At 42.3% G+C, this 57,671-nt stretch carries 53 protein-coding genes (1 of these 53 running past the window's edge); 33 read left to right on the forward strand and 20 right to left on the reverse strand.

Annotated elements, in window-relative coordinates:
• Window positions 1–236: 236 nt before the first annotated feature.
• Complete coding sequence (locus HJG39_RS00005; protein WP_268405315.1) at window positions 237–470, forward strand: hypothetical protein; 234 nt, start codon at window positions 237–239, stop codon at window positions 468–470.
• Between the two features lie 86 nt (window positions 471–556).
• Entirely contained in the window at window positions 557–841 is a 285-nt protein-coding gene (locus tag HJG39_RS00010; protein WP_268405316.1) for a hypothetical protein, read from the forward strand.
• Here the strand turns inward: HJG39_RS00010 and HJG39_RS00015 are convergent.
• The 6 genes from HJG39_RS00015 to HJG39_RS00040 all read right to left on the reverse strand — a co-directional run bounded on the left by HJG39_RS00015 (window position 838) and on the right by HJG39_RS00040 (window position 6,169).
• Window positions 838–1,605: a hypothetical protein gene (locus HJG39_RS00015; protein WP_268405318.1), complete on the reverse strand. Its 768-nt coding sequence runs from the start codon at window positions 1,603–1,605 to the stop codon at window positions 838–840. The genes HJG39_RS00010 and HJG39_RS00015 overlap by 4 nt on opposite strands.
• Before the next feature lie 41 nt (window positions 1,606–1,646).
• Window positions 1,647–1,931 carry a hypothetical protein gene (locus HJG39_RS00020; RefSeq protein ID WP_268405320.1) on the reverse strand — a complete coding sequence of 95 codons (285 nt, stop codon included), beginning with the start codon at window positions 1,929–1,931 and terminating at the stop codon, window positions 1,647–1,649.
• 350 nt (window positions 1,932–2,281) lie between these two features.
• Complete coding sequence (locus HJG39_RS00025) at window positions 2,282–2,971, reverse strand: hypothetical protein (RefSeq protein ID WP_268405321.1); 690 nt, start codon at window positions 2,969–2,971, stop codon at window positions 2,282–2,284.
• Window positions 2,972–2,981: 10 nt separating this feature from the next.
• Window positions 2,982–3,677 (reverse strand): hypothetical protein, encoded by a 696-nt coding sequence (locus HJG39_RS00030; protein ID WP_268405324.1) that lies wholly within the window; start codon window positions 3,675–3,677, stop codon window positions 2,982–2,984.
• Between the two features lie 87 nt (window positions 3,678–3,764).
• Window positions 3,765–3,914 carry a hypothetical protein gene (locus HJG39_RS00035; RefSeq protein WP_268405325.1) on the reverse strand — a complete coding sequence of 50 codons (150 nt, stop codon included), beginning with the start codon at window positions 3,912–3,914 and terminating at the stop codon, window positions 3,765–3,767.
• 200 nt (window positions 3,915–4,114) lie between these two features.
• Window positions 4,115–6,169 carry a replication endonuclease gene (locus HJG39_RS00040; RefSeq protein ID WP_268405326.1) on the reverse strand — a complete coding sequence of 685 codons (2,055 nt, stop codon included), beginning with the start codon at window positions 6,167–6,169 and terminating at the stop codon, window positions 4,115–4,117.
• Between the two features lie 266 nt (window positions 6,170–6,435).
• Here HJG39_RS00040 and HJG39_RS00045 point away from each other — a divergent pair, with 266 nt between their 5' ends.
• Window positions 6,436–6,717 (forward strand): hypothetical protein, encoded by a 282-nt coding sequence (locus HJG39_RS00045; protein WP_268405327.1) that lies wholly within the window; start codon window positions 6,436–6,438, stop codon window positions 6,715–6,717.
• A gap of 10 nt (window positions 6,718–6,727) precedes the next feature.
• Here the strand turns inward: HJG39_RS00045 and HJG39_RS00050 are convergent, their stop codons facing one another.
• Both HJG39_RS00050 and HJG39_RS00055 read right to left on the reverse strand, forming a co-directional pair.
• The gene (locus HJG39_RS00050) at window positions 6,728–6,874 is read right to left on the reverse strand and encodes a hypothetical protein (protein WP_268405329.1); all 147 of its coding nucleotides are present in this window, start codon (window positions 6,872–6,874) and stop codon (window positions 6,728–6,730) included.
• A gap of 231 nt (window positions 6,875–7,105) precedes the next feature.
• A complete protein-coding gene (locus HJG39_RS00055) occupies window positions 7,106–7,444 on the reverse strand; it encodes a YegP family protein (protein WP_268405331.1) in 339 nt (112 codons plus the stop codon).
• Between the two features lie 406 nt (window positions 7,445–7,850).
• Here HJG39_RS00055 and HJG39_RS00060 point away from each other — a divergent pair, with 406 nt between their 5' ends.
• From HJG39_RS00060 to HJG39_RS00085, 6 genes are all read left to right on the forward strand, one after another.
• Window positions 7,851–8,222: a hypothetical protein gene (locus HJG39_RS00060; protein WP_268405333.1), complete on the forward strand. Its 372-nt coding sequence runs from the start codon at window positions 7,851–7,853 to the stop codon at window positions 8,220–8,222.
• 532 nt (window positions 8,223–8,754) lie between these two features.
• Window positions 8,755–9,177 (forward strand): DUF192 domain-containing protein, encoded by a 423-nt coding sequence (locus tag HJG39_RS00065; protein WP_268405335.1) that lies wholly within the window; start codon window positions 8,755–8,757, stop codon window positions 9,175–9,177.
• 171 nt (window positions 9,178–9,348) lie between these two features.
• A complete protein-coding gene (locus tag HJG39_RS00070; protein WP_268405337.1) occupies window positions 9,349–9,582 on the forward strand; it encodes a hypothetical protein in 234 nt (77 codons plus the stop codon).
• Window positions 9,582–10,016 (forward strand): hypothetical protein, encoded by a 435-nt coding sequence (locus tag HJG39_RS00075; RefSeq protein WP_268405338.1) that lies wholly within the window; start codon window positions 9,582–9,584, stop codon window positions 10,014–10,016. The genes HJG39_RS00070 and HJG39_RS00075 overlap by 1 nt, the downstream gene beginning before the upstream one ends.
• Window positions 10,017–10,461: 445 nt before the next feature.
• Complete coding sequence (locus HJG39_RS00080) at window positions 10,462–10,659, forward strand: hypothetical protein (RefSeq protein ID WP_268405340.1); 198 nt, start codon at window positions 10,462–10,464, stop codon at window positions 10,657–10,659.
• 128 nt (window positions 10,660–10,787) lie between these two features.
• Window positions 10,788–11,156, forward strand: coding sequence for a hypothetical protein (locus tag HJG39_RS00085; protein ID WP_268405341.1), 369 nt, complete (start codon window positions 10,788–10,790; stop codon window positions 11,154–11,156).
• Between the two features lie 74 nt (window positions 11,157–11,230).
• Here HJG39_RS00085 and nadS read toward each other — a convergent pair whose 3' ends face one another.
• Together nadS and HJG39_RS00095 are read right to left on the reverse strand one after the other, a co-directional pair.
• Entirely contained in the window at window positions 11,231–11,551 is a 321-nt protein-coding gene (nadS, locus tag HJG39_RS00090; protein WP_268405343.1) for a NadS family protein, read from the reverse strand.
• Between the two features lie 31 nt (window positions 11,552–11,582).
• Entirely contained in the window at window positions 11,583–11,897 is a 315-nt protein-coding gene (locus tag HJG39_RS00095; RefSeq protein WP_268405344.1) for a type II toxin-antitoxin system RelE/ParE family toxin, read from the reverse strand.
• A gap of 330 nt (window positions 11,898–12,227) precedes the next feature.
• Here HJG39_RS00095 and HJG39_RS00100 point away from each other — a divergent pair, with 330 nt between their 5' ends.
• Window positions 12,228–12,398: a hypothetical protein gene (locus HJG39_RS00100; protein WP_268405346.1), complete on the forward strand. Its 171-nt coding sequence runs from the start codon at window positions 12,228–12,230 to the stop codon at window positions 12,396–12,398.
• Here the strand turns inward: HJG39_RS00100 and HJG39_RS00105 are convergent.
• Genes HJG39_RS00105 through HJG39_RS00115 form a run of 3 tightly spaced genes read right to left on the reverse strand, consistent with a single transcriptional unit; the run spans window position 12,395 to window position 13,591 of the window.
• Window positions 12,395–12,649, reverse strand: coding sequence for a DUF1826 domain-containing protein (locus HJG39_RS00105; RefSeq protein WP_268405348.1), 255 nt, complete (start codon window positions 12,647–12,649; stop codon window positions 12,395–12,397). The genes HJG39_RS00100 and HJG39_RS00105 overlap by 4 nt on opposite strands.
• A 13-nt stretch (window positions 12,650–12,662) precedes the next feature.
• A complete protein-coding gene (locus HJG39_RS00110) occupies window positions 12,663–13,061 on the reverse strand; it encodes a MerC domain-containing protein (RefSeq protein WP_268405350.1) in 399 nt (132 codons plus the stop codon).
• A gap of 2 nt (window positions 13,062–13,063) precedes the next feature.
• A complete protein-coding gene (locus tag HJG39_RS00115; protein ID WP_268405351.1) occupies window positions 13,064–13,591 on the reverse strand; it encodes a ZrgA family zinc uptake protein in 528 nt (175 codons plus the stop codon).
• Between the two features lie 290 nt (window positions 13,592–13,881).
• Here HJG39_RS00115 and HJG39_RS00120 point away from each other — a divergent pair, with 290 nt between their 5' ends.
• The gene (locus HJG39_RS00120) at window positions 13,882–15,756 is read left to right on the forward strand and encodes a DUF885 domain-containing protein (protein WP_268405353.1); all 1,875 of its coding nucleotides are present in this window, start codon (window positions 13,882–13,884) and stop codon (window positions 15,754–15,756) included.
• 64 nt (window positions 15,757–15,820) lie between these two features.
• Here the strand turns inward: HJG39_RS00120 and HJG39_RS00125 are convergent, their stop codons facing one another.
• From HJG39_RS00125 to HJG39_RS00150, 6 genes are all read right to left on the reverse strand, one after another.
• Window positions 15,821–18,157, reverse strand: a complete 2,337-nt coding sequence (locus HJG39_RS00125) for an SEL1-like repeat protein (protein WP_268405354.1) — start codon at window positions 18,155–18,157, stop codon at window positions 15,821–15,823.
• A gap of 33 nt (window positions 18,158–18,190) precedes the next feature.
• Window positions 18,191–19,252, reverse strand: a complete 1,062-nt coding sequence (locus HJG39_RS00130; protein WP_268405355.1) for a hypothetical protein — start codon at window positions 19,250–19,252, stop codon at window positions 18,191–18,193.
• 185 nt (window positions 19,253–19,437) lie between these two features.
• Window positions 19,438–20,532: a methyl-accepting chemotaxis protein gene (locus tag HJG39_RS00135; protein WP_268405356.1), complete on the reverse strand. Its 1,095-nt coding sequence runs from the start codon at window positions 20,530–20,532 to the stop codon at window positions 19,438–19,440.
• 153 nt (window positions 20,533–20,685) lie between these two features.
• Window positions 20,686–24,969: an aminotransferase class V-fold PLP-dependent enzyme gene (locus HJG39_RS00140; RefSeq protein WP_268405358.1), complete on the reverse strand. Its 4,284-nt coding sequence runs from the start codon at window positions 24,967–24,969 to the stop codon at window positions 20,686–20,688.
• Window positions 24,970–25,176: 207 nt separating this feature from the next.
• Window positions 25,177–26,823 (reverse strand): AMP-binding protein, encoded by a 1,647-nt coding sequence (locus HJG39_RS00145; protein WP_268405359.1) that lies wholly within the window; start codon window positions 26,821–26,823, stop codon window positions 25,177–25,179.
• Between the two features lie 28 nt (window positions 26,824–26,851).
• Window positions 26,852–27,397: a DUF2058 domain-containing protein gene (locus HJG39_RS00150; RefSeq protein WP_268405361.1), complete on the reverse strand. Its 546-nt coding sequence runs from the start codon at window positions 27,395–27,397 to the stop codon at window positions 26,852–26,854.
• Between the two features lie 184 nt (window positions 27,398–27,581).
• On the opposite strand from HJG39_RS00150, the gene HJG39_RS00155 reads away from it, so the two are divergent.
• The 5 genes from HJG39_RS00155 to HJG39_RS00175 all read left to right on the forward strand — a co-directional run bounded on the left by HJG39_RS00155 (window position 27,582) and on the right by HJG39_RS00175 (window position 33,911).
• On the forward strand, window positions 27,582–28,001 hold the full coding sequence (locus tag HJG39_RS00155; RefSeq protein ID WP_268405363.1) for a hypothetical protein: 420 nt from the start codon (window positions 27,582–27,584) through the stop codon (window positions 27,999–28,001).
• 110 nt (window positions 28,002–28,111) lie between these two features.
• Window positions 28,112–29,515: a sigma-54 interaction domain-containing protein gene (locus tag HJG39_RS00160; RefSeq protein ID WP_268405365.1), complete on the forward strand. Its 1,404-nt coding sequence runs from the start codon at window positions 28,112–28,114 to the stop codon at window positions 29,513–29,515.
• Between the two features lie 283 nt (window positions 29,516–29,798).
• On the forward strand, window positions 29,799–30,125 hold the full coding sequence (locus HJG39_RS00165) for a helix-turn-helix domain-containing protein (RefSeq protein ID WP_268405367.1): 327 nt from the start codon (window positions 29,799–29,801) through the stop codon (window positions 30,123–30,125).
• Between the two features lie 167 nt (window positions 30,126–30,292).
• Window positions 30,293–31,084 (forward strand): fimbria/pilus periplasmic chaperone, encoded by a 792-nt coding sequence (locus HJG39_RS00170; RefSeq protein WP_268405369.1) that lies wholly within the window; start codon window positions 30,293–30,295, stop codon window positions 31,082–31,084.
• A 190-nt stretch (window positions 31,085–31,274) separates the two neighbouring features.
• On the forward strand, window positions 31,275–33,911 hold the full coding sequence (locus tag HJG39_RS00175) for a hypothetical protein (RefSeq protein WP_268405371.1): 2,637 nt from the start codon (window positions 31,275–31,277) through the stop codon (window positions 33,909–33,911).
• 86 nt (window positions 33,912–33,997) lie between these two features.
• Here the strand turns inward: HJG39_RS00175 and HJG39_RS00180 are convergent, their stop codons facing one another.
• Window positions 33,998–34,714 (reverse strand): hypothetical protein, encoded by a 717-nt coding sequence (locus HJG39_RS00180; RefSeq protein WP_268405373.1) that lies wholly within the window; start codon window positions 34,712–34,714, stop codon window positions 33,998–34,000.
• A 543-nt stretch (window positions 34,715–35,257) separates the two neighbouring features.
• On the opposite strand from HJG39_RS00180, the gene HJG39_RS00185 reads away from it, so the two are divergent.
• From HJG39_RS00185 to HJG39_RS00265, 17 genes are all read left to right on the forward strand, one after another.
• Window positions 35,258–35,494, forward strand: coding sequence for a hypothetical protein (locus HJG39_RS00185; protein ID WP_268405375.1), 237 nt, complete (start codon window positions 35,258–35,260; stop codon window positions 35,492–35,494).
• 45 nt (window positions 35,495–35,539) lie between these two features.
• Complete coding sequence (gene tssC, locus HJG39_RS00190) at window positions 35,540–37,909, forward strand: type VI secretion system contractile sheath large subunit (RefSeq protein ID WP_268405377.1); 2,370 nt, start codon at window positions 35,540–35,542, stop codon at window positions 37,907–37,909.
• A 26-nt stretch (window positions 37,910–37,935) separates the two neighbouring features.
• On the forward strand, window positions 37,936–38,481 hold the full coding sequence (locus HJG39_RS00195) for an Hcp family type VI secretion system effector (RefSeq protein ID WP_268405379.1): 546 nt from the start codon (window positions 37,936–37,938) through the stop codon (window positions 38,479–38,481).
• Window positions 38,481–38,909 carry a GPW/gp25 family protein gene (locus HJG39_RS00200; RefSeq protein WP_268405381.1) on the forward strand — a complete coding sequence of 143 codons (429 nt, stop codon included), beginning with the start codon at window positions 38,481–38,483 and terminating at the stop codon, window positions 38,907–38,909. Before HJG39_RS00195 ends, HJG39_RS00200 begins: the two co-directional genes overlap by 1 nt.
• Window positions 38,906–40,741: a type VI secretion system baseplate subunit TssF gene (gene tssF, locus HJG39_RS00205; protein WP_268405383.1), complete on the forward strand. Its 1,836-nt coding sequence runs from the start codon at window positions 38,906–38,908 to the stop codon at window positions 40,739–40,741. Before HJG39_RS00200 ends, tssF begins: the two co-directional genes overlap by 4 nt.
• Complete coding sequence (gene tssG / locus HJG39_RS00210; RefSeq protein WP_268405385.1) at window positions 40,705–41,772, forward strand: type VI secretion system baseplate subunit TssG; 1,068 nt, start codon at window positions 40,705–40,707, stop codon at window positions 41,770–41,772. The genes tssF and tssG overlap by 37 nt, the downstream gene beginning before the upstream one ends.
• Window positions 41,769–44,543: a contractile injection system protein, VgrG/Pvc8 family gene (locus HJG39_RS00215; RefSeq protein ID WP_268405387.1), complete on the forward strand. Its 2,775-nt coding sequence runs from the start codon at window positions 41,769–41,771 to the stop codon at window positions 44,541–44,543. Before tssG ends, HJG39_RS00215 begins: the two co-directional genes overlap by 4 nt.
• Window positions 44,544–44,545: 2 nt before the next feature.
• Window positions 44,546–47,266, forward strand: a complete 2,721-nt coding sequence (locus HJG39_RS00220) for a DUF2169 family type VI secretion system accessory protein (RefSeq protein ID WP_268405389.1) — start codon at window positions 44,546–44,548, stop codon at window positions 47,264–47,266.
• A complete protein-coding gene (locus tag HJG39_RS00225) occupies window positions 47,260–48,384 on the forward strand; it encodes a pentapeptide repeat-containing protein (RefSeq protein WP_268405391.1) in 1,125 nt (374 codons plus the stop codon). Before HJG39_RS00220 ends, HJG39_RS00225 begins: the two co-directional genes overlap by 7 nt.
• Before the next feature lie 71 nt (window positions 48,385–48,455).
• A complete protein-coding gene (locus HJG39_RS00230) occupies window positions 48,456–49,058 on the forward strand; it encodes a DUF3540 domain-containing protein (protein ID WP_268405393.1) in 603 nt (200 codons plus the stop codon).
• Between the two features lie 12 nt (window positions 49,059–49,070).
• Complete coding sequence (locus HJG39_RS00235; RefSeq protein ID WP_268405395.1) at window positions 49,071–49,472, forward strand: DUF4150 domain-containing protein; 402 nt, start codon at window positions 49,071–49,073, stop codon at window positions 49,470–49,472.
• Between the two features lie 3 nt (window positions 49,473–49,475).
• Entirely contained in the window at window positions 49,476–50,006 is a 531-nt protein-coding gene (locus HJG39_RS00240; protein WP_268405397.1) for a hypothetical protein, read from the forward strand.
• Window positions 50,006–51,421 (forward strand): type VI secretion system baseplate subunit TssK, encoded by a 1,416-nt coding sequence (gene tssK, locus HJG39_RS00245; protein WP_268405399.1) that lies wholly within the window; start codon window positions 50,006–50,008, stop codon window positions 51,419–51,421. Before HJG39_RS00240 ends, tssK begins: the two co-directional genes overlap by 1 nt.
• Window positions 51,422–51,427: 6 nt before the next feature.
• Window positions 51,428–52,312 (forward strand): DotU family type IV/VI secretion system protein, encoded by an 885-nt coding sequence (locus HJG39_RS00250; protein ID WP_268405401.1) that lies wholly within the window; start codon window positions 51,428–51,430, stop codon window positions 52,310–52,312.
• Entirely contained in the window at window positions 52,309–56,472 is a 4,164-nt protein-coding gene (locus HJG39_RS00255; protein WP_268405402.1) for a type VI secretion system protein, read from the forward strand. Before HJG39_RS00250 ends, HJG39_RS00255 begins: the two co-directional genes overlap by 4 nt.
• Window positions 56,473–56,484: 12 nt before the next feature.
• Window positions 56,485–57,591, forward strand: coding sequence for a type VI secretion system protein TssA (tssA, locus tag HJG39_RS00260; protein ID WP_268405404.1), 1,107 nt, complete (start codon window positions 56,485–56,487; stop codon window positions 57,589–57,591).
• 11 nt (window positions 57,592–57,602) lie between these two features.
• On the forward strand, window positions 57,603–57,671 hold the 5' end (the start) of the coding sequence (locus HJG39_RS00265) for a GNAT family N-acetyltransferase (RefSeq protein WP_268405406.1). 459 nt of this gene lie beyond the right edge of the window; 69 of the gene's 528 nt are visible here — the first part of the coding sequence; it begins with the start codon at window positions 57,603–57,605; its stop codon lies off the right edge, out of view.

A 57,671-nucleotide genomic window follows, 5' to 3' on the forward strand; every position in this document is an offset into this window, starting at 1 on the left:
TTTGAATTAACAAGCTCCGTTTCTTGAGTTACCGCTTTTTCCATACCTCAACGTTTGATTTGGTGTATCATTTGGAACGCTTTGGAAAAGCACTATCTTTCAATAGGATATATAACCCATTCGTGGATTTATAACTCCTATAAGGGTTATTGATAATAATCTCATCATGGATATTGTCAACCCCTATAGGAGTTATAATGTCACTTAAATGGGGGTTTTAATTCGAGGGCAGATAATTGAATAATAAACACGCAATTCAATACGTGAAACAACTGAAAGACAGTTGTGGTGGTTATCGTGACTTTTTCATTAAATTGTACGGTCGCGAGCCGAGTAAACAAGATGTTCAAAGTTTGATTAATGCGGTAAATCGAGGCAAGTACAACATGGATTTTATCTTGAGATTAGTGGCGGCCTTCGATTTGGATAACGTTACGTTTGGCGAATTTTACAAAGGGCAACAAAAGTAGCCACTGTATTTAAGTCATGGCTTTTACCTGTCATGAATTAACTGTATTATCACGGGATTAATTAATACCCGTAAGACAATTAAAAAATGAGTGAATTTACTTTTGATTTGCCAACGAATGAGCTTATCACTCGGCGCTTGCGCTACCTCATCCAAACAGAGCATAACGGCAGCTATGCTAATCTTTTTGAACAAATCTATGACCACCAACCGGATGAAGGCAGACTGAAATTATTTAAAGCGTATATCGACAGGGGCAATGTAAATGGGATTTTTATCCGTCGATTGGCAGAGAAAACAAAAATCGGCCAAGTTCCCTTTAGCCGATTCTTTGATTTATATGTTGATAATGCAGACTTATTCGGTGACTAACTGCGAAGCCAGTATATAAAGCGCCCGAATACGTTAACAGGTTTCGTTCTATGGGGTTCGTAGCAACATAATTTTATTGCTTCGTTCAATAACAGTAACCCCACCTTTGCCGCATTTTTGTTTTTCTGGCTCTCTACCCCATCGAAGAAGCACAAGTTTTCTCCGCTTACTTCCAAAAAGGCTTTGGTCATGTCGATTTTAGATGAAGGCTTAAACTTATCCGCATAATTTTCTACATTGGTTTGAATGCTGTAGGCTTCTTCAACGTCATCTGTTTTGACTTGGTAAATACGAGGAAGTGTGAGTGCAAGCATTATTGATATGTTATCTATGAATGAAATAATGTTTCTTATATCCCATAACCACCACTTAGATGCTCCGGCATAATTCGGTACTACCGCTGCATTTAATGCAACTACATTCCTATCAATATGTATTGCATAAGAGATGATTCCTTCAAGGCACAACAAAGCTATGGTTATCTGCATAATAACAGTGAGCTTCTTTCTGTTAATGATAAATAACCCTAGAGCTGCTAGTGCTGGAACTGCGGCATAAAACAAATAGTAGCTGCTTAATACTTCTTTTAATGGGGCTGTGGTGAAATAAAGTGTATTTGTTACATGGGCAAGTAAGTAAAAGCTAAGCGCAAATAAACTACTGTAAAACAGTGTATTACGCTCTTTCTTGTGATTGAAAAATGTAGTGCCAGCTAAAACAAGTATCCACATCAGTGAGATAATATAGGCCGTAGACATACTCATATGCGTATTAGTTCCTTGTTAATATGTTTAAGGTGAAAGCTTTAATCAGGATCAACGCCCGGATCGCCACCACCGCCGGGGCCGTAAACTGTTGTACTAATAACAGGGTCAACGCCCGGATGACCACCGCCTAATCCCGGTCCCAACACCGTTGGATTTGCACTTGGATCAACACCCGGATGACCGCCACCACCGGGACCAAAATCAACTGTACTCTCACCAACACCAAATAAGCTTTGGAACCAGTCAAAGTCAACGGCTTGCGCAGGTGATGCACTGACCAAGGCAAACAACACAATCGCACTTAGCTTTATTTTTTTAGCCATAACATAACTCTTAAATTAAGTGATTAATCGGATAGTATATTACCATGTGCAAATTTGACGAACAAGCTATTTTTTCACCCCTTAATTTCTCATTTGCGTAAGCCGTCTTCACATTGTTGTTATCGTCATTGACTAAAAATAAAAACGTATTTGGTGTTTTCTTAGTCAGGTTAATTACTTGTGCTTCCCTAGAAGTAAGGATTTTTTCGCTGTCGTTAGGGTAATTAAATTTAGGGGAATATTTCAAAAGGCATAAAATTGGGGGAAGGAGAGTTGGGAATAATCAAAAGCCGACTTCATTGTCGGCTTTTGATACAAGATTTTGAAGTTTTTATAAGCGTTAATAAGCCTTACATATCTTCAAAATAGCGAGGCCCAAAGCCACTATGGAAGCGCCAAAGCTCTTGGTCGCCTACTTGCTCACCCTTGCTAGAAACATAACGCACCACAAAAAGCTGTTTATTCAATAAACCATTGGTTTGGGCTTTTTCCCATAACTGAGCAACTTGTTCTGGCTTAACACGATTAAACTCTCGGTTGCAGTCGTTTTCAATATCATCACAAAGAAACTCTACGGTTAATGCACTAATTTTATGTTGAGGGTTATTTTTAGCGATGACAGTTTGAAAAAGCGCTACGTAATCTTTGTTTTCTCTTAACGTATAAAAACGATTGAGGTCTAAAACACTTAAGCGAAGTGTACTGGCATGTTTTGCTAAAAACTCATTAAAGTCGTTAACTAAATAAGGCAGGTTTTTAAACCGGAATTCATCAGAAACAGGTTTGCTGGCCTGATTTTGCCACACCTTTCCATCCGCTTGAAAAAACTCAAAGGTTTTGGGAGGAATGGGCTGTTGCACTTCAACTTTACTGTAATGCCCTTGCGCCAGTGTTTGGGTAGCGTAAATAAATTGATGAGGATGTAAACGAACGCTGCTGGCATCATTTTCAAGCTTTCTTAAATAACTTTCTGTATTTTGAGCCAGAATAGGCGAACAAAACAGAAAAGTTAATAAAGCAGTAAATATTATTTTTTTCATGGTCTTCCTACTAGTTTAGGTTGCATCTTTCACAATCAGAACCAATGTATTCTATAGCTAGATTTCCATTATTACGCCAGACTCCCGACGTGTTTGGGTATTCAATTTGATTGTCATTAATAACACGAACATCCGCTGATTCTGTTACCCCTATACCCTCTAAGAAAAACTCTGTTTTAATATAGATTAACAAAAGTCCAGAATCCTTACTGTTACAATGGTCGCCATTACACACGACTTTTATTCTTTCTAGCGCCGATATACCAATGTCGTTCTTATCGAATAAAGGTGAGCCCTGCTTGATAAATTGACTGCGGTTTTCTGCAAAGTAGTCCCAAAATGCAGGTAATTCAATAACAGAAACGCCGATGTAATCGGCTGTTTTACTTAGGGCTTCATTTTGCACCTTTGTAAATTCTAGCCTTATAGCTTCGCGCTCCTCTGGGAGTGCGTGAATCGCTTGAAAGGCAAGGTCGGCAAGTTGTTGATTGTAAATTTCAAACTCGCCCGCGTGGTAATGGTCCTGCTCCAGTATCTCTACATACTTTACACCCGCTTGTTCAAAATATTCAGGTGTGTAGGGCTTTTGCGCTTCTTGGGATTTCTCAACGTTAGCTGTATTCCCAACATCAGAAGCTAATAAATTCGGTGATTGAAACATTAATGTTGCAATGGCGACCGTACTTAAAAGCTTAGCTAATTTCATGTTTTTCCTTAAATCCGTATTAGTTAGAATCGCAAATTATGGTTTTAATAATAACCATTGTAAATACTGATATGTATATATAGTTAATTAATAAGTGTTGTTTTTATACTCAAGGGAAATTTTGTTAAAGTTTGTCATCATGTCGCTGTTAAAAGCCTGATTCACGGTTAACCAAAGCATCAAGGTAAACAAGGTTAACGTTGTGACAATGATTAAATGTTGTGTGTGTTGATTCATGGCTTTCCCTTGCTTGAATAGATTTAAGTGGGAGGTGTATGCACGACGGCCCACATTCACATTAAAAAACGCGCTCCCTGCTCTCACCGTGTGGCATTTCGCATTACTCGCATTAATGGCGTTGTTCTGCTTTATGGTTTTTGTTTGTCTTTTCTCTATTATTTCTCTCCTTCTTTTACTGCTACTCCAAAAAAATATTCTTATTGACACAAGTCCAAGGTGATGAGGTTTGCTTCCGTTGCAGCCGCAAGCGGGCCGCACGGTGCAAACTCATCACAGTGCTCATACATCACCCCGTAAAGCGCATCAAACTCCATTACTAATAAGCCTTCGGAATCGGCAATATCCTTATCAACTAATTCAAGGTAACGCTCGTAGCGCGCATCACTTAGCTGCTGGAAATACTCGGCTCGCTCCCATACATCCATCATAGTGAGGGTGTGCTTCATGATAAATTCGCTTGATTGCTGGTAATCTCTTTTAGTGACCACTTGGTAATGATGTTGGCGTGTCACTAAATGCACCGCGCGCCAATCACACGCAAGCTTAATTCCCTTAACGCGGTTGGTTGCAGGCTCACCATAACGGTTCAGCGCACAAAGCTGGCTATCCATGCCATTCATGGCCTCGGCGGTGCTATACAGTATGTGTAAGGCCGCCTCGCTGCGCTTGGCGTAGATACCGCCCATTGCTTGGCAATAGGTGGCCCAATCGCCTGAATCAGCCGCTTTGTATAACATCGTTAAGGCGAACCGCTCTGGCTCTGATAAATTGAAACGTTGTGAAAAGGTCTCGACTTGCTGCATTCCTTGCACTCCTTGTCCGAATCGTCTTAGCTCCTGCCACACGGTAGCACTGGCTGCCGCTAGCCCGAAGAAGTTAAATTGTTGAATGCCTGCCACACTCAACCCGTATTTCATTTTTAAGGTGGCGGTAGCGTTATCATCTGCACTGACCACATTATTTTTGACGTCCTTGACGCTTTGTAAGTGGCGTGAATCGACCCCCTTTGCCACGTACTTAATGACATAACCCACCGCATCGCCTTTTTCGGGGTCGATGTCGCGCCAATCAATACGCACGCTTTTGTTTTTTAAGCGCTCACCATCAAGGGCGTGTTTTTCCATAACCAATTGAATGGGGGCCATTTGTGCAGGGGCGGCAAATAAGAGAATGTGCCAGTGGGGGCAACCATCATGATGCAGCTCTGCCACCCGTACCCCAAACGGCTGTAAATCAAAGCGTTGCCAATCCGCACGAATACGCGACATGATTAATTTAAACCATTCATTGGCAAAGCTGGCGCTGGCTCCTTGAACGTATTTGGGGTTAGGTTTGCCACAGGCCAACACACTATGAAAGTGACTTGGGGCGGTAATGGTAATAAAGGCGCTGTGTAACCCTTGTGAATCGGCAAGCTCGCACATTCCTTTGATGCGTACCGCCATAAATGCCGCACGATTAACAGGGTTAGACTGTGAGCCTTTTGCCGCGTCGCTGATATTCACCCATGCTTGACCTTCGTCGGTATCCGCCACCGCATACAGGTTTTCAAGGGTGTCACGGTTTGAATGAGCTCGTATCTCGCGTTTTCTAAAGGTGACATCGGATAAATACATTGCATGAGCACCGCCCACGTAATGCAAGTCTCGCTGTAATTGCTCAAGGCGTCTGTCTTGGACTTTACGAAGCTGTGTGCGCCACCAGTATTCACAGCACAGTCGCCCTAATACCCCTTCAAGGGTGTCAATACCATCAAGGCCAATCCCTGAGCCTTGAAGACGCTGGCGCAGTGTTGCCGCTGTGCGCGTGGATGCGCCTTTTTTGGCAATGTACAGCGCGGCCTTTTTAGCCGCAGAGGTGGCAAACGCGCGCAGTTTGTAATCATCATGACAAAAGTTAAAATGCCCATACCATGAGCGTAAGAATGCACGCTCCTTGTGCGCTTCAAACTCCTTTTTTAACTGTGCCAGTGTGAGTGTTACCCCTATCTTATCCAAACGCGCTTCAACGAAGTGACGCCCCCACTGACAAAACGCGGGGATAAGCTCCTCTTGGCCTAACAAGTGCCTTTTGAAAAAATCCCCGTCTTTGACTCTTAGCAAGGCAACGTCTTCACTACTTAATGCAACGGCGTGATTTATTCCGGCGGTGGCGTGTTGAACGCCGGAGGATAAGGCCCGCGCTGCCACTTTTTGGTCAACTTGGCTTTGCGCCGCTGCTTTTGCCGCTCTTTTAACCTGCGCCCGTAACATAAATCACAACTCCCTGTGCCAATCCCATCGGGGTGTAAACAATCCCGCATGTCCTTATTCCTTTGTTAAGTGAATGTGGTTTCAATTCGTAATCGCGTAACCACCTTTTTAGTTGTACACCTGAATTTATTTTATGTAAACACGTAACCACTCTTTAGCATGTTACAAAATGTAAACGCGTAAACAGGCAAGCAGTGGGTACACAAAACAAACATTATTCGGTATAGTCCAAATGCGTATTAATTTTATTCTTTGGAGTCATTGACATGGCAAAGGTCGATAACCGCCGCAACTTTCGTATGGACCCTGAAATGTGGGAAATCATTAGCAATGCGGTATGGGATATACGGGATAAACAGCGCATTGACTTAGCCATGAGTCAGATTGTGCGCTACTGCTTAGAAGATAATTTACAAGACACCATTAACAAGCTGATAGAAGACAGAGCCTATCTCGATAAGAAAATGGCACAAGAGCAGGAAACCATTGCTGCCAGACGTGAAGCCAACAAGGCCGCCAGACAAGCAGCCCAAAAAGACGCAGATTAACCCGCTTAAGTTACATATCAAAGAGGGATTCGAGGTATTGCGCTAAGCTCATGCCCTTTTCTTGGGCCTGTGAATCCAGTGTTTCAATATCACGCTCAGATAGATTGCGACGAATGACCATTGCTAACAAGCATTTTAAATCGTCATTTACAGACATACGACTTCACTCCCCTGTTGACTGCCTTTTACTAGGTTAAAACCTATCAATCCGGTATTGAGCGAATACTATACACCTAGATATTAAGGTGCAAATGCCTGACCTGATTTTTAGGTGCAAGCATTTGATATTATTAATATTTTATATTTAAACACCTTTATGGCAGGTTTTTTATTATTCCCACTTTAAAGGTGTTTATTATGGCTTTTTGGAAGGGTTGAAAACGAAAAACTAAGTTAAGTCTTTAATTTCAGCTTTTGGCGCATCCCTTTTAACTTGTTTGATAACATCATCTCTTTCAGATTCCGTATCATATCCTTTAACACTAGTCCCGACTACTTCATCGTTTTCACGAGCAACAATGTTGAATCGAAACTTCCCAGCCTCATCTTTTTTCTTATCATAATTGTCATCGTCTTCAGCTCTATCCTGTACAGACTTAATACCCTTTTTACAATTATGTTTTGCTGTATACCTCTCACCTTTCAAGATTTTTTCACCATCCTCAGAAACCAAACGAAAAATAAATTGATCGTCTGAGCTTTTATCTATTTCAAATTTAGCGGCCATTGCCTTTCCCTTAATAAATATTAATTAATGCCTGTTCCGGTCGGCTGTATTTACCTACATCTAAAGTTTCTAGGGACAACTTAACCCTTTCAGGATTGCTATATGGGGCAAAGGAAAATGCTTTCAAGTAAATTAAGGTGATAAATCCATGATTGGTTAGTATATCTACCATAAAACAAACGCGCTCTTTTTGGCAATGGGGCCAATACCACAACGCCGAGAAAAAACGCCAGCACTAAAACGGAACCCCCAAGGGGCCCCCTGTCTGCTGACACCCTAACGGGCGATTTAGTGCTGGCGTTTTTTATCGGGTTGATAGTTCCGGTTGGCTAATTCGCGGCGCGGCGCAAGTTTGCGCTTGGTCGCGCCACGAATTCACTTTATTGGCCCTTAAGGAGCAACAACCATGAGCATGAAAAAAGATGTCGTACTTAGCCCACAAGACCAGCTTTTTTTATTACGTCTTCCTCATAACCTGCGCGGTACATGGATGTTATGGCGGCTCGGGATTGACCCATACCACCATATGGCCCGACAAACCTTCTATTCTCACGCTAAAAGGCTTTCACGGTATGGTGTGGATATTCGGGGAATAAACCCCTACTCCGTCTTTCCTGCCAGTCCAGACGAACCCAAGGGCCATGTTGATGAATCCTATTTATTGGCCTTAGGAAAAGAATTGCCTAAGCAGTATGCCGAAGCTGAGAAAATCAGAAGCGCTAAGCCTCAGGTGATAAAGGAGGAAGAACAAACGAGCTTCTTGGAATACCCGCATTAGCCAACGTTGAGCCAAAGCCAAGGAAGGCGAGCCGCTCACGCCCTGCCTAAAAGATTATGTTAATTCCTGAATTAGTCCCGTTTTTTAACACTTTATTGGGAATAATATCAACTTGATTTCATGTAAGAGTTTAAACCCTTATTTTGTTGTGTTAAAGTGCCTAAAACACATCAAAAGCACCCTAGAAAACCCCCTCTTTTGTTTTCAAAAAAGTGTTAAAAATCAAGAATGTACCCTATGTATATTATGTTAAATTAATAATGAAATAGAGGATGTCAATAATATCAATGACTTGCGATTTTTAGCCCTCCCTCTCTCGTTTTTGCTTTGCTCCTCTGAAAAATCCAGCACGAAACTAACCCCAAATCTGCACACGAATCATTCCTATTTTTAGACACTTTTAGGGATTAATTTATGGTTCAAAACCTGTCGAGATTTAGTGCTGCTTTCGTTTTTGAATTGGAGCGCTTTACAATGCGCAAATGTGTGAAATGATGAGAATCGACAAAACACGTTATGACTAAAGGATTAGATGAATGAACATGCTCAAACTCGCCAGCCTTGGCCTTGCCGCTTTGTTTTCAATGATCACCGAAGCCCAAGCACAACCGGAAACGCACAAGCCCACGTTTATGTTTTAATAAATGGTGATACCTATCAGGTGTGTTCAGCCAGAACCCAAGCCGAACACGCATTAGGTATCAACAACCCACATTGCAAAGATGGCGCTATGTTCTATTTCCATGATGAACAGCGCTACATATTTAATATGGTGAATGTGAGTTATCCGCTGATGCTGTTAACCCTCGATGTGAACTGGAAGGCTCAAGAAGTGGTAAAGATGGCACCAGAACAACTACGAATTGTGCCCAAAAAATCGTTTAAATTTGCGCTTGAGCTTAAAGAAATGAATGCCGATGTGAAGATTGGTGATGAAGTGATGTACATAGACTAAGGCCCAAAGTGATTTGGGCCTTAAACCCAGAACCCCTTACCCTAGAACCTGTCTATGTACTTGATTCGTCCATTGCAAATTTAATCTTTCACAGCCTAAATACTTCAAACCTCTAATGCTATTAACTCTTTATCTCGAACGTTTGCATCAAAAAGAAATTTTAATTTTTTATTGGATAACAATGTTGCTATAAAGCTAGAGAAAGATGGTACTTCTCCATTAACTCAAGCACTTAGTCGAGCAGGCGCAAGGCAGGAAGCGTTATATTATGCTCATAAGTTAGTGCTGCACGGTGCGACTATTAATCAACAAGACATTGAACTGGTTAAAGAAATAAAGAAAAAAGATAATAAACTTTACAGTTTGATTCAAACACATATCCCAGAATTAACGGAAGGCTTGTAATGAAGGTTTTTTCACTAATCATATTGATTACTTTAAGTTTAGTAGCACCATTTTCTACAGCGAAAACTGAAAATGAATGTATCACTGAGTTTACCCATAGCTATTTTAGCTGGCTTAAAAATATCGTTAGAAATTCCAATAACGGGACGTTTGAGGAATACATGTCGGCTGAAAAAGCAAAATATGAAGAATTACTGACATTCATTAATGAATTTGATACTGAAACATGTTCTGAGCATAACAAAACTCAGATAACAGACTTGTATAATGAAACGCTGAAAATGCGTGATCTACATAAGCAGTTATATCTTGAGGCTAAACGTGGATCAGTAAAAGTAATGAATAAGAAAACAAGGGAAACGAGAACAAAATACAAAATGTATAGTTCAAAGTTTGTTAAGGATTTGCGCCGCCAGACAGGTATTCAATGGTAACATATCTGTGAAGTACATAGACTAAGACCCAAAGTGAACGATGGGCCTTAACCCAGCCCCTTACCCTATCCTGTCTATGTACTTGTTATTTGCTGTTTATGAATTTTTCTTATTGCTCGTATCATTTTCATTTCTAATAAAAAAAGCCATGAAAAAGCGTTAACTCTTTCATGGCTTAAAAATGCATCTTGGTGACTTTGCTTTTTACCGCTTTTCACAAGATGCGCCGTGATGGAGATACGGCTTACTGCGTGTCGGGAACATCCATTTAAATACCACTTCCTGAATTATAAAGCGCCTTTGCTTAGCGCCAGTAATCGCAATAAATCAAATTGTTTGGATTCGTTATTTCGCATGATGTAACCAAACACTTTGATGTAATCTAGATCAAGAGGTGGTTAGTAGTTGCGGTGAAGTAAGGAACGCGACGAAATTCGTTATCAATTTGCGTTCCAAAAGTGTTGTTCCGGTCGATGTCTTAGACGGGGTATACGTTAAGGTGAAAGGCTCTGAGGCAGGTTATTTTTACGCAAAAAAAGTTATGATGTTGCTGGGCGGTAGCGTGTCGGGCGTTAGTGTTATGAGCGATCATGATTATGGGAAAGACTGGGTGGGAGTGGTGGCGGTGTTACCGGATCTGTGACTAGTTTTGGATTTATATATAACTTGAATTATACGTGTCAGCTATGGAAATTCCCAGACGGGAATGGTGGTCATTATTTGCTTTGGCGTGAATGCATGTATAGTGTAACTCCTCGGTAATATTAAGGAATGATGATGAAACTTAATGTTTTTGCTGCACTTAAGATTATAGGGCTAACAGTGGTTTTTAGTTGGCTTATGTGCTGGATTCTTATTAGTTTTTATCGCTTTCCGGTGCCACTTGCGGGTTACATTGGGCCGCATGAAGGTAATGCTTATGATATTGTTGGTTCATTGAATCAAAGTTTTATGGGTATCTTTTTCTATGGGTTTGTGTTCGGCGGTATACCCATAGCTCTAATAGTTTCTTTTTCGTTGAATCATGTATTAAGCGAACTTATTGACTCTTCGAAGCGCTTATATGTTAGTGCGCTGTTAGCTTCTGCTTTTTGGACGGTAATTCTTTCGAATCTTGATTATATTATTGGGCCTTGGTGATATTGGCGGTCGCTTGTCTTCTTGTGTTACTGTTTGTTGAGCCACAGCTAAGGAAGGCGAGCCGCTCACGCTAACTACTTGGTTGGCTCTTGAAACATTGTCTGTTTTAAAAGTTGAATGATTTCTTTGGGGTTATGAGATATTAGGCTCAGCAATTTTGCGGCTGTCCCTGATGGATTTCTACGTCCTAACTCCCAACTTTTAAGCGTTTCATAACTTGCACCAATAAGCTTGGCAAATTCTTTCTGGTCTTGACCTGCTGCGGCACGTATCGCCTTAACATCTGGCGTTTCATAAACATGGACATGCTTAGGTTCAGGCTTTTTAAGGCCCTTTTCAATTTCAACCATTTCATTTGCAGACGCCATCAAGTCATTGAAAAGTTCATCTTTCATCCGCTTTTTTCCTATTCAGGTTAAACACCTGTTACAGTTGTGACGCTATATTTTTTAGCGCCTTTTCTTGCTCTTTGGTTAAATTCTCTTGAACATTTTTTGGGTAAACTAATGCTAAGTAAATTCGGCCTGCGCTGTTCATATAATAATAAATAACTCTAACGCCACTTCGTTTACCTTTGTCTCCCTGCCCCCACCGAACCTTACGAAATCCACCTGTATTGGCGATTGTGTCGCCTTTTTTGGGATTTTCTATTAAGGCTTCTTGAAACTCCCTAAAGTCATCATCTGTAAAAAATTCATTTCTTCTTTTGCTAAAACCCGTCAGTTCGATGAATGTGATCATTAATTAGTTACCTATCAATTCAAGCATAGATTACCGTGTACAAAGTACCTAGTCAATGTACTTTGTACATGATATGAATTGGAGGTTGCCTTAATGTGTAACCGTAGGTAATCCACTTCCAAGAGTTTTGATTATCTAGACCAACGTTGAGCCAAAGCCAAGGAAGGCGAGCCGCTCACGCCCTGCCTAAAAGGTTATGTTAATTCCTGAATAAGCCCCGTTTTTTAACACTTACAGGGATTAATTTTTGGTTCAAAACCTGTTGAGATTTAGTGCTGCTTTCGTTATCGAATTGGAGCGCTTTTGCAGCGCTATGCAGGAATAAAATGTATGGAGCTATTTGCTGGGTTTTGGGAAGTCACGCACCGCGTGTTTGATGAAATGCGCTTTAAGATTGTTTTAGGTTGGATTGTTCAAGCAGATAAACGTTTAAGCTTTGATGTTTTGATTACAGCGTTGCGGCAGTTTTTACGCTTACCGCTCTGCGTAAAAACAATTTAAGGTTGTTTTAAGGTTTGAATGCAATCACTACTTGCATATAAACCTAATTCAGCATCACTTAATCCTTTACTACCGTGACCTAATTTTTCTCGATTAACCTGTTCGTTAGGCAACCATTGTGAGCCTATTCCACTATAAGTAGTGACTAGGCGAAACGGCACTTTATCAACATGAAACCGAGGACACATGGCCTTGTCTAAAACAGATAACCTTAAGCCCACTTCTTCTAAACCGAATAAAAAGCCAAACATTTACACGGTTGCACTAAGACGACAAACAAGACGCTTGGCGGCGTAGACGATAGTTTCGAATATGCACAAATATAATGAGGCACGAGCCTAATACGGTGAAGACTCCCTCATAAAAGTCCCCTATCATTTCGTGTCCGAGTAAAGCGGAGACTGCCAGAATAAGCAAACCGACTAACCCGATGATCACAACCTGCTGATTTCGATGGCAAAGAAAGCCAAAATACAGCGCTCCGAGACTGATGGGTATCACAGCAAACAGTAATATTTGATGGAACATTTCATCATTCAAAGCGAAAAGCGATGCCAACGTGGGTAAGGCGATTAACAAAATAGGTAGAAATAAACAGTGTAATACGCACAGAAATGACAGCAGAATTGCGGCTTTGTCACTTAATTGTTGAATATTGATCATTTTTACCACGCTAATAACGGCTGTTGAGGAGTAACTTGCGCCATTCCCTGCCCTTTATCGTGAAACCACTTGGCGTTTATACGCTCTAGCGATGTAGCCCAATTGAAAACCTGTATCCGGACTTCGGTAACGGGAGAGCCACAATCAAAAAGGTATGTCACTTCTATATCATTATGCTCACGGGCTTCATTGGAGTGGGATTCATCATGTTCACCCTTTTCGTGATGATCTTGATATGGCAATTCATAATCACCGTGCTCAAGCTTACAATCGCCATTTAGGTGGATGATGCTTTCTATTTGGGTGAAACGCTGAGCCACTGTTTTTAATTGACGCACTTGCTCGGGCGTTTCAGGCTCATGCTCAAACCCTAAAACATCAGCCGCCGGCAATATAAATTCCAATTGCCATTTTTCACCGTCTTGCGCTAACAATAGCTGTCCTTGACCATGAACGTGCATTTCGGCATTTGCAGCAAAACCCAACGCGCATAACCCAATAAAATGACAGCATGTTTTCAATCGACTCATCGTGGTTATCTGCTACTTATTTCATCAACACTCGCGTCTCGCTTTCGCAACGTTATAATATAACATTTTTTAAATGATACAAAATCACAACACTTTTAAAACTGCGGTGTATAAAATATGGCGAACCATAAGCCACATCTTAGGAACTAGGGCAAAATCCCCTATCTTCACAAAAAAACGCGACTAACTGCCGTGACATCACGACAAATATCCGCAAAATAATTGTTGTTTTTACAGCGAGTTTGGCGACCGCGTATTATTTGACTACAAGAATTAAAGAGAGTCGTTTCATGAAAAAATTATTATTAGCCATTGCCGTTAGTGCCGCATTAACGGCATGTAGCAATCCAAGTGCGCCAACATCTGAATCTTCTCAGCTCGCTTCAGAGCAATTAAGTGCGTCAGACGTTCTCACCCAAAAAGTCGATCAACATACGTTAACCTTTTTAAAGCAGCAGCCCGCGCTAGCTACGATGCTCGCCATTGATACTGAAACCGCCGGCGGCGAATACAATCATGCGTTTCCCGGTTACAGCCAAAATGGCATGAATAAAACGCAAACTGCTATGAAAATAGCGTCAATGGAAGTGGCCGCCGTTGATACTTCAACGTTAAATTCAAAAGAAAAAGCACATCAGCAAATTGTGTCGAATATTTTTGAATATTATGCAGGTTCAAGCACATTTAAGGGCGGATACATCGACACTTGGGCTGGCCACCTTCCCTACATAATTAACCAAATTTCTGGGCCATTAATTGACATCCCAAAGTTAATGCAGGTTCAGCAATCAGTAACCAGTAAAGAAGAAATTCACGCCTATTTAACCCGTTTAAAAACAATGAATGTGTTTGTTAGTCAGGTTGTCGATAAATATCGTGAAGATATGAAAAACGGTGTTGTGCTTCCGAAAAAACTGCATCCTAAAACACTGGCTTTCTTCAATAACTTTTTGTCAGCCAAACCTGCGGAGCATGAATTAGTCAGAACTTTTGCAGAAAAGCTAAATAATATTACGTCGTTATCTGACGAACAAAAGCAAGATTATATTCAACGAGCTGCTCGTCATGTTGAGAAGGTGGTTTATCCTGCGTATCAAAATGCAAAATTAGCAGTAGAAGCCAGCGAAAAGATAGCCAAAAATAGCGATGGCATTTGGTCTCAACCGGGTGGCAGTGAATTTTATCAGCACAGCATTCACTTCTTAGGAGATTCAAATTACTCGCCCGAAAAAATTCACAATATCGGTTTAGCTGAAGTTGAACGCATTTCAAAAGCCATGGATGAAATTTTGAAAGCCAATGGTTTGTACGATGGGACCGTTGCAGCGCGTATGATAGAAATAGCGAAAATGCCAGAGCAGCTCTACGCCGATACTGATGAAGGCCGAAAAGCGTTGCTCAATAGTCTTAACGATAAAATCAAAACCATATTAACCAAAGCGCCCGAGTTCTACGGCACTGTGCCAACGCAAGATGTTGAAGTTCGCCGTATTCCTGCTGTTTCAGAAGCGGGCGAAGCCGGAGGCTTTTATACACCACCGTCATTGGACGGTAAACGTCCCGGTATTTATTGGATCAACCTGCGCGATATGGCTGCCGTTCCCAAATTTGGCTTAGATACCCTCACCTATCATGAGGCGGTGCCGGGCCACCATTTCCAAATTGCCCTGAATATGGCGCAACAAGATATTGGTTTGATGAGGCAAAACGCGCCATACAACGCCTATGTTGAAGGTTGGGCCTTGTATTCAGAATATTTTGCTAGCGAAATGATGAAAATGTATGAAGGTAATCCATTTGGCGACCTTGGCCGTTTGCAAGCCGAGCTTTATCGCGCAGTACGTTTGGTTGTAGACACCGGACTGCATTTTAAGAAATGGACACGCGAACAAGCCATCGACTATTTCCACACCACGACAGGTACATCGCTATCTGATGTGGTGCCAGAAGTTGAGCGTTATATGGCTTGGCCGGGTCAAGCACTGGGTTACAAGCTAGGTATGCTGAAATTTGTTGAATTACAGCAAAAAGCGATTCAAGAATTAGGTGAGCATCTCGACTATCGCCAGTTTCATGATTTGATTTTGCTACAAGGTGCAAGACCAATGGCAATGGTAGAGAAAGACGTTAACGCATGGATTGCAGCAGAAAAAGCGAAAATCTAAACCGAGTCCCTAATGGAAGCCCGGAATCAGCGATTCATTTCGCTCCGGGCTTTTTTCTGCTTACCTAAAAACACTGCTTACCTAATTTAGCTTGAGCTAGCTCGTTATAAAAATTCGCTTTTTCGCTATTTTCTAAGTCGGGGTAGTCTCGGTACATATCGGCGAGTGAGCAAATCGCATCATCAAGTCCCGCTTTTAAGGCTTTGTTGTAAAATTCAATGGCCAATAAATGATTAGCATCCACGCCTCGTCCATAGCGATAAGCATTAGCAACGTTGTAAAGTGAGAAACGATTACCAAGCTCTGCCGCTTGTTTGTATAACTGGAATGCTTGTTCTTTATCTTGTTCATAGTAATGACCATTAGAATACATGACACCTAAGTTATGTATCGCTTGATCATCTCCGCGTTTCGCTGCCGATTGATAAAGTTCAGCAGCTTTCTCGTAACTTTGCTCTACCCCCCAGCCGTTTTCGTATAACAAACCAAGATTGACATACGCTGCGAGGTTTTCCCCCCGAATCGCGGCTTCATAGTAATTTTTTGCTTTGGTATAATCTTTTTTAACGCCTAAACCCGCATCATAAAAACGACCAAGATTCGTCATGGCGGCGTAATCCCCTTTTTGGGCCGCTTTGCTGTACCATTTAAAAGACTCGGTATAGTTTTCGAATTTAGATTCATACAAATAACCAAGCTCAAACATACAATCAACCGCGCCTTTTCCTGCGCCCAGTTTGTATAGTTCAACAGCTTTATCCAGATTCGATATTTGAGGAAGAGGACTGTGCTCATAAACGCCAGCGAGGTAACAGTACGCAACGTTATCTCCAACATCAATGGCTTGCTCTAAATAACGCATACCCGTTTCAACTGACACGCTATCGTTTGAATCCAAGTATAAACTTGCTAATTGTTTCAATGCAGTATGTGCCGCTTTTCCCTTTTGCTTAGAAGCTTTTACGTACCAAGACTTAGCTTGCTCAATGTCTTGAGAAAGGCCCAGCAATCCATTTTGATATAAAAAACCAACTTCTGTTTGAGCAAGATCGAAGCCTGCCTCAGCAGACTGAAAATAGAAATGTTTTGCTTTTTCTTCATCCTGCTCAACACCATTACCGTGGCGGTACAGTAACGCCATTTGGTAATAAATACGGTTATCTGCAACTCCCTCTTCAATTAACATCGATAGCAATTCAAATAGTTGTTTTGAGTGCCCCCCCGCTTGCAAAATGAAAGAAGCCCGTTTTATTGCATCCAGCCAATGTGGCTCATATTCCAGATTTTGCAAAATATCTCGTAAGACAGGAACGGCATTGGGATGCCCTAAAAGCTTTTTCACAAAGGGATAAAGGGAGGCGTTTTCTTGGGAAATAATATCTAATGTTTTTAAAATACGATCGACCTGAGGAAAGCCTTTTTCAAAATCAACGAGCGTGCTAATCATCAACGCTTGTGATAGAAGTGCTTCGGGAAATCCATTTTCTGCGTCCAGTTCAATACTGCCCAGAATGACCGACGCCTCTTGATAACGCTCAAGTTTGACATACGCCTCAACTAACAAGGCCGCTAAAATCGTACTGTTTTCATGGTACGGCTCAACTTTATCGACTACTTGTTGGTACTCTTGCTTCAACATTAAATTTCTAGCAATGAAGGTGATTGAAGAAGGATCATTGCTCTCTAAAAAGCTCCTCATTGTAATGAGACTAACAGTTCTTAACGGAACGTTTGTTTGCATCCTTTGTTCATAGAAACGTTGCAACAAGTCCATATTTTCAAAGTGAAACAATTGAAATTTATTGGTCACTGAAGATAACGTGTGGAATTGGTAAATGAGGCGTTCGTTGTCGTCAATTTTGATTTCCATATCAAAGATGTACCACCCCCAAAATGATAACAAAGCGTAGGCTTCATCGACTTCGCTTAACTTAATCGCCGTCTCTGCTGTTAAGCCATCGCCACTTTGCAACATGGCGTAACTGATGGATAAAATTTCATCGCTCAAGCGGGCTTTTTCCGCTTCATTTTGGGCACATCCCCAGCGAATATATCGTGAAATTAACGACGCAGGATTCAGTGACTCCGCATCGTCTAACTCTTGCATTCGGTGAGCAGTACAATTACTGGGCGTCGAGTGAAATTCAATTCTCGAAATAAGATCGCGGTAAGGGAGCACCTTATCATCAAGATCGGCATGATAATGCGTTTCAAGTAAAGTAAGCCCCTTTGCTTGCTTTGGAAGCGCCCTAGAATAGTTATTCTGTATTAACGTAAAATTTTGATTTGTATTTTCAGGTGCGCTTTGTTCATGGGAAACGGGCGGTGCAGCGCAGGCCATTAACATTAAACTAGCAATGAAAGGAGAAATGGATTTAATTGGGGAAAATAGACAGTGCAATGGAATTCCTTAAGGTTGACTTCGTGATTGACATTAAGGTTGATAAGTCGCGTATTTCAATGAGCCTAATAGCCCGCTTTCGATTCGTTTTTTCATTCCTTCAAAAAACGTTTCGCTGTCAGCTTTTATATCGTTATAGATGGCGGCTTGATGAGATCTAAACTGCTCTAGACGTTCTAAAAAACTATCAAGATCACGTTGAGCTTCCTCGCCGTTGCCTTCTTCTTTTAACAATTGGATTGCGCGTTCTTGCTCTTTTACCGCGTTATCAAAATCCCCAGTGGCGGCATAAGCAGCAGCCAGTGTGTCTACATATGGATAGGTTTCTCGATAACGTTCATCTTCAATCACGGAAAGCGCCAAATCTAACGCTTTTTGTGGACTACCAAACGGCAAATTTTCAGTGGTTGCTATGAACCACGCTGTATTATTTGTTGAGAATGGAAAGTTTTCATCGGCGTACTGGAACAGTAATTTTGATGCTCTTTCTATATTGATGTCGGTGCCAAATCCGTTTACGTAAATCGTCACCAGTTCCATTGGGGAAACATAACCTTTACCGGAATCATATGACTTTTCTAGTAACCATAAAGGGTTCGCCATACGCTGTTCAATGTTTTCTTCTAAAAAATATAAGGTAGCCAAATAGGCATCTGCCCCTGAATGACCTTTATCCGATAAGTCCACAATGCCTTTGTATCCCTTCTCTATGTCTTCATCGGTTGTGCCATAGCTAAATAACATGATTTTACTCAACAGAAGCGGTTCTTCTAATACATGTCCTGCTCTTTGCATCCAATAGTAGCTTTCCTGAAGATGCCCTTCTTCACTGGAGTCAAAATAGAGGTAAGCAACACGCATCTGTGCATATACTCGGCCATTTTTAGCGAGTGCTAAACAGGATTCAAAAGCACTGTCTTCTACAGGGGTTTTAGCTTGATTACACACTTCTAAATCGGTATCCCAATAAGGCTCTTGAAGTATGACTTGCTCCGAAGCGACTAACTCAGGTTCTTCAGTTGTTCCAATTAGCCAATAAACAACCGAAAGCACAATTACCAAACCAACAATGTATTGCAGAATATTTTTAATCAACGTAAATACCTTCTGATTCGTGCCTTCAATATCACTGATAGAGTAAAGATTTTTCGAGAGTAAAACATGGTTAATGCGTCAAATGCCAAGTTTCTACGGTGAAGATTGTAAGAATTCATAACGTAGCATAAAAAAGCAGCTCTATATTAAGCTGCTTTTTCAGTCTAACTCAAAAAAGACGTGTGTTAACTGATATTTTTATCGGCAAGCCTATCCAGTAAAACCACCACTTCTTCACTGGCTTTTTCCATCATATGCAACAGTTGTAAACACTCTTGTTTATTACCTTGTTCTATGGCCTTCATCGCTTCAGTACCATTTTTATGCACTGCTGCGTGAGGTTTGTCAATCGCTCGGAACTCTTGAGTTTGACCATAACCATCGCGGCCCGTAGAGGTATACCAACGCCCTAAGCGGCATTGAGTATGATCTGCAAAGTCATCAATGTTCTTATTATTCATCCCTAAAATAAAGCCATAAACGTCTACTTTCCAGACAATATGATCCAGTTTTACCGTTTGAATAAAGGTTCGAATGGATGAGTGAGAAATAGTATTCTTCATTGAATGACAATGATCGATGATTGAATCAAAGTGGGTATTCAAATTCGATACGCCACTCGAAAGTGAATCATTATTACTCTTCAAATCGTGAACTGAGCCAACCGCTTCTTTAGTGGAGTTTATGATACTAGACACTAAATCAGACACTTCACTGGCAGACTTGTTTGTTTCATTTGCTAAGGTTCGAACTTCGTCCGCGACCACGCTGAAGCCTCTGCCCGCTTCCCCTGCCCGCGCCGCTTCAATTGCGGCATTAAGTGCAAGTAAATTTGTTTGATCCGAAATACTGGTAATGGTGGTAACGAAAGTATTAATACTATCAGCCGTGTTGGAAAGTCCAGAAATACTGGATGTCATGCCTTCCATTTTATGGCTCATTCCCCCCATTGAGTCCACAATTGCGCCTAGGGAATCTGATGAGGTATCGAATAGCTGATTGATTTCAGCAATGGCGCCATTTTCTCTTTCTATATCATTATATGAATCAAGAACCGTTTGCCGTACTTTTTCCACTTGATGCAAAGACTCCACTACACATCTTACTAACTTGCTATCAAATGCGTCTTCCTGACTTTTTTCAAAACGGCGAATTTCATCCCTTAGCGCTACATTTTCTTGCTGAACGTGTTCTAGTTCATTCTCAAGTTCTTGTACACGCAGTTCCAATGTTTTGTTCTTGTCTGATAAAACATTGTAAGTTGTGGTGAGTACAAACATTTTGTTCTCGTTCCTTTTGGTGGTAGGTCAGCGTAAAAAGTTATTTAACGATCTGTTTTATATGATTTTTTAAGTAAAATTTGGTTAGCGAATAAAGCTTAACCCGAACCACTTTATGCCCAAATTAATTCCATGTCTAATGCTATTTTTTCTTTATTTTCCGCTGTCTTTAGCCAATTTCTCACACAGGTTTAAGTCCACTTTGAAATTAGGCAACATTGGAATTTTATCGAAAATAACGATATGTTGAGGCAAGTGATCTTCAGGTAAATGAAGGCGTAATTCATCTAAAATATTTTGTTTGAGCGTGTGCTTTTCTTTTTTGCCTAACAGGGTGTTTGGCTCTATATAAGCAGTAATCGCGCTGTCTTGTTCAAGAAATTCACTGTTCTCTTTAGATTGAAGCAGAGCAACTTTTGCAACCGCCACTTGGGGCATGGCTTTTAATGTCATTTCAATTTCATCAAGCTCAATTCGGTTGCCATGTAACTTTATTTGATGATCAACTCGGCCACAATATTCTATCTGGCCATCATGCCTAACACGGCCTAAGTCAAATGTTCGGTAAAGACGCTGCTCCGGGTTAAATGGGCTCACGATGAAACTACGCCGAGTCAAATCAGGCTTGTTTAAATACCCTTTGGCGATACCAGCACCAGCAACATAAATTTCTCCAATCGCGCCAGGTGGTAATAAATTATGGAATTCATCCATCACATAAAGCGCATTGTTGGCAATCGCTTTACCAATAGGTGCAATAGGACGAATTGGCTCCAAGGCGTGAAGCATAGAATTACTTAATTCAATAGATTGCTCTTCTTGATCCCCTTCAACCAATGCGGTAGCAATTTGCAGCTGGTCATTTAGCACATCAATAAGGTCATCAAAACTGGTTAACGGATTGATGGGAACCACTCTAAACACAGAAATTTTGCTATCAGAAAACTGGGAATACAGGATTCGTGTTTTAGAAACGAACGTTCTTCCTTGTAAAAACTGTTGTATTTGAATACTTTCCGTTGCTTCGCTAATTAACTGATGTTCTTCTTGCGTATAGTTTATGTGTTGAGGTTTGCCTCTCAAGGCGCGCGGAATATAACGATAATTAATGATATTTAAATCATTCTCCCCAACCAGTTCAAAGGCATCAGTATTTTGTACCAAGGCTTTTAAGAAAGCCGCTTTTAACATACTTTGCTGCATTAACCAGTTATAGCCTGAACGAGAAAAAAGATGCAGCGCTGCATGAAGCATTAAAGAAGTTGCCGGTCGAGAGCCTTCCAACGTGAATTGCCCTAGATCAAAACTCCCGATTTCCGCTTGATACTCAGCATGGGTTGTAACGGAATAAAGCCCCTGCGAATTTTTAAATAAACACAAGCTAATGCCTTGAGCGAGGTACAGTTGTTTATGCGCACAAAAGGTAATGGTATCCGCGTGTTCAATGCCTGCTAGCTTATAATGGTAATCTTCAGAGAATACAAATGCCCCACCCCAAGCAGCGTCAACATGGAAGTGAATATGATTTTCGTTTGCGATGCTTGCCAGTTGTGGCAACGGATCAACCGTACCCGTTTCAGTTGCACCTGCGATACCAATCAAAGCAATAATAAACCTATTTTCTTGCTTACAGTGGGCAATGGTTTCAGCTAATTTTTGGGTATCTATTCGCTGATGTTCATCTTGTTCAATGATCAATAAGTTATCTTCACCTAAACCAAGCAAACCAACCGTTTTACGTATGGAATAATGTGCGAGTCGAGAAACCAATATGACGGCTCTTGTGAAACCCAAGGATTGCATACAAGCAATTGCACCTTGCTTTTGAATTTGCTCTTTTGTGATCCCTTGGCGCATTAGTGCTTTATTTCTGGCACTGTATAAGGCCATTACATTAGCCAGTGAACCGCCACTGGTAACAACACCAAACATGTGTGCAGGATTTTGAACGCGCTCAGCATAGTAGGAGTCTTCTTGCCTGAAGAACATTTTATGTAGCATTGCCATAAGCTGACGCTCCATAAATGTCAGCACTTTTGATGTTTCAATTTTGACTATGTTTTGGTTTGCTTGGGTAATAAATCGACTAAAATCAGACATGAAATCAGGCAATGCTGAGGTCATATGACCGATAAACTTCTTAGAGGATACATCGATCAAATAAGGGAATAGCTCTTCTTTTATTTGTTCGATATAACTTGCATAATCTGCTGGCTGAGCGGGAATATCAACATCCATGAATTTGTGGATGAGATCTGCAACGGGGACATTTGGCATTGTAAAATGCTCGTCGTCTAGCCCGATACGAACAGGAACATCTCCCATGCTATTGCGGCGAGGTTTGAAGTATTTCATCACCCGCAGATGCTCAGGAAATGTTGCTTCGTAAAATGACACATCGGCACCACATTCGGTTGTGCCATAAAGATTGATTAAACGCGCTTTACCATCGAGTTTCGAATGGAATGCATCAACCACATTTTGGAACAATGGCTCACCACTGGTCACAACCAATTTAAGGGTTGATAAACTTTTTTTGTTACTTTTACGCAACAAGCCCAATAGTAACGAGGGCAACAAGGTGAGTCGTTCTATCTCCCAACTCAGTAGCATGTCAGCGTCGTTAACTAATCCACCTTCTAATGCTTCATCCGGCAACATGCAAACTATACCGCCGCATATAATAGGCTGTAATAGTTCGGCAATATGATCGACAAAACAAACACTTGTTGTTGCTCCAAATCGTGTCCCTGTTTTTGCTGGGAATTGGGATTGCATCCATATCAAACGGTTTGCCAAACTTCTGTGGGTACCCAAAACGCCTTTCGGCTGCCCTGTTGTTCCAGACGTATACACAACATAAGCCAGTTCACTGTTCATGGTTGTGCCAAGGTTTTCAGCGGATAAGGAATTTAATCGGACCTGTATCTGTGAACTGTCCCACTGTAATATTTTTAACGTTTGACTGTCGTTCAATCTATCTTGTAGCAAGCTTAAATGTGATTTCGCGGTTAACATCCAATCAACATTGGCATCTTGCAACATATAGTTTAAGCGTTCGCTGGGATATTCTGGGTCAAAAGGAACATACTCAGCATTGAGTTTAAATATCGCTAAAATGGAAACCAAAATTTCAGGAGAATAATTCAGCAGCACACCAACTCTAGCCCCCGCAGTCACCCCCTCTTCCAGCAATAGGTTTGCCATGCGATTGACGGATTGATTAAGCTCTCGGTAGCCCCATTGCACAGGCATACCATCTAACATAGTGTAGAGCGCAATGGCGTCAGGCGTTTCTTCTACTTGAGATTCAAACAATGATATGACGCTATTGTTGTCATCAAATTGGTTTACTGCCTCTATCGGCATTTCCACTATAGGGAGGTGATTGACAGGTAACTGAGGCGCGGCGACACAATGTTGCAGACAGCAGATAAAAGCTTGTTCAAAACTCTGAATAAACGCTGGGCTGTATTTATTACTGTTAAACGCCCACACCAATTTGCTGATATTTTCACCACTTGTAAAGCGGGTAATGTTAAGTTGAATGTCCAACAAGTCCTTTTGTAACGAAAATACATTATTTGCTTTGATTTGTTGTGAAATGTCGCGATCTTTTTCATACTCAACACACTGAACACGCAACCCAATTCCGTTATGACTGATGTTCAGTAATGAATTCCGCTCATTTTCGTTTAAATATTGTTCTATTTTAAAGGCGTTAAGTTGATGTGCTAATAATGCAAAGCATCGGTTTTTTTGCATTAACCCATCTACGTTTTCCACGCTATCCAACGAGGCCCGGATAACACCATAATGAGAAAAACTGGGGTTTTGCGTTAATATGCCTACACGTTGCGTATAACAAAATCGGCTTACAACAATCTGTAAGGCAGATAATGCAATACACCAAAGTTCTTCGTCTGAGCGCTCGACTAGCAAAGGGTTTTGCCAACTCGTGTTACTCTCATACACCAAGGGTAATAAGCGTTGATTGGCTTGTTTTAGCCTATCACCGGGAACACGATTTTTTCTGGTCTTGCCCATCCCTTCACTATCAGCTAATTGTGCTAAATACTCATGTAGATGCTGGGTGGCTTCTATGATCAGATTAACTTTATCTTCTCTCGCAGAAGCTAAAAATGCAGAAAGATCATCCACCAAATACAAACAAAAAGCTGGAAATTCGCAATTTAAGGCTTGGCTAATGCTGTCGAGCATCTGAGTTAAATGCCAAATGGAGTGTTCGTAATAATTGAGGTGAGGTTGATTCTGCGTCTGCCGAATAAAATAATTAAAAGCAAACTGAGGATTCTTAGTTTCAAACACCAGACATGGTAGTTCAAATTCATGCTTATCAATAATGTATACCAATGACACATCACGAAAGAATTCGTTTTCACCAAGTGCTTTAATCTTTTCTACATACGCGTGCATGTATACCCTGCTTTTAATCTAAGTCACGCTCTCAACCTAGTTTTTATGCTTGCATGATAAGAGGTAGGAGCAAAATTGGGCGCAAGTTTACCACAAAGATTTGGGCTCGCATAAACACAGTCAGAGGTAAACTTTCTTAACGAGGTTAAGAGGAGACTAGCGCCTTATATGATAATAAAGGCGCTGTATTCATCCCTATTGGCTAACCTAGTGCCAAATAATATGGCCCTGAGGTAATTGACGAGCTATATCAAGGTAGCGCGACTCAACAACATGACGCTTTACTTTTAATGTAGGTGTTAATTCACCAGACTCAGTGGTCCACGGTTTTTCAAGAACAATGATTCCACCAACCTTTTCATGAGATTCTAACTTTTCATTTATCTTCTTGAGCGAGTTTTCGAGGCTGGCTTTAAGATCGTCTTGTGAATACCCTTCGGCATGTTCACTTAAATTTACGATTAAAACCGGTTGAACCAATTGTGTGCCAACCAAGCACATTAGCTCAATGAACTCGTTCTCCCCGAAGTCAGACTCAATAGGGATTGGCGCGACATATTTGCCCTTCTCCGTTTTAAAGATGTCCTTTTTACGGCCTGTAATAGACAAATATCCATCCTCTAATTTGCCTAAATCCCCAGTATGAATATAACCATGCTCATTAAGCACTTCTTTGGTTTTATCCTCTTCCTTGTAGTAACCAATCATATTTGAAGTGCAGCGCACCAGTATTTCATCGTCTTCAGCAATTTTGATGTCGACTTCAAAAGATGGCTGAGAAATAGTACCAAATCGAACTTCTTTGTTTTTCTTAGGCATACTTCCGCAAGCAAAAGTTTCGGTCATGCCCCAACCTTCTGCAATATCGATCCCAATACCGCGATACCATTCTAGCAACTTCCGAGAGATAGGAGCTGAGCCACTGATAAATGCGTACGCTTTGTCCAAGCCCATTTGTTTGCGAATTTTACGCTTTACAATGCCGCTTAGAATGGGGATTTTCAGCATAAATTGCAGTTTGTTGTTGGGAATTTTATGCAGGATTTTCTTCTGGAATTGTGTCCACAGTCGAGGAACTGAACCAAACAACGTTGGTCTAGCATAAGCGAGATCGTCAGCAAACGTCGCCAATGATTCTACAAAATACACTTCAAATCCCCAATTAATGAGAATAGAACAAACATAGTTTCTTTCAGTGCAATGTGACATCGGCAGATAAGACAGAATTCTATCTTCTGTAGTAACTTGAATTGATGCGCCGGTGTTTTTCCCTGCAAGAACAAAACTCTTATAAGAGTGCATGGCCCCCTTAGGATGACCAGTGCTACCTGATGTGTACAGAATCGTCATTAGGTCATCGGCTGACACATTAGGAACTTCGTAGTCCGGCTCGGTATTATCGATAATGTCTTGCCATTGATGATCGCAAGGAATTGTAGGATAAGGCATCGAAATCTTTAAAATATGTTCGGGTACCGCTTTTTCGGCTGCGTCCTGATCATCCAACTTACCAATAAAAACGGCTTTACATTCAGAGTGCTCAAGAATGTAGGAAATGGTTTCTTGATTCGCCGTAGGGTAAATAGGCACACTCACAAAGCCCCCTAGCATTAAAGCAAAATCCGCAATGATCCAGTGCGCGCAATTTTTCGCTAAAATGGCTACGGTATCCCCAGGCTGATAACCCTGTGCTTTTAAAAAGCCGACCATACGGTAAGCTTGATCGGATATATCTTTCCAAGAGTAAGTGTGAACTTTACGGTCAATAGGTTGGAATAAAATGTCTTTATCACCCATTTTATCGACCCAAAAGGCAATCTTTTCTTTCGGTAGCGCAATGTGAGCTGTATTCATCTAAATTTCGACCCTGTAGAGTGACGCTTTACCACATAAGATCATCTGGCACTTTGAAATCTGCGTACCAATCATCTTCCTCTGTGGCTGCTTCGTTTTTATTAGAATGCTCCGTATAAACTACGGTATTGTTTTCATCTCGTTCTAAAATCTTTTCCGCTGCTTGCATGGGGATAATTGCATAACCATCCCCTTCTTTCGCGATAGCTAATTTGCCGCGTTGCAGCATCGATTGAATTTTTTCTGACACTTGTAAGCGTTTAATCTTACTTCCATCGGTAAAATTAAACGTGATTTCGCCTTGGAAATCTTCGATCTGATTCATAGTCACTAATTGCTTTATCTGATAAACAATGGCCTTTTTCTCGGCTTCTTCTTTAGCGGATAAACTGAGCGCTCTATCTCTCTCTTTCTTCTCAGCCAGCTGTTTTTCCACACTCAGCTTGGCTTCATCGACCACAACTTTCTTTTGTGTCCTTGCTATCTTGTTTTTCTTACGTTTATCTTTATTAATTTTCTGAGCCTTTTTTTTATCCCCTAGGCCCGCTTTTAAGAGTTGTTCTTGCAAAGACAATGACATTTGTTGTACCTAATTAACAATGAGTAATAAAAAAGTAAATAAATAGTTATCAATATTCTGCACAATAATTCCGAGATAATCACCTATTTATACAAGACAATTTGTTCTCTTAGCTTAAAGCTTGTATGTTAGAAAGTTCACAAAGTCCATATTCAAAGTATTGAGCTGCACTTCTGATATGTTTGGTAAAAAGCTAAAAGTCGAAAAAGTCGAATTAGTAAAGAAAATCATTCGGCAATATAACTACACTGATTTTGAAAAAGCACATCAGGAATGCGTTGGTCTAGGTATTAAAGTTAACCGCCCTGCTTTGGATAACTTTGCACTAAAACTAAAACAACTCGACACCGCAGAAAAACCCAAGCTGGATTTATCCCCTCCTCCAATACACCAGACTCGTGGCAGCTTAGTGGACTACTTCGATAACGTGCGCGAAGGAATTGCAACCTTTTCCCATATTGAAGTTGATAGCATGACCGCCGAGCAAGCCAGTGAAAGGAAAAATGCGATTACTCTTGAGCTTGGGGAGTTAAAAATTAAAGAACATGCATTATTGCAAGAACTTTCCCTTATTCTGAATAAATTTGAGTCATATTAATTTTATTCTTTTTCCCTTTTTTGGCTTTAGTTCTTCATATTTCTTGAAAAATGCCGATTAACCAACTAGAAATAAAGGTTCATTAAATTTCAAACACGGTGGTTAAGAACATGATACTTAAAGATACACAGGTACGTGTGGTATCGTTCGTCAATAACAGTTTTCGGCTTGCTGTTATTCAGGGTTTGGAAAATAACTTATTAAATATCAAGGATTTCTACACAATTACCCACGAACAAACCAGTAGCCAATCCCCGATTGTTTGGTTGATATTAATTAACCATATTGATGATATTTCCTCCTTGGACATTCGGAAATATCATGCCAATCATGAACAATTTATTTACGTTACTGCCTCCCCTCAAAATACAACGCATTCTCAACAACATACTCTCCCCTTTTCCTTAAATGTCGTATTCCATTCACCCAATCAAACTAAACTACTGCAAGCAATTAGCTATGCAGAACAACAGATTTTGCAGCGTCAGCATTTTCTACCATCTGACGTTGATGCGACTTTTTTAAAACTCAAATTTTACGGGCGCTCAAGCCGATTCGTTAAAGTGGTTCAATTAATCAAAAAAGTCGCTAATACGGATACCAATGTTTTTATTAAAGGCGAAACGGGAACAGGGAAAGAGCTAACAGCTCGCGCCATACACTACTTAAGCGGGCGTAGAGAAGAGTCATTTATTCCGATCAATTGTGGTGCGTTTTCTGATGACTTGCTATTGAGTGAATTATTTGGTCATGAAAAAGGCGCTTTTACAGGGGCAGATAAAGAAAAAGTTGGCCTGTTAGAAATGGCGAATAACGGCACGGTTTTTCTGGATGAGGTTGATAGTCTTTCGCCAAAAGCACAGGTCGCGTTATTACGTTATTTGCAGGACTCTGAAATTCGTCGAGTCGGTAGCCGCTTCACGAAAAAACTTAATGTACGGATTATTGCGGCGAGTAACGCGAATATGAAAACCTTGATTCAGGCCGGTAGTTTTCGTGAAGATTTAATGTATCGATTAGACGTACTGCAAATTACGCTACCGGCATTACGTCATCGAGGAGAAGATATTCTGCTGCTTGCACAACGCTTTTTGGCAGGAATGGCCCTCAAAAACGATAACACCGTTAAAGTATTCCATTCTAATTTGCTCAGAGCAATGCAAGCTTATAACTGGGAAGGTAATGTGCGGGAATTAGATAACTTTGTGAAACGCGCATACGTCTTATCAGAAGGTTCTGTCATTCATGATGTGGAGCTGCTTTCTCCCTCAGAAGCTCATCCCGATTCTCATGCTGCGGAGCCTATTAGTGTAAATTTGCCATCAGTAGAACAAAGTTTTCAGGCTGCTAAAGATAAGTTAGTGTATCAATTTGAACATGATTACCTAGAGAAACTCCTCACTTTTACACAAGGCAATGTTTCCAAAGCCGCTAAAATAGCAAAGAAAGAGCGCCGTTCTTTTTGCCGTCTTATGGAAAAACATGGCCTAGAAAGACAACAATTCATGCTGTAACTAGCGTTGAAGCCCTAAAAGTTACTGGGCACAACCTATTGCCTGTCTACATCAATAATCATTCGATTAAATTGACCTATTTAGACTGTTATATTACCCATTCCTTTATTTAACGTCTTTTTATTCCCCCAGATTAAAGAAAATTTCACATAAGAAAAATATGTAATTTATATTTATTGAAATACGAAAAAATAAATGTATTTTATATCCTTTTGATGCTTCTAAGGCTTGGCTTTTTCTCCAAACAAGCTTGCAAAATGATTCAACAAAAGTCTTATTGATTATGAACGATAACTTGAAAAATCATTGGGGTAGTCGTTTGCGAAATTACCTCAAAGATAAGCACAACTTGAAACAATTGGCGCTTGCAAATGCGATTGGTGTTGAGGAAAGCACCATTTCACGTTGGCTCTCTGGAGGGAACATAAAAGTGAGCCACCTTATAAACCTATGTGCTTTTCTCGATATATCAATAGATTGGCTGATTATGGGAAGAGGCACCCCTGCTTTACATAAAACTGATATACAAGACGTAAATATGTTAAATGGGCTGCCGAAAGAAATCAGAGAAGATATACAAAGCTTAATTCATAAGCTTAGTGAGAAGTAGCCAAACAGAGAGCTATCGGCTCTTTAAAAACTTGCATAAAAAACAAGTTTATTGCATAGCAAAAAATAGTTTTAATTTTCGCTTATATAAAAATAACGTTATCTTATTTGCCAAAGCAGAACCAGAAATAGTGACTATTTCATATAAAAGTGCAAGTAAGGCAGTTTATGAAAATTGAATTCTTAAAACACGTTAAAAGTTACCTTTGTTCTAGAAGCATAATTAAAACACTAACTGTTACCTCGTTAGCGTTATTTACACTGCAAGCTAGCGCGGGCAATTTCAAATTAGATAAAACTCGTATTGTGCTGGATGAAGAAGTGCGGCGCGACGAAATCCGCATTTATAACGAGTCCGATACGTTACAAAGTTATCGCGTCTCACTTATCGAGATGAAAATGAATGCAGAAGGCTCGCTGGTAGAAGTAGAAGAGTACGAGCGCTCTGCGCAACCCTATTTACGCATCGGGCCACGTATTTCCCGAGATGTAAAACCGCATAGCTTTCAAAAAGTGCGCATTATTAAGCGTAAAACGCCCAAAGCCGGCGAATATCGCTCGCATTTAATGGTAGAAGCCATCACTCAAGACCCGATTAAACAAGTCAGCGGTATCTTTATTCGCCCGAACTTGAAATACGTTATTCCCATTTTTGTTCGCCACGGGCAAGAACCAGCAGAGCTGCGTTTTGGTAAGCCAGGTGTAACCGAAGACGGCAAATTAAACTTGGTGCTCAATCGCCTTGGCGCAAGTTCTGTTAGCGGCAACATCGTGGTGCGCGATAAGAATAACGAAGAGCTATACCGTGCAAATCAAGTGAGCGTTTATCCCGAGATAAATAGTCGTCAATTGAACACCGAATTGCTTGCCAAAGACCTCGAAGGCCAAGCCATTTCCCTGATTTTGGAAGACCCAAGCAACGACGACGAAGTTGTGGTTCAACAAGTGGTGAAACTGTAATTCACGGCAAAGCTCAGACGTTGGATCTTGCTACACCTTGGCTGAACGCTCACAAGCATGAAACAAGCGCACAGAACAAGCAGCACAAATAACCAATAGCTAAATGACAAACTTGGAAATTTAGAAATTAAGCATTTGCGCCCAGTTGGACTTACCTCTCCTTGATGTTGGGCGCATTGCAAAACCAAATATGTTAATTCGACTTCTTGCGCGCCGCTATGTGTGTGTTGTTGCAATCTCATTCTTCACGTTTTCTGCTTATGCAGTAGGCGATACGCAAGAAGACGATTTGGAGGACATAGTAGAAACGGACTTCATTTTTGCCGACTTTCAGTTGGACAACCGCAAAACCGGCGTAGAGCTTGACCTCGCCACCAAAGATTACCAATCCTACTTTATTGAACTTGAGTTGTTTAACGAACACTTTGCAGCCAACCTTTCTTGCGATGAATCAAATACACAACTAACAGGCGAATTTTGGGAAGGTCCTGTCGCCGTTTCTTTAGTCGATGAAGAAGCTCAACCGCTGTTTTTTATTGAAGATGAGCAATGTTATTTCAACATCGAATTGTTGCCGCAGCTTAATGTACGCATGCGTTTTGATGCACATCGCCAAATTTTCGCGGTACTCACTGAAGGCAAACATCCAAAAACAAAAGAAATCATGCGTGAAGCGCGCAAACTGATGCTGCTCAAACTGGACGAACAAAAAGCAGCCAGTTTAGAAATTGATGATCAATATCAGGCATTTACCATGCCTTCGCTTGATATTAGCGCCAATGAGCGCTGGAACAATGCACGGCACAACCCCAGTTTTTACGTTCAATCGGTTTTTGATCTGCTCTATCACCAATCAGAGTTGCAACTCAATGTGCAAAAGTCTGGTTCTATTCGCGGTCGCGGCAAATTTGCCAGAAAGTTAGATTGGGGCGGCGACAAACTGCATTACCAAATGGGCGATATTCAACATTCACAACAAGGGCTGTTTAACGTACCTAGTCGCGGTTTAGGGTTTTTGCTAGGTGAGCGCGCGTCGTTTGGTAGCCGTACCAGTATCGATTTATCCGGCTATGCACAGCCGCTTAGTGAAGTGGAATTGTACCGAAATGACTTACTCATTGACTTTATACAGCTAGATGACACCGGTTTTTATGAGTTTAAAAATATCGATTTACGCGACCAGAGTGCTGAGTATGTGATTCGCATCACCACACCTGACGGACAAGAAACCGAGCAACGCTTACAAAAACCCGGTAAGCACGGCTTAACGCCCTCAGAATGGACGCCCACCCTCACCTATTTAGACAGTGCAGAAGGCTTATTTGAAGGTGGAAGTGGTGATAGTGCTTTGTTTGCAGGTTCGATAAATTACGCATTATCAGCCGATGCGTTACTCATACTTGGCTTCGAAAGCAAAATTGAAGAAACCCGCGAAACCTTGTTCCACTTAGCTTTAGATGGTTTTAAATGGGCCGATATGCAAAGTGCTTTAAAACTTGGTTTGCTAGAAGACCAATGGCTCTACGATGCGTCCGTTTCTTATGGATTTGGAAATCAAAGTATTGGGCTATCAAGCCAGCGTTTAGCAAGCAGTTTAAACACCTCCACAACACATTCAGCCAGTTGGGGTTGGGGATATGAAGGATATTCCAGTAGCTTCGCCGCTTCCGAATCGCATTTTGGGGAAAGCTTGTCACGAAATTACTCAGCCAAAATGGGTTATAACGGCAGCACTTGGTCTTTCTCGGCCGAAGGACAGCGCAGTATTTCTCGCTCAAATACAGATATCGGAAATAGCAACGGCAATAACAACGATGCCCTATCTGTAAAAAATTTTTCTTTAGTAGGCTCAACCCAAACACCAATAGGCAACCTAAATCTTTCCTACCAAAAAAGCCTTGGCAGCACCTCACAAAAATCGCTCAATATGAGTTTGAGTAAAAACATTTTGGGCGTGAGTGCGGCAGCCAGCTTGCGTTGGGACTTGCAGCAAAAACGCAGTTCCACCAGTATTCGATTATCAAAATCCCTTCCCTTATTTCGAGTGAGTGGTAATTTGGGCTTTACCAACACTTCTGGATGGTCTTTTGGCTTTGGTATTAGTTTTGGATTATTTGCCGATGATCCGTTTGCCAGCATGACCAATAAATCATGGCGACGCTCATCGAACGTCGTTATGCAACCGTTTTTAGATGAAAACAACAACGGGATTTGGGATGAAACCGAAGCCTTTTTGCCAGAGGTTTCCCTTACCCAGCGCAGACGCAAATTTGAAAAAGGCGTAGCTGAAGATCATGTTCGATTATACGGCGTCGATGCCTACGATCCCAAGCTTTTCACTGTGGATGATAGCGAACTCGACAATCCATTCATTGTGCCAAAATACCGTGAAATCCGCATAGAATCACACCCCGGAGGAAGCGTGGCTTTTCAAGTCCCGTTTCACCTGCAATACGAAGTAGAAGGCGAAATAATACGCTTGAATGCAGAGCAAGAACCACAGAACAAAATCGGCGCTGTACCCCTGCATTTATACAAGTTAAGTGAAAGTGCTAAGAATAAAAACTCAAGCCAAAACACGAGCGGAAAAAATCCCGTTTTTGTGAAAACCTACTATTCCGAGCCAGATGGTTTTTACGTTATCGATAAGCTCAAATCAGGAGACTATCGGCTGGTTGTTGATGCGGAATATCAACATAAAGAAGCGCTAAACTGCGAGCCTTGCGAAGTGGAATTTAATACCGACTCAGCAGAGGACCATTTGCTCATGGCAGAATTGATAACCCTCTCTCCCCAGCCTGAAAATAAGCACGAAGACAAGGGGTGAAGATAAAAACCAAGATAACACGCAAGCAACCGTAGAAAGCGCCAATGCTAAAGCCGCCTAACGCCGCTTGAATGTAAAAATAGTGCCTATTCCTTCTTAGGGTTCAAAATAGATTGAGCAAAGCGGCGCTGTTCCGCTAACGCGGCAGAGTTAAACTGCTGTGCTGAAGATGGATTATTGGAAACGGTATCGGTGATTGGTTTTGTTGTCGTGTGACCTGTACTTTTTACTTCCTTCTTCATTTGTTGCGTTGTTGCACTAACCAAATCAAACTTCGACAAATTACTTTGTGGTTCTGGAAATTTCACAGTTCCCCCACTTCGATGCGGATTTCCGCGCCCTACAGGACTTGAAAACGCCTCAATATGCTGTGCATTTGCCGACGCCGTTGGCTCTGCTAACCCATCCATAATATTCAAACGCATTGCGGTTTGAGGGTCCATACCCGTACTTTTCACCATATCTTTGGTAACTTTAGAAACCGCCTTTTGCTTCCGTTTTGCTTCTTCTGGCTTTCCATTTTCTGGAATGAAAGCATGGACCGCATTTTTATTCCGTGTCACCGTTGGACCATGCGAGTGTTCTTGACGCGCACGTTGGCTGTTTCCTATGGTATCTCCGCGCACTTCAACATGATAAGCCGATGCTGCGCGATTCTTTGTATCGTCCTTTGTTAAGAATGTGGTTGACCTTTGAGCGCTCGGTTTAGATGCCGTTGTTACCGATACTTGTTTAGCACTCGCGCTCGAACGCTGAGATTCTTTTGATGTTGATCCTTGTTTAGGGGTTCTTGGCGGATTCATAGTGCATTCCTCTCTTTCTGCTTTTCAGCAATTTAAACATTTCAGCAACCGAAGACATGGGCAAACCTACAACCTATCCCGAACTATTAGTCCCTTAAGAGTTAGGAGCCCCCTCGACCGCAAGGAAGCAACTGTGGAGTCTACATGGAGTATCCACTGCGAATTTGCGATAAATCTCTATGGGATGACTGACAATTAAATACAGCTATTTAAGCTCAAACTTCTTTTAATAAATAACACAACTTTTGCACCTTTCAAGAATAAATAACTTATTGATTTAAATAAATTTTATTACTGTGTAAGCATCTAGGGCTAAATAACCACAGTGGGGCTTATTACCCTCATCATCCTTCTCCCCTAATGAAATCAATGCCTAGGCCGAATTTGGTCATTTTTATTAGGGTTATGAAGCCTCACCCTTCATTTTTGATTAAAAAAATATTCTTTAATTATCATGGGGTTAGGTTTTGATAAGGTTGGCACGAATTATGTGTTGTCAATGACTGGTTAACGTGAACATCGAAAATAAATGGATCAAAACATATGGCATCACAATTAATGGTCGAGAACATCGCCAAGGAAATTAAAGAATATTTCCAAGGCAATCCTAACGCTGGTGACACAGTGGACGGCATTGCCAATTGGTGGGTAACCAAACAAAGCTTAAACGACGCAAAAGACCTCGTTCAGCAAGCTCTTGAGTTTTTAGTAGCGAAAGGAGAATTGCATAAACGAGTGTACGGAGAGCGCGTTATTTACGTTCGAGAAGCACTTCATTAGTGCCTCTTGTAATACGCAAGATTGATATTAACGGAGGCTAGTCGAATGTCGAATAGCAATAGCATACAACACAAATTAAGCAGAGTGCGTCCGCCCCGCGTCCAGATAACCTATGATGTGGAAACTGGCGGTGCACTAGAGAAAAAGGAACTGCCGTTTATCGTCGGTATCCTCGCGGATTTATCGCATGAATCCGTTGTCCCTAAAAAGTCGATACGAGAGAAAAAGCTGGTCCAAATAGACAGAGATAACTTCAACAAAGTGATGAAGTCTATTGAGCCTCGCGTTGCTTTTGACGTTCGTAACACGTTGGGCGGCAACGGAGTATTGCTGGTAGATATCCCCTTCCAGCACATTGACGATTTTGATCCCGTCAAAGTGGTTAGCCATGTTCCCGCTCTTAATAAATTGTATGGTCAGCGAAGCCGTTTGCGCGACTTTCTCTCCAAACTGGATGGCAACGATACATTAAATAGCATTTTGGTTGATGTTTATTTCGACGACAAGAGAAAAGAAGCATTGCGTCAAAGTGTCACGGAAGCAAAAGCCCACAAAGCTATTGAGTCTGCTGTTGTTAAGAGTATCGAGACGTTAAGCAATCCTGAAGATGCTGTCCTTAAAGCAAAACAGGAACAACTGGAAACGAATTTAGAAAAATTACGTTTGTTACGCCAGCACGACAAAATTGCCAGCGATGTTTATGAAGCCACGCTACGCACCGCATTTAATGCCACCATTGATGATAAAAACCAATTCACCGATGAAGCCTTAAATGCGGATATCAAAGCCATGTTAAGCACCGGTCAATTAATCCTAGAGCCGGCACAAACGCCTTATGCGTTAGAGTTGGTTGTGGAATTTGTTGAGCAAATATTAACATCAAAACCTACGGCTAAAACCGAAGATAAAGCGGCGACAGAAGAAGCTAAACCGGAAACAGAGGCTGGTGCTGAAAAAGATACTGCAAATGCAGATGCTAATAAAACACCAACAAATACTAGCGAAGACGCATCCAACACTAAGGAAGCAGAAGACGTTAATATTACGGGTTTAATCACTTTAGATATTAGCCGCAAAGACAAACGCATCAGCCGGCAGCTTAACTACATTATCCACGATAAAAAATTCCAACAATGTGAAGCCACATGGCGCGGTTTGCACTTTTTAGTGATGAACACTGAAACTAACAACAAATTGAAGTTGAAAGTGTTAGATGTCACCCAAAAAGAGCTATTCAAAGATTTAGACAAAGCCGCTGAGTTTGACCAAAGCACCCTCTTCAAAATCATTTACGAAGAAGAATACGGCACCTTTGGTGGCGAACCTTACAGCGTGTTAATTGGTGATTACCAATTTGGTCGTGAACCACAAGACATCAAATTCCTTGAGATGATCAGTGGTGTTGCTGCCGCCGCTCATGCGCCGTTCATTGCTTCAGCGTATGCAAAATTGTTCGATTTAGAAGAATTCGGCAGCCTGCACAAGCCACGGGATTTAAGCAAAATCTTCGAAAGCGCGGAGCTTATTCAATGGCGCGCCTTCCGTGAAATGGAAGACTCTCGCTACGTGACACTTACCTTGCCAAGAGTGATGATGCGTCTGCCTTATCACCACGAGAAAAATCCGGTTGAAGGCATCTATTTTGATGAAGATGTAGCCGTGACTCTGTTTGATGAGAAAAACAATCCGATACTTGTGGATGATCCGAATGATAAAGACGTACAAGTCGAGAAAACCCGTAAAACGGTTGATGCCCAAAAAGTGTTATGGGGCAACCCTGCATACATTTTAGGTCAGCGCATTACTAATGCATTCTCGCTTCATGGTTGGACGGCAGCCATTCGTGGCGTTGAAGGCGGTGGCTTAGTGGAAGGCTTGCCGGCTTACACCTTCGAAACCGAAGATGGCGATTTAGCCTTAAATTGCCCAACAGAAGTGTCAATTACCGACCGCCGTGAAAAAGAGCTAAACGACTTAGGGTTCATGGCAATTTGCCACTGCAAAGGCACTAACAAAGCCGCCTTCTTTGGTGGGCAAAGCACCAATAGTCCGAAGCAATATCTCACCGATAGCGCAACGGCCAATGCACGTATTTCCTCGATGCTGCCTTACGTGATGTCCGCGTCACGCTTCGCGCACTACATCAAAGTCTTAATGCGTGAAAAAATTGGTAGCTTCATGACGCGCCAAAACGTTGAGAATTACCTGAACACGTGGATAGCACAATACGTTTTGCTCGACGATACGCCACCACAACACATCAAAGCCAAATATCCATTACGTGAAGCACGCATTGATGTTACCGAAGTCCCAGGAAAACCCGGCGCTTATCGCGCTACCGTGTTCCTAAGGCCGCATTTCCAACTCGAAGAACTCTCCACTTCCATTCGGTTAGTGGCAGATTTGCCTTCATAACATCATTGAATTAAGAGGAAAACATCATGGATTTAGTCCTATTAAAACCCGGCCTAGCCGATTTAGCAGGAGCCAGCCTCATCGATGGTGAGTTGGTTGATGCAGGCGACGATTTGTCCGGTTGTATCGAGCTGGTTTCCATGCATTTTGGCATGAAGCAACAAATGACCACGGATGTGAGTAATGCAGCAAGAACCTCTGGCCGCCCTGCTCTGCACGACATCACCGCAGTGAAGTATTTAGATAAAACTTCGCCTTTATTGTACAAGCATTGCTTGTCGGCAGCGCCGATTGACGATGGCTCAGAGCCAACACAAATCTTTTTGTGTCGTAATGCCAATTTAGACGGCGATGGCAACAGCATCATCGGTAACATCATGACAGTCAAATTGTATAACTGCATGATTAGCTCCGTTGAAGCGCAGTCGCACCCGAACGACATGGCAACAGAGCAAATTACACTGAACTTCACGGATATTGAGTGGACAACATCGCATCAAGATAGTCAGGCAATGATTACTGGAAGCTTTGTGTACTCATGGAGCGTTGCCCGTAACCGAGGTCCAATGTAATGCAACGATTCTTCTTCGACCGACTCACACAACCACAACAGCCAACGCCTTTGGATGCAGAGAGTCGGCTTGCGTTGTTGCGCGAGTCGATTCGAGAAGAAATACAGCGTTTGCTTTCTGGTAGGACTTTTCTTAATGGTTATGCCCCCTTCGCGCCCGCCAACCAAGGGACGAAAAGTATTTTAAATTGGGGCATTGATAGCCCTGTAGACTTTGGTAGCAGTTATGCTGAATTAACACGCTTAGCACAGCAAATATTGGATGCCATTCACACCTTTGAGCCCCGGCTTCACAACCCGAAAGCCAGCATTGTTGGTCGAATTAAAAACAGCAAACAAGCCCACATTTTAATTAGCGGTAGCATCGAATCTGAAGGCATTACCGATGCGTTTGAATACCGTTTCCCCGTGGGAGGACATCAATCATGACGCAAGCGCAAGAACGTTTAACCGACTATTTTAAAGCGGAACTTGCCGACCTTCGTTCAGAAGCGGTGGAGTTTGCCAAAAAGCACAACGACATTGCCACCGAGTTAGCCCTTTCCTCAGACAACGGAGAGTCTCGCGATCCTCACGTTGAACTTTTGATGCAGTCTTTTGCGTGGATGACAGGCCGTTTACGTCAGAATTTAGAGGCCGAATCCCAGCAACTTCCTGCCATGATGCTGCAACAGTTATATCCGCAACTGGTAAGCCCAATGCCGTCAATGGCGGTGATTGAGTGTAAAATTAAGATGGAAGATGCCAACTTTGTTGACGGCTATCACTTTGACGGAAGTCGTTTATTTGAGCCCAAGAGAGTATCACCAGACTCGGACTATACAGAGCAACTTAGTCAGTGCCGCTTTTCATCCTGTTATGAGCAAACCCTATGGCCAATAGAAGTAAAAGATGTACAACGTTCGCCACTATACAAAAACAAACGCGCCCTTGATGAGTTTCCGACAACACAAAGCATTCTTGGGGTGAATATAAGCCTGTTTCAAGAAGGCAAAACCTTTGATCAAGCCGTCACCCAGCCACTGCGTTTTTACATCAATTTAGCACCAACGGAAAAATACCGTTTTTACGACTTTTTGGCGCAACACTTTTTAGGTGTAGTGGCTTATGACGAAAACCAAACGCTTGTGGCGAAGCTGCCTAAATCCGCGTTGAAGTTTGCCGGGTTTGACGATCATGAACGCGCCCTTCCGGCCACAGAACAACAAGATTACGCGCTCACGCTTTTATTGGATTTTATGAATTTCCCTGAAAAGTTCATGTTTTTCGATATTCAAGGGCTAGAAAACGTGCGCATAGGCGCAGGATTAAACTTGCGTTTGTTATTCAGTCACCCTCTTCCTTCTGATATTGAATTTAGTGCGCAATCGTTAAAGTTAAACTGCGTGCCGGTTGTTAACCTGTTTCCAAAAACCTCAGAGCCAGTGCCGCTTACACTGAAAGACTATCGCTACAAGTTGTACCCTAGCCGCAAACATTACAATACTTTTGAGATTTACCGTATCAATAAGATCTTTTCCATGAACCGTCGGGGTGAATCTAGAGAATTACAGCCGTTTTTCAGCTTATCGAACACCAGCGCCAAAGCTTCAGATTACCGTTGGAAATACCAAATTGAACCAACGCAGCGTAAAACATTAGCAGGGACAGAAACATGGGTGTCGCTGTTTAACAAAAACTTTGACAGAAACGTGCCGAAAGGCGAAACCATATACGCGCAAACCTTGAGCTGTAACCGCGCTATGAGCGAACTTTTTCAGATTGGTCAGAACTTTAATGTCGTCGGCAGTTCGCCCATTTCCGACGCCTATTTAGTTATGCGGCCGACGCGCTATCGTGGCGTGAAAAACAATCATCAGCATATGTGGAAGTTGTTATCGCACCTCTCCACCTACTACGTGTCGTTAACAGATAACAGTTTGGCGAAAACAACGCTGCAATCCATTTTGGACTTATACGCAGACCAAGATAACCCCCGCAATCAGCAATACATTGAAAGCATTGAAAGCTTTACAGCCGAAGAAGACGTATTTCCCGTTCAAAAGAACGGCTGGCGCGGCTATTACCACGGTGTGAACTTTAAGCTCTCATTAAAACCAAGAGACTACGACACAACTAGCTCAATACTGTTTGGCAATGTGCTAACGCAATTTTTGGCTTTGTTTAATCATGTGAACGCGTTTGTTCGCATGGAACTCTTTATTAGCGACCAAAAGGTATATGAATGGAAACCCATCAGCGGTCACAAAAAGCTGGCGTAGATTTTCTAACGTCACAGGCCGAAGAACTGAATTTTTATCAGGCCATTCGTTTGCTGGAGAATCAAGCCAGTGGCGGAGCTGTATCTGATAATCTTTGCTTCCAATCTGTGAATACCCAAGCCTTCACACCTAATAGTATTGCTGGCATTCAATTCGATGCCCAACAAACCCAAGTGCGAGTCAATAGTTTTGGTTTGCTTGGGCAGCAAAGCCCGCTGCCGGACATTTTCGCCGAAATTATTCAGCGCGCGTCCGAAGCTGGAAATAAGGGCCCTGAAGCCTTTTTAAACTTGTTCAATCACCGTTTTATTCGATTGCTTTTTGATATTAAAAAAGAGCTCGACCCCATGCTGTTCAGCGAACGTCCACAGGATTCGGCTTTGTATAAATTAGCACTAGCCTTGCTTGGTTTGTGGACAGATGATATGCACGTCAAATTGCCCGTAGATTTGTTGCAACTATTGAGTTTTTGCACTTTATTCTTTGGTACTAAGCAAAATTATAGCTCGCTCAAACGCGTTATAGAGAGCCTATTGAAATGCGAAGCAACGATTGAACCGTGCGCGGGCGCATGGCAACCCCTACCGAAGCAATATCAAGCGCAACTGGATGCAGACAATTGTATTTTAGGCTCCGGCATCGGCCTTGGAAAACGTTACTGGGATAACCAAGCCGGTATTGATTTAGCGCTGAAAATGCCCTCTTTAACACTGTGTGAAGTCCTGCTACCTCAAGGCGAAAAGCATAACGTGTTAGTTGCTTTATTATCATATCTGACCGATGGACGGTATCAAATTAACGTCACTATGAGCGCCCCTTGGAGCACAGTTCCACTGAGTGAACTCCCGGAAAATCCTGTCACGAATGAAGAAGCTACTTCGCCAACCTCAGGAGCCTTGATGCGTTTAGGCAATACGAGCTGGTTAAAAAGCGAGTCCCCTTGCCCAACATTGGACGGTGAATATTGTGTTTATCCTGTTTTTGTCGTTAAACCATCGCTGGCTCACAACTTCAATGAGGCTGACCTATGAAGCTTGAGACAGGACATAACACCGAACAACACCTCGAAAAGCTGGATTATTTAAGCCAGCCCAAACCCAAGCCGGTGGATTTTGCGTCCGCTCCACGGTGTAGCTTAGATTTTTCCATAGAGCTAGACGATGGCACTATTTTAGATGACAGCGTACTGCGTATTCAGCAGTTTTCGGGGCATGAAGCGTTATCGCAGATGTATGATTTGTCCGTAACCTTACATGCTAATACCTTTACTTCGAGTGGATTAGATCGCCCTTGGGGCGAGTTAATTGACGGCAGCTACGGTGCACTGCTTAAGCCCAGTGGTAAAACCACACGTTCAATCAACTTCGAAGAACTCCTTGGCGCAAAAGCCTGTATTCGTATGGGCTTACCAGAAACCAGTGAAGATGTTATCACTGGTGACTATCCCGAAGAACGTCCAGTCGTGTTCTTTAATGGCATTATCACCAATTTTTCCATGTCTCAACGCGGTGTATACCAAGCCAGTATCAAACCAGCATTATACAAGTTGTCATTACAAAACAATTTTCGTCTATTTTCTCAGCAGACCATTTTAGATGTGGTAATGCAGATATTGTCGGAAAACAATATCGACTTTAATCACACAGAGCTAGAAGCCAAGCCCAACAAAATCATTTGCGGGTTAGCCACCTACCGTAAGCAAGATTGGTTACAAGCAGGTGAAACCGATCTCGCGTTTTTGCAACGTTTAATGGGCAAAGTCAATCTGTTTTATTACTTCAAACACAGCGCCTATAAACATGAAATGATCATTTCTGATCAGCCTTATTACCAAAGCATTTATCAGCGTGAGGTGAATACAGCCAACGGCAAGTTTGAAGAAACCGACAAGCTTAAACCGCTTTTCTTAAGCTTTAGCAAACAGCAAAGTGCGGATCGTGACGACTACATTACTCAATTCAATTATCAACAAAACTTAACCACTTCTGGCATTAAAACCGTTTTAGCGCAAAAGGAAGCCAATTGGGAATCTCAAAAAACCGCGCAAACCACACCCGTATATTTGGATATGGCTAACAGCACCGAAAAGCTCAATATGGAGCTATTGCACGTGGTTCAGTATGGCGCAACAGAAAAAGAAATTGAGGCCCTTACCAACACCTCAATGAATAAGCTTACCGCTTCACGTTTCAGTTTTTCCGGTGCGTCAAATTGCAGTGAAATGAAGCCGGGTTACATGTTTTTGGTAAAAGAACGCGATGCTGCTGACAGTGATCTTAATACTACTCCCATATTTCCCACCTTGAACAACCAAGAATTTGTTGTCACCTCCGTGCAACATCAAGCATCAGCAGAAGGCGATTATAGTAATCAATTTCAAGCTGTTGATGCTCGCGGGTTGGCTACGCCGTTTGAGAATCAAACAGGCAATATGGGGAGCATTTTGGCACAAGTGGTCGATAACAGTGCCGCTAAAAAAGCACAAGCCAATGAACAAGGGCAACTTGAAACCAATCGCCAACAAGGGGCGTCCGATAAATACCTGACCAAAGATGTGTTTAGCTACGACAGCAAAAACTTTTATTTTGATGCTGATACTCAAGAAGCGTTTAAATGCAAAGGTATTTATGTACGCTTCATCGATGAACCTAAAACCGCTGCGCCGCATTGGGTAAAATTGTCGGAACACATGGAAACCATTCCAGAAATCGAGAGTTTTGTCACCATTGGCCGCTCCACCGACGACAACGAAATTCCCGAGGTGCAGCAAAGTTTGCAAGCCAAAGGCAGCAAAGTGATCATGCCTGATGATTACACCTGTCACACCAGTGTTGGCAACAACTACAACACCAGTTACGGCGACAACACCAGCATTAGCTTTGGCGCGGATGTATCTCGCCCGCTCAGCTACGCCAAAAACATTGTTGAAACCCAGCGCAACAGCGGCAAGTACAATGGTGTGAGTTACAGTGAAAGTAGCAGCTACGGTTATTCAGTGACACCGCACAGCCATAATATTTCGCGCACGGGCGATGGCCCAGATTTACCCGCAAACCCATCTGACAAAATGCAGTATGTGTCCTATGGTCATCAAGCAACACACGGCAAGACCTACAATAAAAATGAACAATTTGGTGATACCAGCAACTATCACAATCAGGTTGGTCATAGTCATAGCGAATCCACACAAATTGGCGGTTCGACTAGCATTTCCAGTTTAGATTGGAGCAACAGCACCAGCCACGTAGACCAATCAACCAGCATTAATAGTGTGCAAAGAAACAGCAGCATTTCTATCACTGGCGTAAACGCAAGTTTAAGCAGCACTTCCATGTCCGTTGGCGCAAGCGTCACGGGAATGTCGATGAACGCTTCCATTACCGGCATGGAAATGCACAGTTCATTTACCACGTTAAGTGTTGGCATGAGCTCAACAGATTTAAGTTTTAGTGTGGGTAGCACGGGGCTTTCCCAAAGCAGCAATACCGTTGGGGCTTCTATTAGTGAATCCATCACGGGCGCGAGCGTTAGCAGCAGCCTAACGGGCGCATCGAGTTCAAGTGGCCTAACGGGCGTTAATGATTCTACCGACATTACTGGCGTGTCTTCGCGCATGAGCGTTACGGGCAGCAGCTCAAGTTTGAGTGTCACTGGCGAAAGCACCGACATTAGCGTTACCGGCTCCGGCCTTTCGGTAAGTGTGGTGGGCTCAGGAGCCTCGGTTAGCGAAATTTTGCGTCCAGACATCAAAATGAAGCAGCTCGCGTTAGATATTGTTAGCTCAATTAAAATGGTGTTGTAACAATGAAGATTATCAAGCCAATGACAATGGGAGTTTTGCATAAAGCTTATGGCTTTAAGCAACAGCATTACTGTGTGATTGCGCCGGTGATCTTTTTCCGATTGACCTCAAAGGACAACACCGCAAGCACACCGCCTTTTATACAGGAACGTATTTTGGTTGAAAGCCAGCAATGGCCGCTAATTCAAGCAGCCTTGGGCGACAGCATTTTCGATTTGGTGATGCCGAAGCCCAAAATGGAAGTGTTAATTGCTGGTAGCGCTGTTAATCCCAATCCAAATTCAGGCCAGTTTCAAGCGCATGTGCAACTAAGCCATAAAAATGCAGGCGCATTAGATTGGTCGTGGTCGAAAACCTTGCAGCTTTACGGTAAACGGTATTGGCAAAAACAGTTTATAGGTTATCAACAAACGCAAGCCAAGCCAGTGACACAAGTCGCACTGGATTTACAGCATGCTTTTGGTGGCGAAGGTTTACTAGAAAACCCCCAAGGGTTAGGTTATTACCAAAATAAAAAGCAATCCGCTCTGGCTTTAGCGCAAATTGAAGATCCAAACCAACCAGTTACCTCTATTCGCCAAACCTCGTCCCCCGCTGGGTTCGGCCCATTGCCAATAACGCATCCACAGCGTGAACAATTTAACGGCGATTACAGCAACCAAGAATGGCTTGATTTACACTTCCCTGATTTAGCGCCCGATACCGATTTTCAGCTATTCCAAGCCGCGCGCGTTGACCAACAATTCGATATTGAATTCGATGGCACCGAATATTATTGCTTAACACACTTACACGAAGATATTGCGCAACTTGCAGGAACATTGCCCGGCATTCGCCCGCGCGCTTTTATAAACGACACTCAAGAGCTTGAACTACGCTTAGACACCTTATGGTTCTTCCCAAATCAGCAAATTGGCGCGTTGATATATCGCGGCCAAGTGCCTTGTGTTGATCCCGATGCATTAGACATCAAGCAACTAATGCTAGCTTATGAAAACTTAAACGATGCGCCGCGCCCGATTAGCCACTATCAAACCGTGTTAAAAGAACGTTTAGACCCAGAACTTGCGGCACTGGTTGCGATGGATGAGTCCCAACTCACGCCTGAAAAAAGCGATGCACAAAAAGCGCAGCTTGAAGCGGAAATTAGCGAAGAAGCCAAAGTAAAGCATGCGCTACTGGTAGAGCAACAAGCCGACTTGTTGGAACAAGTAAAAGCCGCTAACAACGGCAAATTACCCAAAGGCTTTGAACAGCTTACGCCACCAACCGAACCTAAAGTGTTGGTTTCTCAGGCCGCTATTGATCGCGGCGACTTCAATTTAAAAGCACTAAAACAAGAAGCCGATGCGCAACAAGCAGCAGCGCAAGCACAAAAAGCTGAATTAGAAGCGCAACAAAAACAAGCACAAGAAAACTTGAAGGCATTGAAATCGCGAGTAGAAGCTTCTGAATCCCCCGCTTCAACCGCGAAATTACCACTCATGAGTGAACAAGTAACGGCGCTGAAAAATATTAAATCGACAATTCCAGCGTCTGCGGCGCAAGCAATACCAGACGATGCCCTCGCCCAAATTGAAGCCTTACAAGTTAAAGCTGGGCAATACAGCGTGACGCCTTTTGAGCAATGGCCGGAAGAGAGCCTCGCACAAGAAAAACGCGCGGTGTTTTTACAAGCATGGCAGCAAGCCCAGAGTCAATCTGAAGCAGAGAGGACGGCTTTGCGGCAACGCGATTGGTCCGGCTGCGACCTATCAGGATTAGATTTATCTGGCTGGGATCTATCCCACTGTAATTTGCAAAATTGCAATTTAGAAAACACCCTCTTTATTGGTTGCAACCTAGAATGCACCAGCTTTGTTGGCGCGAAACTTATCGGAACGCAGTTCGACAATGCCAACCTGAAAAATGCTAACTTTTCCAATAGTATTGGCTTTGAAAATCGCTTCAATCATGCCGACTTAAGCCACGCCTTCTTCATACAAAGTGTGCTAACGCAAAGCCAATTTGTTGGTTGCACGCTAACAAAAGCGCAATTTTTAAAGGCCGATTGCTCCTATAGCCAGTTTAATCAAAGTCGCTTAGATGGAGTGTGCATGGTGCAATGTCAGTTGTTCGACTGCGACCTGCAACAATGCCAAGGGCAAATGCTAGTGCTGCTACAAACCAATGCCAATGTAAGCCGCTGGCATCAAAGTGAACTTTCTCGCTGCGCCTTTTTAGAATGCCAATTGGTGCTCAGCGGTTGGGCGCAAACCAAATTGGAAAAATGCCAATTTAGCGGCGGTTCTCAACTAACGGCAAGCCAATGGCACAGCGCCATCGCAAAAGAATGCGGATTACGCAGAATACAAGGTACAGGCATGAAAACCGATCACGCCTTGTTCTACCAGTGCGACTTAGGCGACAGTGAATTTCAGCATAGCGCCTGTGCTAACACCGAATTTGTTGGCAGCATTTTGTCAGATAGCAACTTTGCACAGAGCCGCTTAACCCATGCCAACTTTTACCAAGCTTTAATGCGTAAAACACAGCTTAACCAGTGTGATTTATCCTATAGCCAGTTCTATCATGCAGATGCACTGCTGGCTCGCGTTGAAGGCAGCGAAATGTCGAATGTTCAAAACGTTGCACCGGTTATCCAAAAACGTTGGCAGCATCAGTCAAACCAAGTGTTAGCGCCTTCCGACAATACGAGTTTTGAGGAGCGTATATCATGTTAATGTCCGCGCCGAATGCCATCATCGCCAAAAAAGCCCGAATTAGCCGCCCTATTGAGCAAGCTGATATGGCAAACGCTGTGTGGCAAAACGTCGTCGTTGAAAATGCTGTCTTTAATGAAGTGCGCTTTGCCGCAGTAAACGAAACACAAAGCACTGAACACACTTTGCTAATTCAAAACGTTCACTTCAAGCAAGCCACTTTCAACGCCTGCGACTTACAAGGTATTAAGTTTGAGCGCTGTCGTTTTGAATCCTGTACTTTTGCTAACTGCAACCTATCGTCGACTTCCCTGTTAACATGCACATTCATTCAGAGCAGTGTAAGCAACACAAACTGGCATCAAGGGCAACTTTTAGAGTGTGACAGCAAAGGCTTAGCGTTAACCAATTGCAACTTGTCGCAAAGCATTGTTGAAAATAGCCAATTCGTAGATGGCGCACTGTTAAATTGTGCACTTGAACAATCGCGGATTATCAACAACCAATGGACCAATTTCGCGTTAAATGAACTCGACTTCTCCGCTTTACACTGGGAAAACAATCGCTTAAAGCAAGTTATGATGTTGCAGTGCTTGTTTCATCAAAACGTGTTCACACAGGCTCATTGGGAATACTGCACCTTGACTGGCAGTACCTTAACGCAGTGCGATTTTTCCGATGCCACCTTATTAGCGGTGAACTTCTCCAAAGCGAGTTTACTGGGGTGTCGTTTTCACAACACCCGAATGCCGCAGAATTTATTTATCGACACTCAACTCTCTGAGTGCGACTTCATCAACAACGTGATGCCAATGGCAAACTTTTCCCAATGTAAAATGCAAAACTGCCAAATCACCAATGCACAAGCAGACAAAATTATATTCACACAGAATCTGATACAAACGAGCCAACTTCTAACTGGAAATTTTGAAATGGGTGATTTTTCCCATAGCCAATTTGAACAATGTCAGGTACAGAAATGCCATTTCGAACAAGGTAATTTTCACAATGTTCAAATAACAAACAGCACTTGGCAGGACAATCATGAAAAACCGTTACGCGTAACCAACAAAATACAATTAAACGCAGAAGAGCGAATTAGAAACATCTTTATGAAACATGGCGCAAAAGCGGCATAAAACTAAGGCAAAAAAACCTTTAAATACAGAATGTTAAATTCTCAATTTGATAAGAGAAATAAAGAGTAAACATGATGAATCAGGCTAAAATAAACCACAAGGTGACGCCCATTACACCGCCCAAGCAAAATACATTGCAAGTGGGTGAAATTACCGCGGATAACCAAAGCGATTACAGCATTGACCATCGTTTTAGTGCTAAAAAGGCCCTCAGTTGCTTGCTCAACCCAGAGCTAGGTGATCAGGTTTTGTACTACCAGCAAGGTGAACATAGCTGGATTGTATCTGTTCTCGAAAGTGAATGTGATGCCATGCAAGCGGCATCAAACGAACAGAAAAATAGCACCACAAAAGATAGAATAATATCCATCAATAACCAGGCACCTATCACATTAGAAACCGCACGATTTACGGTTAATGCCAAGGATAGCATTAGCATGAATGCGGCCCAGAATATTCAACTCACCGCGGTGTTGGGAAAGCTATCCATTAGCGCAAGATCCTTAATTCAGAGTGTGCAGGAGTCCTGCATTTCACTCGCTAAACATTGGCTTAATCGCGCTGAATATATTGATCAAGAGGCGGAAAAGTTATTGAAAACTCATGCACAACATCAACTAATGACCGCTGAAAAAGACGTCAAAGTGGATGCTGAACGCATCAATATGGGATAAACGAGGTAAGTTATGTTTTGTAAAACACAAATGTTTTCAATGTCGTTTGGCTTTCCAGATGTGTGCAAGGTCCCAATCCCTATTCCGACACCACTGCCCTTGCCGAATTTTGCATTTTCCACCATGGCGGTGCCCAATGTATTTAACTTTTTTATTTCCGCGATGCCGGTACACAATTTAGCCACGACCACAGCAATAAGTTCAGGTGATGAAGCTTCAGCGCCCGGCGGTGGTGGCGTGGTATCAAATTTATTTATTGGCCCAAAGCGCAACGCCCTTGGCAGCTTTAAAACCTTTTTTAGCTGTATGCCGTCAACCAGAATGCTGGATATGACCTTACACAATGGGATGTTAAGTAATGTACCGGGATTAGTATTAACACCAAGCCAAATTAAAATGCTGGTGCTGGGGTAAATTATGAACAGCTACCGCACACTCATGTTGATTAACTTACTTTTATGCTTAGGCGCCTGCTCTACTATGCAAAGTTTAAATGAAAATATGCCGTGGTATGCCGCTAACGAAGTAGAAAGCATTGGTTTGCAAGTCAGTTATGATGCGCAATTACAACACGCAATTTCGGTGGATGTGGTGTTTGTTTATGACGAAAACCTGAGCGCACTACTAACGAGTGCAAGCGCAACGCAATGGTTTCAAGAAAAGCCCGGCTACTTAGCCAGTTATGGACACCAAATGCACATCCTGCATCGGGAAATCGTTCCCGGATATAACGAATTAATTAACACATTGCCTCAGGACCACAAGGACGCAAAAGCGGTGTTTGCGTTTGCAAATTACACCAATAACCCCAACACCAAGGCCACGTTGAGTGTTTACACCACGCCATGGTTATTGTTCGATGCCCAAAATATGGCATTACTTACACAGCGCCCTCAGGCTCAATCAGACGCCTCTGATGGCGGTTCAGCAAACGGGAGAAACCGCTAATGATAGACATTCAACAACTTCGCAACCAAGTACATTGGTCCGAAGGCATGTTGCTTTCAGCGCAACATTTCCAGCAAAACAATTTGTATTTTGAACAATTGATGGTGTACCGCGATCAGCTACAAAATCCTTATAGTTGGGGCGTAATACATTTAGACATCGACGAGTCAGCTATCAACCGAGGCAAACTGGAAGTCACCCGACTCATTGCCATTATGCCTGATGGAACGATTGTCAAAGACGGCACGCGCCACGAAGAAGTGTTATCTGAACAAGAAGACGGCACGCGCCGCGAAGAAGTGTTGTCTGAACAAGACGAACCCTCGAAATTATTGAGCTTAGACTTAACTAAATTAAATGATATTAAGGAAGATAAGCCTTTTTATGTATACCTAGCAATTCCGCAATTGACCGATGCCTGTGCCAGCGATAACGAAACGCAAGCAAAGCGCTACGACAGCGTAAAAGTAGGTAACGTGATCGACCAAAACGACTTTGGTAATCGTGCAGATATTGAACGCCTTAAGCCGCGTGTGCAGCTTATTCCCGAATCGCAATTTAATGGAAAATACAGTGGCTTTGAGTTGGCGAAAATTAAGCTTAACGACGCTAACTTCAAGTTATTGCCGTTTATACCAGCGCCGTTGACCTTGAGCCAAGACTCTTTCGCCTATTACCATTTGCTGATTCAAAAGCTCGATAAAATGTTGAAGCTGATCAATGAGAAAGCCAACAAAATCTGCAACTATTTTTCCGATAACGACAACAATGGCGTGCAGCGCCAACGTGTTTATCATTTAACCGCGCAGCTCCCCGCGTTTAATGCCGTATATTTAAGCAAAAACGTGACGCCGTTCGCCTTGTACCAAGCCTTAGTGCAAATGGCTGGGCATATGTCCCCACTCACCAGCAATCTTATTCCACCGACTTTTAAGACGTACGACCATAACAATCCAATGCAAACGTTCGAGCCTGTTATTGACTACATCGAAGGCATTTGTGAAAACATCTATTTTAATTTTTCTGAAGAGCATTTTGTATTAGATAAACAAGGTACGTACTTCGCCCCAATCCAAAATCTTTCGAAAGGGAATGTCATTTACATATCCTGTACCCAAGCTAACGGTTCAACAATCGACAAACTTAAACAATGGATGGAAAGCGCCATGATCGCTTCAGAAGCTAGTTTGCAAGATGCTATTTCGATGCGTTCCACTGGCGCTGGGCGCAACATTCAATCAACTCTGGACGCCTTTGATTTAGTCGCAAAGAAAGGTGAACTTTACTGTGTCATTAACTGTGATAAAGATTATATCGCGCCATATCAGACGCTTTACATTAAAGGTACAAACAAAACATTAGAGGAACATAAGCCCCAGCGTATCACCCTCATTGCCGACAAAAGGAATGGGTAAAGCAGCATGACTATCGCGCCGAAAGCCAGCAACAATGACTTATTGATTCTTCATGTATTTGAAGAATCTTTAGCCTATTGGAGCGAGCTTAAAAAGCGTATTCACATGCATAATCAAAGCGATAACAAACTTAAGCATGAAGATGGCACGCTGGTTTCGGATTTACCTTTGTATTTACATTGGGAATTAAACAATTTCTTCGAACAACAAAAGCAGAATATGGAACGTTCAAACTTGGGCGGGCAATTTGCCGATTACTTAGATATGCAATACGCGTTGGTGGCTTTTATTGATGATCAACTGCTCAATGAAAACGCAAATTTGTTAACAGAACCAATGCGTTGGATAGACTACTTATTAGAACGAAGCTTATTTTCAACCTCGGTAGCAGGCGATAAGCTGATCCAAAAAATGCAAGAGTTAACTCAACAAAATGTCAGTATGAGCTTGGCTTCCAAAGAAGCCCGCTTAAAGGCTTATGTGTATTTATGCTTACTCTGGCAAGGCTTTGAAGGAAGCCTTCGCAGATGCCTTAGCGATAAAACAGAGTTGGCACGAATGAAAGCAAAGTTAATTGAAATTTGTGAATATTCTGCACTGGACATTTCAGACAAAAACCATGCCCTGATTAATCAAGCCTTTGGTTACGCGCCAAGTCAACGCTCGAAAAACAAAGATCTCGATAACGCACGATTAGCGCCTATTTCCCGCTGGCATCGTGTGGTGCTTGTTGCTGCGGCCCTCTACTTGGTTGCAAGTTCTGCCCTGTGGTTCAGCCTGACTAATGAACTTAACGCTACATTCGATAAAGAATTTCAACAAAAGCAGCAACAATTAATGAACAACAAAGTCGAGCCTAAAAACGGTAAAAACAAAGAGGCAACGCTATGAGTTTCGGTCAATTTAAGTCCTACTTTAGCCAATACTTTGCTAAAGCGAATGAATTTGGCCTAGGTTGGTTGTTCGTTATTCTTATTGTTGCCCTATTGATTTGGTACCTTTCCAAAGGCAACAAATTGAGTTTCCGTGTGCCGTTTTTGCCGCGTTTTATGAATAAGGTCAGCATCGACCCTAAAGCCTTGAGTGAGCTAAAAGACAAAAGCGGGCAATTCATAAAGCATGATAATACCAAAGCAGCCCCATCGACGAAGGCCAATACACAAGCCACAAGCGACAACCGTAATGCTTCTGTTCGCGGTATTAGCTTGTGGCAAATGCTGAGAGGCGCAGATGAAAAGCGCTACAAGCAACCTACTTATCTACTCATTAGTGACAATCAGGTTCAAGAAAACCAGCATTTTCTACAAGACTTATCTCTTACTCTCGCCAGAAAAGGCCATCGGCTCGGGAGCAAAGTTGCTACGCATTACCCCAATTGGTATCACTTTGACCAAGGTACGATTATTCACGGTACACCACTCAATAACGCACTATCTCAAGCGCAACAGTACCGCCCGGAACGTCCGTTAGATGGCATAATTGTTAGCCTTTCGGTTAAGCGTTTATGCAAAGCGGAAAGGCCCAAAGAGATTCAGGAATGGGCAAACACCATTTTCCAACAGATTTGGGAAACACAAAATCAAGTAGGGTTTGTACTACCAATTTATTTATTATTAACAGAAACCGACGACTTACCTAATTTTAATGCCTTTTGGCAACAAGAAGCCTTAAAAGCCCGCCTAAATGAACCGTTTGGTTGGCTTAATTACGATAGCTCGGTAAAGCCTTATCAATCTCAATGGATTGATGAGGCCATGCAAAAGCTCAGCTTGTATGTGCGGAATATTCAAATTGGCATCATGGCTCAAGACAACTCCGAAAAGCAGTATAGTGACGACAGCGGAGCCCTCTTGTTTGCGAAAGAACTGAAAAGCTTACACGCCAATCTCAGCATTTTCTGCGACGAACTTTTTGCCCACACCATTTTCCAAAACCCGTTGGTGCTGCGTGGGTTACATTTCACGGGTTCACCAAACTCACAAATGCATGGTTCTTCGCAAACAGACGACACTTTATTAACAGATAATGGGCAGCAGCAACCTAGCAATTACAAATCAATTCATCACTATTTTGTGAAAGATTGGCTAGAACAGGTGGTTTTCCCTGAAAGCGGCTTGGCTTACGCACCTCGTAGCCGTTTGATGTCGAGTAATAAAAAGCTCAGAAATTATCAATATGCGTCTATATTTGGCTTTACTGCACTGACTATTTTATTGCTTACCGACGCTGCTCACCTTAACCAACAAACCAACGGACTCGTATTGTCCATTAATGAATTCCCAGAACAAAAAGAAACGGGTCCGATTCGGATTGAACATATTCATCGAGTGTTTGATCACATTAGCAATATGGATGCTAGTAAATTTAACCATCTCAGTATGCCATTTTCTTGGTTCACGCCATTTAACGAACGCTTAACGTCTTATTTTGATGAGCTGGTTTTTGATAGTGTATTGTTCCCTGCCATGGAATGCAGGATGCAAACCCTACTCAATAAAAAGCTCACAACGGACTTTAACGACTTACAAGTAAACGCCTATGGTGACTGGCTCGACACCTTGTCTGACAACTTCCAGAAACGTGCTCAGTTGAATAACTTAATCACGAATTCACTTAGTAAAAGAGAAGTTATGGGGCAACTTCCTGAAATGATGAAATACTTATATGACGAGAATTTGCCGGACAGTTTCTTCGCGCGCTCAGACTTGTATATCAAAGCTATTCAACGCCCTTCTGCTTTAGTCCCTCACCCCTGCTTTATTTCACCATCCGACCAAGATCAAAAATGGGCGAAAGTTAAATTGATCGCTGAACACGAAAAATGGGAGAAAATTAGATCAAGCGCTGAGCTCGAAATTCAACGCATTGTGAAAAGCGTAGAGGCACCAATGGCATTCTTCAAAGTAAGTAAACAAATGCAAAGCCTGCCAAATGTTGTTGCTTGGTACAAAAAAATTCCTGAATTCAGCGACGAGTTAATGCGCTTTAACGCTTGGTTTTTACATATGAAAAGTCACTGGCTCACGCAACATAATAAAACCAATGAATGTCAACGTATTCAGGCCGCATTGCAAAACCTCGTTAACTCTAAGTTTTTTCGTCAGCATGAGGATTATGCCAATCGCTTTTATAAAGTTTGTATGCGTAGCGTAGCGGAACGCATTCAGGATGAACGTAGTCTTTCCCCTATTCAGATTTACGCGAATAACACCTACCCCTACCAATTGTCGCAAACTGCGAAAACGTTATTCAAGGAAGTGAACAAGTTGAATGATTTGTCATTTATGCTTGAACACGCCGAAGTCGGTCGCCCGGCGTTAAAGTCCAACTTTTATTGGTCAACCGACCTGCTAAATCAGGCATTAGCAAAAGAAGAGGAATACGAGAACTTTGCCATCAACGAATACAAAAACCTGTGGCTACCTAAAAAAGTGGATAAGAATATTGAAAAATACTTTGCCCAAGGCATTGCAATGAAACAACTGCAATTTTCGATGAATCGCTATATTTTGCTGGCTCAAGTGGAAACTTTTCCCGAATATCACCCTGAACATTTGCGCCCTATCAACCAAGAAGAAGCTGATTTAGCCGCTGCCGTGGGTAATTTCCGAAAATCCATGGATAGCATCATGAATTTACTTGTTGTATTAAAAAAGCTGGAATTTAAAGAAAGCTACAACTGGCTAAAAGACGTTAGCCAAAGCCAAGCTTATGCCTTATTGAAAAAAGTCGACAAAATTTATCGTCAAAGCCGCGTGTACCAACCTTTGAATAAGCCTCGTTGGTCAGCTCATCAATACAATGACGTGTTATTTGGAATTAGTCATGAGGGCCAGTTAAAGGATTATATTGCCGCACAATCTGAACGCGCCAACGACATTGCCACCGAATACGCCGAGCCACTGATTGTATTTTTACTCAATACTAAGGGTAAATATTTGGATTACAGCTTGTTTGGCAAGTGGCAAAACACCTTAATTGAATTAAACAAAAAACTCAGCAACGACCCTGCAAATAGCCTAGATAACCTAGAAAGCTTTATGACAGGCCAACTGGCGGGAGTGAATCAAAGTAACTGCTTTAAGAAGGTGAAGGATCTCGTCGTGCCGGAAGGTAGTGATGTGTTTGCATCAAAGCAACGTTTGATTGTCACTAAAGCAGAAGAACACTGTAAGCGTTTTAGAGCCGATGAAATTCGCGGTGAATACGCTAAAGTGAAGTCGCTGTTTAATCAGTATTTACGAGGAAAAGCACCTTTCAGTCAAATGCAAACGGCGCGCACTGTGTCGCCTATGGAAATGAAACAATTCCTTAGCGGTTATTTGCCCATTGCCGCAGGCTTAATTGAACGCATGAATATTTTAGCGTGGAAGGATAAACGGAATGAAGAGGCGCAAAGGTTTATCACTGAAATGAATCATATTGCCACGTTTTTTTCAGCTATTTTGTATTCGCCCACCGAGCAAGGCGCCCAAGGTTTGGAGTTAGCCTTGAATTTCAACGTATTGAGTGACCAAGCCAGTATGGTGCGACATTTAACGCAATGGCAGTGGCACGTAGGTAATCAACATTTACGTTATCCGGGCGACGAATCTCGCTTAACTTGGCTGCCGAATCAGCCTATTACGATGAGTTTACAATGGGCTGATCAATCGCCTTATCGCCCCTCTCTTTCTGGTTTGCAAAGGGCTGCTGGCATGCAAGCAGCCGTATCTGGCAACACATTACGTTATCAAGCGGATAGTGTATGGAGCTTAATTGATTTTGTTCGCCGACATCAATCACTCGAAGTGGATTCAGAATCGTTAAACGAACATTCTCAATTGCTAACCTTTGTTGCTAATGTGGGTACGCCACAAGTGACGGAAAATGTGAAGCCTTTACGCGCATTTGCACGTTTAACCGCTTATGGCGTTATTCCTGAAATCGAAGAAAAACACGATCTCGATTCCGAAGCCGAGGAAAGTCATTCTCCCAACTTGAAACCCGAAAGAAAACAAGCTCTTGCGATACCGCTATCGTTCCCGCAAGCCGTGCCAGTTGTATATTAAAGAGGAACTTAGATGAACCCGCATCACGAACAATTAACGCGCCTATTTCAAGAGCAAGTTGGTGAATCCATCAACAATTTGTTGAAGGATATTAGCAAATCCGCCCCCTGCGGCGCCGACCTCAAATTAAATGGCGCTTATGCGGCCATTAATAAAGCACGTAAATCGGATGATGCATCGACACCAAGGGGTGAATGGAAACACAACCTGAACACCGCTAATTGGGATGAGGTAACGCAGTTGGCTACCGAGTCCTTACGCGATAAAACTAAGGATCTGCAAATTGCCATTTGGTTAATGGAAGCACAAATCAATAAGTATGGTTTTGAAGCTATTGCTCCCGGCGTGTATTTTTTACATCAATTAACGCAAAAGTTCTGGGGGGATATTCACCCACAAATGGAAGACCCCAAGCAAGATTTAGAGTATCGCACCAACCTCATTGATTGGGTGAACACTAAGCTGCACCCCACCATTAAGCAACTTGCTATCACTCAAACTCGAAATGAGCAAAATTATAGTTGGGCGGATTGGGAACGAGCAGCGCAGCTTGAACAACTGCCCGCTGACCAGAAAAAAAAACTCGGTCCAGATTTTATCCCAGTGAATACGATTGTTACCGCTGTTATTGCCTCGCCAGTGACGTTTTATCAGGAATTATTCAAAAGCCTAACGCTCGCTATTGAGGCATTAGAAGACTACGCCAGCTACTTCGATAATTTACTAGGCAGCGCTGCACCAGCGCTTAACGGGATTACCGGATTGGTAAACGGGATTTATGAAACCCTGTATAACCATGTGAAACATCGAATGAGCGATGCTTCAAACAATGGATTTGCGGAGGAAGCAAACGTGGAAACGGCACCCCATACCAGCATTGAACACCATGCAGGCCCCATTCGTAATCGCGAAGAAGCTTACGCCAGATTAGCCGAAGCCGCTGAGTATTTATCTCACGACGATCCCCACAGCCCGGTCCCCTACTTAGTATACAAAGCTATTGAATGGGGCCAATTAAACACTGCGGAGTTGTATCAAGAGCTATTTGTACAGTATCAGGGCCAATTAAATATATTCGACATTTTGGGGCTGGATATAAGCCAGCAAGCCAAAAAATAGGAGGCGAACCTATGCAAGATGCGGATAACCACACAGACTATTCAACTCAGCTTCACATGGTTGAAGCCGGAGGTCGTCGT

The sequence above is a fragment of the Alteromonas sp. a30 genome (genome assembly GCF_026788005.1).
Lineage (GTDB): Bacteria > Pseudomonadota > Gammaproteobacteria > Enterobacterales > Alteromonadaceae > Paraneptunicella.

Bases quoted from the DNA above. Each gene is read 5' to 3' on its own strand.
- HJG39_RS00010 (WP_268405316.1), top strand. From the start codon at position 557: ATGAGTGAATTTACTTTTGATTTGCCAACGAATGAGCTTATCACTCGG.
- HJG39_RS00015 (WP_268405318.1), bottom strand. From the start codon at position 1,605: ATGAGTATGTCTACGGCCTATATTATCTCACTGATGTGGATACTTGTT.
- HJG39_RS00020 (WP_268405320.1), bottom strand. From the start codon at position 1,931: ATGGCTAAAAAAATAAAGCTAAGTGCGATTGTGTTGTTTGCCTTGGTC.
- HJG39_RS00025 (WP_268405321.1), bottom strand. From the start codon at position 2,971: ATGAAAAAAATAATATTTACTGCTTTATTAACTTTTCTGTTTTGTTCG.
- HJG39_RS00030 (WP_268405324.1), bottom strand. From the start codon at position 3,677: ATGAAATTAGCTAAGCTTTTAAGTACGGTCGCCATTGCAACATTAATG.
- HJG39_RS00035 (WP_268405325.1), bottom strand. From the start codon at position 3,914: ATGAATCAACACACACAACATTTAATCATTGTCACAACGTTAACCTTG.
- HJG39_RS00040 (WP_268405326.1), bottom strand. From the start codon at position 6,169: ATGTTACGGGCGCAGGTTAAAAGAGCGGCAAAAGCAGCGGCGCAAAGC.
- HJG39_RS00045 (WP_268405327.1), top strand. From the start codon at position 6,436: ATGGCAAAGGTCGATAACCGCCGCAACTTTCGTATGGACCCTGAAATG.
- HJG39_RS00050 (WP_268405329.1), bottom strand. From the start codon at position 6,874: ATGTCTGTAAATGACGATTTAAAATGCTTGTTAGCAATGGTCATTCGT.
- HJG39_RS00055 (WP_268405331.1), bottom strand. From the start codon at position 7,444: ATGGCCGCTAAATTTGAAATAGATAAAAGCTCAGACGATCAATTTATT.
- HJG39_RS00060 (WP_268405333.1), top strand. From the start codon at position 7,851: ATGAGCATGAAAAAAGATGTCGTACTTAGCCCACAAGACCAGCTTTTT.
- HJG39_RS00065 (WP_268405335.1), top strand. From the start codon at position 8,755: ATGAATGAACATGCTCAAACTCGCCAGCCTTGGCCTTGCCGCTTTGTT.
- HJG39_RS00075 (WP_268405338.1), top strand. From the start codon at position 9,582: ATGAAGGTTTTTTCACTAATCATATTGATTACTTTAAGTTTAGTAGCA.
- HJG39_RS00085 (WP_268405341.1), top strand. From the start codon at position 10,788: ATGATGATGAAACTTAATGTTTTTGCTGCACTTAAGATTATAGGGCTA.
- nadS (WP_268405343.1), bottom strand. From the start codon at position 11,551: ATGAAAGATGAACTTTTCAATGACTTGATGGCGTCTGCAAATGAAATG.
- HJG39_RS00095 (WP_268405344.1), bottom strand. From the start codon at position 11,897: ATGATCACATTCATCGAACTGACGGGTTTTAGCAAAAGAAGAAATGAA.
- HJG39_RS00100 (WP_268405346.1), top strand. From the start codon at position 12,228: ATGGAGCTATTTGCTGGGTTTTGGGAAGTCACGCACCGCGTGTTTGAT.
- HJG39_RS00105 (WP_268405348.1), bottom strand. From the start codon at position 12,649: ATGTTTGGCTTTTTATTCGGTTTAGAAGAAGTGGGCTTAAGGTTATCT.
- HJG39_RS00110 (WP_268405350.1), bottom strand. From the start codon at position 13,061: ATGATCAATATTCAACAATTAAGTGACAAAGCCGCAATTCTGCTGTCA.
- HJG39_RS00115 (WP_268405351.1), bottom strand. From the start codon at position 13,591: ATGAGTCGATTGAAAACATGCTGTCATTTTATTGGGTTATGCGCGTTG.
- HJG39_RS00120 (WP_268405353.1), top strand. From the start codon at position 13,882: ATGAAAAAATTATTATTAGCCATTGCCGTTAGTGCCGCATTAACGGCA.
- HJG39_RS00135 (WP_268405356.1), bottom strand. From the start codon at position 20,532: ATGTTTGTACTCACCACAACTTACAATGTTTTATCAGACAAGAACAAA.
- HJG39_RS00140 (WP_268405358.1), bottom strand. From the start codon at position 24,969: ATGCACGCGTATGTAGAAAAGATTAAAGCACTTGGTGAAAACGAATTC.
- HJG39_RS00145 (WP_268405359.1), bottom strand. From the start codon at position 26,823: ATGAATACAGCTCACATTGCGCTACCGAAAGAAAAGATTGCCTTTTGG.
- HJG39_RS00155 (WP_268405363.1), top strand. From the start codon at position 27,582: ATGTTTGGTAAAAAGCTAAAAGTCGAAAAAGTCGAATTAGTAAAGAAA.
- HJG39_RS00160 (WP_268405365.1), top strand. From the start codon at position 28,112: ATGATACTTAAAGATACACAGGTACGTGTGGTATCGTTCGTCAATAAC.
- HJG39_RS00165 (WP_268405367.1), top strand. From the start codon at position 29,799: ATGAACGATAACTTGAAAAATCATTGGGGTAGTCGTTTGCGAAATTAC.
- HJG39_RS00170 (WP_268405369.1), top strand. From the start codon at position 30,293: ATGAAAATTGAATTCTTAAAACACGTTAAAAGTTACCTTTGTTCTAGA.
- HJG39_RS00175 (WP_268405371.1), top strand. From the start codon at position 31,275: ATGTTAATTCGACTTCTTGCGCGCCGCTATGTGTGTGTTGTTGCAATC.
- HJG39_RS00180 (WP_268405373.1), bottom strand. From the start codon at position 34,714: ATGAATCCGCCAAGAACCCCTAAACAAGGATCAACATCAAAAGAATCT.
- HJG39_RS00185 (WP_268405375.1), top strand. From the start codon at position 35,258: ATGGCATCACAATTAATGGTCGAGAACATCGCCAAGGAAATTAAAGAA.
- tssC (WP_268405377.1), top strand. From the start codon at position 35,540: ATGTCGAATAGCAATAGCATACAACACAAATTAAGCAGAGTGCGTCCG.
- HJG39_RS00195 (WP_268405379.1), top strand. From the start codon at position 37,936: ATGGATTTAGTCCTATTAAAACCCGGCCTAGCCGATTTAGCAGGAGCC.
- HJG39_RS00200 (WP_268405381.1), top strand. From the start codon at position 38,481: ATGCAACGATTCTTCTTCGACCGACTCACACAACCACAACAGCCAACG.
- tssF (WP_268405383.1), top strand. From the start codon at position 38,906: ATGACGCAAGCGCAAGAACGTTTAACCGACTATTTTAAAGCGGAACTT.
- tssG (WP_268405385.1), top strand. From the start codon at position 40,705: ATGGAAACCCATCAGCGGTCACAAAAAGCTGGCGTAGATTTTCTAACG.
- HJG39_RS00215 (WP_268405387.1), top strand. From the start codon at position 41,769: ATGAAGCTTGAGACAGGACATAACACCGAACAACACCTCGAAAAGCTG.
- HJG39_RS00220 (WP_268405389.1), top strand. From the start codon at position 44,546: ATGAAGATTATCAAGCCAATGACAATGGGAGTTTTGCATAAAGCTTAT.
- HJG39_RS00225 (WP_268405391.1), top strand. From the start codon at position 47,260: ATGTTAATGTCCGCGCCGAATGCCATCATCGCCAAAAAAGCCCGAATT.
- HJG39_RS00230 (WP_268405393.1), top strand. From the start codon at position 48,456: ATGATGAATCAGGCTAAAATAAACCACAAGGTGACGCCCATTACACCG.
- HJG39_RS00235 (WP_268405395.1), top strand. From the start codon at position 49,071: ATGTTTTGTAAAACACAAATGTTTTCAATGTCGTTTGGCTTTCCAGAT.
- HJG39_RS00240 (WP_268405397.1), top strand. From the start codon at position 49,476: ATGAACAGCTACCGCACACTCATGTTGATTAACTTACTTTTATGCTTA.
- tssK (WP_268405399.1), top strand. From the start codon at position 50,006: ATGATAGACATTCAACAACTTCGCAACCAAGTACATTGGTCCGAAGGC.
- HJG39_RS00250 (WP_268405401.1), top strand. From the start codon at position 51,428: ATGACTATCGCGCCGAAAGCCAGCAACAATGACTTATTGATTCTTCAT.
- HJG39_RS00255 (WP_268405402.1), top strand. From the start codon at position 52,309: ATGAGTTTCGGTCAATTTAAGTCCTACTTTAGCCAATACTTTGCTAAA.
- tssA (WP_268405404.1), top strand. From the start codon at position 56,485: ATGAACCCGCATCACGAACAATTAACGCGCCTATTTCAAGAGCAAGTT.